This is a genomic window from Kitasatospora sp. NPDC005751 (assembly GCF_040630835.1).
Classification (GTDB): Bacteria; Actinomycetota; Actinomycetes; order Streptomycetales; family Streptomycetaceae; genus Kitasatospora.
In genome coordinates this window covers 110073-167743 of the sequence record NZ_JBEXYC010000011.1, presented here as the reverse complement: position 1 = coordinate 167743, position 57671 = coordinate 110073, and the positions used below count along the sequence as shown (strand labels likewise).

The 57671-nt window shown below is 74.3% G+C and carries 39 protein-coding genes, 5 tRNA genes and 2 pseudogenes; 28 read left to right on the top strand and 18 right to left on the bottom strand.

The features are described from left to right. The first annotated feature begins 180 nt into the window (after window positions 1–180). The 3 genes from ABZ497_RS14235 to ABZ497_RS14225 all read left to right on the top strand — a co-directional run bounded on the left by ABZ497_RS14235 (window position 181) and on the right by ABZ497_RS14225 (window position 4921). Window positions 181–2568 carry a biotin carboxylase N-terminal domain-containing protein gene (locus ABZ497_RS14235; protein WP_359805053.1) on the top strand — a complete coding sequence of 796 codons (2388 nt, stop codon included), beginning with the start codon at window positions 181–183 and terminating at the stop codon, window positions 2566–2568. Continuing rightward, complete coding sequence (locus ABZ497_RS14230) at window positions 2565–3551, top strand: hydroxymethylglutaryl-CoA lyase (protein WP_359805051.1); 987 nt, start codon at window positions 2565–2567, stop codon at window positions 3549–3551. The genes ABZ497_RS14235 and ABZ497_RS14230 overlap by 4 nt, the downstream gene beginning before the upstream one ends. Window positions 3552–3730: 179 nt before the next feature. Continuing rightward, window positions 3731–4921, top strand: coding sequence for an acyl-CoA dehydrogenase family protein (locus ABZ497_RS14225; protein ID WP_329487752.1), 1191 nt, complete (start codon window positions 3731–3733; stop codon window positions 4919–4921). 264 nt (window positions 4922–5185) lie between these two features. On the opposite strand, the gene ABZ497_RS14220 is transcribed toward ABZ497_RS14225, so the two are convergent. Continuing rightward, on the bottom strand, window positions 5186–5665 hold the full coding sequence (locus ABZ497_RS14220; RefSeq protein WP_359805087.1) for a universal stress protein: 480 nt from the start codon (window positions 5663–5665) through the stop codon (window positions 5186–5188). Window positions 5666–6737: 1072 nt separating this feature from the next. Between ABZ497_RS14220 and ABZ497_RS14215 the strand changes: the two genes are divergently transcribed. Further along, complete coding sequence (locus ABZ497_RS14215) at window positions 6738–7649, top strand: HAD family hydrolase (RefSeq protein ID WP_359805049.1); 912 nt, start codon at window positions 6738–6740, stop codon at window positions 7647–7649. A gap of 255 nt (window positions 7650–7904) precedes the next feature. On the opposite strand, the gene ABZ497_RS14210 is transcribed toward ABZ497_RS14215, so the two are convergent. Further along, the gene (locus ABZ497_RS14210; protein ID WP_359805047.1) at window positions 7905–8723 is read right to left on the bottom strand and encodes a GNAT family N-acetyltransferase; all 819 of its coding nucleotides are present in this window, start codon (window positions 8721–8723) and stop codon (window positions 7905–7907) included. Between the two features lie 1140 nt (window positions 8724–9863). Between ABZ497_RS14210 and ABZ497_RS14205 the strand changes: the two are divergent. The 5 genes and pseudogenes from ABZ497_RS14205 to ABZ497_RS14185 form a co-directional block, all read left to right on the top strand. After that, window positions 9864–10859 (top strand): annotated as a pseudogene (locus ABZ497_RS14205) (helix-turn-helix domain-containing protein); the annotation flags it as partial. A gap of 830 nt (window positions 10860–11689) precedes the next feature. After that, a complete protein-coding gene (gene orn, locus ABZ497_RS14200) occupies window positions 11690–12292 on the top strand; it encodes an oligoribonuclease (protein WP_329487755.1) in 603 nt (200 codons plus the stop codon). A 184-nt stretch (window positions 12293–12476) separates the two neighbouring features. Further along, window positions 12477–12552 (top strand) — tRNA-His (locus ABZ497_RS14195). Window positions 12553–12694: 142 nt separating this feature from the next. After that, window positions 12695–13141 (top strand): DUF4442 domain-containing protein, encoded by a 447-nt coding sequence (locus tag ABZ497_RS14190; protein WP_329487756.1) that lies wholly within the window; start codon window positions 12695–12697, stop codon window positions 13139–13141. 132 nt (window positions 13142–13273) lie between these two features. Then, window positions 13274–14287, top strand: a complete 1014-nt coding sequence (locus ABZ497_RS14185) for a hypothetical protein (protein WP_359805045.1) — start codon at window positions 13274–13276, stop codon at window positions 14285–14287. Between the two features lie 218 nt (window positions 14288–14505). Here the strand turns inward: ABZ497_RS14185 and ABZ497_RS14180 are convergent, their stop codons facing one another. Together ABZ497_RS14180 and ABZ497_RS14175 are read right to left on the bottom strand one after the other, a co-directional pair. Continuing rightward, entirely contained in the window at window positions 14506–15474 is a 969-nt protein-coding gene (locus ABZ497_RS14180; RefSeq protein ID WP_359805043.1) for a fused MFS/spermidine synthase, read from the bottom strand. Between the two features lie 186 nt (window positions 15475–15660). After that, window positions 15661–16182: a hypothetical protein gene (locus ABZ497_RS14175; protein ID WP_329487759.1), complete on the bottom strand. Its 522-nt coding sequence runs from the start codon at window positions 16180–16182 to the stop codon at window positions 15661–15663. 480 nt (window positions 16183–16662) lie between these two features. Here ABZ497_RS14175 and ABZ497_RS14170 point away from each other — a divergent pair, with 480 nt between their 5' ends. Then, a complete protein-coding gene (locus ABZ497_RS14170) occupies window positions 16663–18270 on the top strand; it encodes a tetratricopeptide repeat protein (protein ID WP_359805041.1) in 1608 nt (535 codons plus the stop codon). Between the two features lie 80 nt (window positions 18271–18350). On the opposite strand, the gene ABZ497_RS14165 is transcribed toward ABZ497_RS14170, so the two are convergent. Beyond that, window positions 18351–19001: a histidine phosphatase family protein gene (locus tag ABZ497_RS14165; protein WP_329487761.1), complete on the bottom strand. Its 651-nt coding sequence runs from the start codon at window positions 18999–19001 to the stop codon at window positions 18351–18353. Between the two features lie 237 nt (window positions 19002–19238). On the opposite strand from ABZ497_RS14165, the gene ABZ497_RS14160 reads away from it, so the two are divergent. The 6 genes from ABZ497_RS14160 (at window position 19239) to ABZ497_RS14135 (ending at window position 25182) form a co-directional block, all read left to right on the top strand. After that, a complete protein-coding gene (locus ABZ497_RS14160; RefSeq protein WP_359805039.1) occupies window positions 19239–20570 on the top strand; it encodes a hypothetical protein in 1332 nt (443 codons plus the stop codon). After that, entirely contained in the window at window positions 20567–22216 is a 1650-nt protein-coding gene (locus tag ABZ497_RS14155) for a hypothetical protein (RefSeq protein ID WP_359805037.1), read from the top strand. The genes ABZ497_RS14160 and ABZ497_RS14155 overlap by 4 nt, the downstream gene beginning before the upstream one ends. An 8-nt stretch (window positions 22217–22224) precedes the next feature. Next, window positions 22225–23580 carry an AAA family ATPase gene (locus tag ABZ497_RS14150; RefSeq protein ID WP_329492105.1) on the top strand — a complete coding sequence of 452 codons (1356 nt, stop codon included), beginning with the start codon at window positions 22225–22227 and terminating at the stop codon, window positions 23578–23580. Window positions 23581–23793: 213 nt separating this feature from the next. After that, entirely contained in the window at window positions 23794–24201 is a 408-nt protein-coding gene (locus ABZ497_RS14145; protein WP_329487764.1) for a hypothetical protein, read from the top strand. Between the two features lie 104 nt (window positions 24202–24305). After that, window positions 24306–24917, top strand: coding sequence for a bifunctional DNA primase/polymerase (locus ABZ497_RS14140; RefSeq protein WP_359805085.1), 612 nt, complete (start codon window positions 24306–24308; stop codon window positions 24915–24917). A 191-nt stretch (window positions 24918–25108) separates the two neighbouring features. After that, window positions 25109–25182, top strand: a tRNA-Lys gene (locus ABZ497_RS14135). A 110-nt stretch (window positions 25183–25292) separates the two neighbouring features. On the opposite strand, the gene pgi is transcribed toward ABZ497_RS14135, so the two are convergent. Both pgi and ABZ497_RS14125 read right to left on the bottom strand, forming a co-directional pair. Continuing rightward, window positions 25293–26954 (bottom strand): glucose-6-phosphate isomerase, encoded by a 1662-nt coding sequence (gene pgi, locus ABZ497_RS14130; protein ID WP_359805035.1) that lies wholly within the window; start codon window positions 26952–26954, stop codon window positions 25293–25295. A gap of 256 nt (window positions 26955–27210) precedes the next feature. Then, window positions 27211–28794 (bottom strand): Na+/H+ antiporter, encoded by a 1584-nt coding sequence (locus tag ABZ497_RS14125; protein WP_329487767.1) that lies wholly within the window; start codon window positions 28792–28794, stop codon window positions 27211–27213. Window positions 28795–29048: 254 nt separating this feature from the next. Here ABZ497_RS14125 and ABZ497_RS14120 point away from each other — a divergent pair, with 254 nt between their 5' ends. Both ABZ497_RS14120 and ABZ497_RS14115 read left to right on the top strand, forming a co-directional pair. Then, window positions 29049–29957, top strand: a complete 909-nt coding sequence (locus tag ABZ497_RS14120; protein ID WP_359805033.1) for an NADP-dependent oxidoreductase — start codon at window positions 29049–29051, stop codon at window positions 29955–29957. Window positions 29958–30083: 126 nt separating this feature from the next. Further along, window positions 30084–30157: transfer RNA gene (locus ABZ497_RS14115), tRNA-Lys, on the top strand. A gap of 170 nt (window positions 30158–30327) precedes the next feature. On the opposite strand, the gene ABZ497_RS14110 is transcribed toward ABZ497_RS14115, so the two are convergent. Then, a complete protein-coding gene (locus ABZ497_RS14110; protein ID WP_359805083.1) occupies window positions 30328–31908 on the bottom strand; it encodes a glycosyl hydrolase family 18 protein in 1581 nt (526 codons plus the stop codon). A 308-nt stretch (window positions 31909–32216) separates the two neighbouring features. Between ABZ497_RS14110 and ABZ497_RS14105 the strand changes: the two genes are divergently transcribed. Continuing rightward, window positions 32217–35534: a S41 family peptidase gene (locus tag ABZ497_RS14105; protein ID WP_359805031.1), complete on the top strand. Its 3318-nt coding sequence runs from the start codon at window positions 32217–32219 to the stop codon at window positions 35532–35534. A gap of 86 nt (window positions 35535–35620) precedes the next feature. Here ABZ497_RS14105 and ABZ497_RS14100 read toward each other — a convergent pair whose 3' ends face one another. From ABZ497_RS14100 to snpA (ABZ497_RS14080), 5 genes are all read right to left on the bottom strand, one after another. Then, complete coding sequence (locus ABZ497_RS14100) at window positions 35621–35899, bottom strand: hypothetical protein (protein ID WP_329487770.1); 279 nt, start codon at window positions 35897–35899, stop codon at window positions 35621–35623. 200 nt (window positions 35900–36099) lie between these two features. Continuing rightward, window positions 36100–38172 carry a phosphocholine-specific phospholipase C gene (locus ABZ497_RS14095; protein ID WP_359805029.1) on the bottom strand — a complete coding sequence of 691 codons (2073 nt, stop codon included), beginning with the start codon at window positions 38170–38172 and terminating at the stop codon, window positions 36100–36102. A 174-nt stretch (window positions 38173–38346) separates the two neighbouring features. After that, on the bottom strand, window positions 38347–39003 hold the full coding sequence (locus ABZ497_RS14090; RefSeq protein ID WP_359805027.1) for a pentapeptide repeat-containing protein: 657 nt from the start codon (window positions 39001–39003) through the stop codon (window positions 38347–38349). Window positions 39004–39157: 154 nt separating this feature from the next. After that, window positions 39158–39784: a snapalysin gene (gene snpA / locus ABZ497_RS14085; RefSeq protein ID WP_359805025.1), complete on the bottom strand. Its 627-nt coding sequence runs from the start codon at window positions 39782–39784 to the stop codon at window positions 39158–39160. Between the two features lie 190 nt (window positions 39785–39974). Further along, window positions 39975–40622 (bottom strand): snapalysin, encoded by a 648-nt coding sequence (gene snpA, locus ABZ497_RS14080; RefSeq protein WP_352295627.1) that lies wholly within the window; start codon window positions 40620–40622, stop codon window positions 39975–39977. A 177-nt stretch (window positions 40623–40799) separates the two neighbouring features. On the opposite strand from snpA (ABZ497_RS14080), the pseudogene ABZ497_RS14075 reads away from it, so the two are divergent. Next, window positions 40800–41759: pseudogene (locus ABZ497_RS14075) on the top strand (LysR family transcriptional regulator); the annotation flags it as partial. Window positions 41760–41935: 176 nt separating this feature from the next. On the opposite strand, the gene ABZ497_RS14070 reads toward ABZ497_RS14075, so the two are convergent. Further along, on the bottom strand, window positions 41936–43150 hold the full coding sequence (locus ABZ497_RS14070) for a low temperature requirement protein A (protein WP_359805023.1): 1215 nt from the start codon (window positions 43148–43150) through the stop codon (window positions 41936–41938). Between the two features lie 558 nt (window positions 43151–43708). Further along, window positions 43709–45415: an ABC transporter family substrate-binding protein gene (locus tag ABZ497_RS14065; protein WP_359805021.1), complete on the bottom strand. Its 1707-nt coding sequence runs from the start codon at window positions 45413–45415 to the stop codon at window positions 43709–43711. Between the two features lie 318 nt (window positions 45416–45733). On the opposite strand from ABZ497_RS14065, the gene ABZ497_RS14060 reads away from it, so the two are divergent. From ABZ497_RS14060 to ABZ497_RS14045, 4 genes are all read left to right on the top strand, one after another. Next, on the top strand, window positions 45734–46714 hold the full coding sequence (locus tag ABZ497_RS14060; RefSeq protein WP_329487777.1) for an ABC transporter permease: 981 nt from the start codon (window positions 45734–45736) through the stop codon (window positions 46712–46714). Window positions 46715–46730: 16 nt separating this feature from the next. Further along, a complete protein-coding gene (locus tag ABZ497_RS14055) occupies window positions 46731–47819 on the top strand; it encodes an ABC transporter permease (RefSeq protein WP_359805019.1) in 1089 nt (362 codons plus the stop codon). Next, window positions 47816–49903 carry an ABC transporter ATP-binding protein gene (locus ABZ497_RS14050; protein ID WP_359805017.1) on the top strand — a complete coding sequence of 696 codons (2088 nt, stop codon included), beginning with the start codon at window positions 47816–47818 and terminating at the stop codon, window positions 49901–49903. Before ABZ497_RS14055 ends, ABZ497_RS14050 begins: the two co-directional genes overlap by 4 nt. Window positions 49904–49998: 95 nt before the next feature. After that, window positions 49999–50072: transfer RNA gene (locus tag ABZ497_RS14045), tRNA-Lys, on the top strand. Between the two features lie 83 nt (window positions 50073–50155). Here the strand turns inward: ABZ497_RS14045 and ABZ497_RS14040 are convergent. Next, window positions 50156–51031, bottom strand: coding sequence for an alpha/beta hydrolase (locus ABZ497_RS14040; RefSeq protein WP_359805015.1), 876 nt, complete (start codon window positions 51029–51031; stop codon window positions 50156–50158). A 232-nt stretch (window positions 51032–51263) separates the two neighbouring features. Here ABZ497_RS14040 and ABZ497_RS14035 point away from each other — a divergent pair. The 3 genes from ABZ497_RS14035 (at window position 51264) to ABZ497_RS14025 (ending at window position 55347) form a co-directional block, all read left to right on the top strand. Further along, a tRNA-Lys gene (locus tag ABZ497_RS14035) sits at window positions 51264–51337 on the top strand. A 279-nt stretch (window positions 51338–51616) separates the two neighbouring features. Further along, window positions 51617–54058 carry a transglycosylase domain-containing protein gene (locus tag ABZ497_RS14030; RefSeq protein ID WP_359805013.1) on the top strand — a complete coding sequence of 814 codons (2442 nt, stop codon included), beginning with the start codon at window positions 51617–51619 and terminating at the stop codon, window positions 54056–54058. Between the two features lie 188 nt (window positions 54059–54246). Then, the gene (locus tag ABZ497_RS14025) at window positions 54247–55347 is read left to right on the top strand and encodes a DMT family transporter (protein ID WP_359805011.1); all 1101 of its coding nucleotides are present in this window, start codon (window positions 54247–54249) and stop codon (window positions 55345–55347) included. Here ABZ497_RS14025 and lepB read toward each other — a convergent pair. Both lepB and ABZ497_RS14015 read right to left on the bottom strand, forming a co-directional pair. After that, window positions 55310–56134, bottom strand: a complete 825-nt coding sequence (gene lepB / locus ABZ497_RS14020; protein WP_359805009.1) for a signal peptidase I — start codon at window positions 56132–56134, stop codon at window positions 55310–55312. The two genes, ABZ497_RS14025 and lepB, sit on opposite strands and share 38 nt — an antisense overlap. A 208-nt stretch (window positions 56135–56342) precedes the next feature. Then, complete coding sequence (locus ABZ497_RS14015) at window positions 56343–56678, bottom strand: chorismate mutase (protein WP_329487784.1); 336 nt, start codon at window positions 56676–56678, stop codon at window positions 56343–56345. Between the two features lie 326 nt (window positions 56679–57004). On the opposite strand from ABZ497_RS14015, the gene ABZ497_RS14010 reads away from it, so the two are divergent. Further along, complete coding sequence (locus ABZ497_RS14010) at window positions 57005–57430, top strand: OsmC family peroxiredoxin (RefSeq protein ID WP_352295645.1); 426 nt, start codon at window positions 57005–57007, stop codon at window positions 57428–57430. Window positions 57431–57671 lie beyond the last annotated feature (241 nt).

The window sequence follows — 57671 nt, the reverse complement described above, 5'->3', positions numbered from 1 at the left end:
GCCGGACCGCTCGACCCGCTCGTCGGCCCGCTCGTCGGCCCGCGTGCCGCACCGGGCGTGCCGACCGGGCCCGGCCCGGCCCGACGGCGGCCCGCCCGGCCGCGCACGACGCGTCGCTGCTGCTGCCGCCTCCCACCACCTCCTTCGCACGGCTCCCCTCGACCCGGAGGATCGCCTCCCATGTTCGACACAGTTCTGGTCGCCAACCGTGGCGAGATCGCCGTCCGGGTGATCCGCACCCTGCGGCGGCTCGGCGTGCGCTCCGTCGCCGTCTTCAGCGATGCGGACGCCGACGCACCGCACGTCCGCGAGGCCGATGTCGCGGTACGGCTCGGACCGGCCGACCGTAGTGACAGCTCGGCCACCGAGACGTACCTGCGGACCGACCAGATCCTCGCCGCGGCCCGCCGCACCGGTGCCCAGGCCGTTCACCCCGGCTACGGCTTCCTCGCCGAGAACTCCTCCTTCGCGCGCGCCTGCGCCGACGCCGGCCTGGTCTTCATCGGTCCTCCTCCCGCTGCGGTCGAGCTGATGGGTGACAAGATCAACGCCAAGGAGGCCGTACGGGCCGCCGGCGTACCGGTGGTCCCGGGCAGCGAGGCCACCGCGCCCACCGACGGGGAGCTCGTCGCGGCTGCCGACGAGATCGGCTTCCCCGTGCTGCTCAAGCCGTCCGCCGGGGGCGGCGGCAAGGGCATGCGCCTGGTGCGGGACCGGGCCGAGCTGCCGACCGAGATCGCCGCCGCCCGGCGGGTCGCCCGCACCGCCTTCGGCGACGACACCCTGCTGCTGGAGCGGTGGGTCGACCGGCCGCGCCACATCGAGGTCCAGGTGCTCGCCGACGCCCACGGCACCACCGTCCACCTCGGCGAGCGCGAGTGCAGCCTGCAGCGCCGCCACCAGAAGTTGATCGAAGAAGCACCCTCCGTTCTGCTCAATGCCGAGACCCGCGCCGCGATGGGCGCAGCCGCCGTCCGCACCGCGGAGTCCTGCGGCTACACCGGGGCCGGCACCGTGGAGTTCATCGTCCCCGGCCTCGACCCGGACTCCCCCGTCCCCACCGAGGGGGTACGGGACTTCTTCTTCATGGAGATGAACACCCGCCTCCAGGTCGAACACCCCGTCACCGAACTCGCCGTCGCCGTCGGCGGCACCACCGACGGCTCCGCCGGAACGGGCGGCACCCAGCAGCGACGACTGGACCTGGTCGAGTGGCAGCTGCGGATCGCCTCGGGCGAGCGCCTCACCTTCACCCAGCCGGACATCTCCTTCCTGGGCCACGCCATCGAGGCCCGGATCTGTGCAGAGGACCCGGAGCGGGACTTCCTCCCCACCGGTGGACGCATCCTCGTCCTCGACGAGCCGCAGGGCGAAGGCATCAGGGTGGACTCGGGTGTCGCCCCGGGCACCGAGATCACCAGCTCCTACGACCCCATGCTCGCCAAGGTCATCGCGTACGGGCCCGACCGCCCGACCGCGCTGCGCCGGCTCCGCGCCGCGCTGGCCGACACCCGGATCCTGGGCGTGACCACCAACACGGGCTTCCTGCGGCGACTGCTCGCCCACCCCGATGTCGTCGCCGGCCGCCTCGACACCGGGCTGGTGGAGCAGACGGCGCAGCAGCAGCCCGCACTGCTCGCCTCGCCCTACGCTCCTGCCAACGCGGCCTCCACCGCTCCGACCGCCGACACCGGCACCGCCGACGCAGACCCCGGCCACTCCGACGAAGCCGCCGGGGACACCGACCCCCGGCCCACCGAGGCTCCGACGCCCGCCCACCTCCTCTACTACGCGGCCGCGCTCGCGCGGCACCTGAGCCTCACTCCCACCGCCGACGGCGACGGCTGGACCGACCCCTTCTCCCTTCCCTCCGGCTGGCGCATCGGCGGCCAAGCGGCCTGGACCACCCATCGACTCCGTACCCCCGGCCAGGACCCGGTGTCGGTGAGCATCCGTGCGATCACTGTCGGCAACGTAGCCGAGGCCACTGACATTCCCCCGGGCGTCACCCGTGAGGTGGACATCCGGCTCGGCTCCGGACCGGTCCACCGGGCCCGGGCCGTCCGGTCGGGCGACCGGCTGCACCTCACCGCCGACGGGCTCCAGACGACGTTCGCCCTGGCCGCCGACGGCGCGCCGGGCACGGCCACCGGCCCGGTGACCTGGCTCGGGATCGACGGCGACGCCTGGCCGGTGCACGGCTACGACCCGGTCGGCGAGAGCACCACCGCCGGCGCGGCCCACCACGGCGCCCTCACCGCCCCGATGCCCGGCACGGTCACCGTCGTGAAGACCACGGCCGGCGAGCTGGTCCGCAAGGGCCAACCGCTGCTCGTCCTGGAGGCCATGAAGATGGAACACGTGATCGCCGCCCCGCACGACGGCACCGTGAGCGAGCTGCGGGCCACCGCGGGAGCCACGGTGGCGATGGAGGAGCTGCTGGTCGTGGTCACCCCGGCCGAGGAGGGACCGGGCGGGGTGGAACCGGGGAAGGGCGGACCGGCCTCCGCCGGATCGTCCGCGGACGGCCCGGCGCTCGGTGCGGTCGCCGCCGAGGTGCGGTCATGACCGCCGCCGCGCCCGAGCCCGACGCGCTCGACCTGGGCCTGCCCGCCGAGGTCCGCGACGCGGGCCTGCCCGAGGAGGTCCGGATCCACGAGGTCGGGCCGCGCGACGGCCTGCAGAACGAGAGCGCCCTCGTCCCCGTGGAGGTCAAGGCCGAGTTCATCGCCCGGCTCGCCGGCGCGGGCCTGCGCACGGTGGAGGCCACCAGCTTCGTCCACCCGAAGTGGGTGCCCCAGCTCGCCGACGCCGAGGAACTGGCACCCCGGCTGGCCGGGTTGCCCGCCCGCCACCCCGGGCTGCGGCTGCCGGTCCTGGTGCCCAACGAGCGCGGGCTGGACCGCGCGCTCGCCCACCACGCCACCGACATCGCGGTGTTCGCCAGCGCCACCGAGACCTTCGCCCGCCGCAACCTCAACCGCTCGGCGGACGAGGCGATGGCGATGTTCCGACCGGTGGTGGAACGCGCCACCGGCGCCGGCGTCCGCGTGCGCGGCTACCTCTCGATGTGCTTCGGCGACCCGTGGGAGGGCCCGGTCCCGGCCGAGCAGGTGATCCGCTTCGGCGTGCGGCTGCTGGAGATGGGCTGCACCGAACTGAGCCTCGGCGACACCATCGGCGTCGCCACCCCGGGCCAGGTCACCGCGCTGCTGGACGGCTTCGGCCGGGCCGGAGTCCCGGTCGACAGGCTCGCGGTGCACTTCCACGACACCTACGGCCAGGCGCTCAGCAACACCCTGGCCGCCCTGCGCGGTGGCGTGACCACGGTCGACGCCTCGGCCGGCGGCCTGGGCGGCTGCCCGTACGCCAAGAGCGCCACCGGCAACCTGGCCACCGAGGACCTGGTCTGGATGCTGCACGGCCTCGGCATCCGGACCGGCGTCGACCTCCGCGCCCTCGTCTCCACCAGTGGCTGGATGGCGCGGCGACTCGGCCGGCCGAGCCCGTCGCGCACCGTCCAGGCGCTGCTCGGCGACGGCCGGGACTGACCGCCCCGCACGCTTCGAAACCCCGCGAGGACCCGCGTCGGCCGCGACCCGGTCCGGCCGGATCTCTCCGTACCACCCGACCCGCTCGACAGCCCGCATGTCCGTCACATCATCGGACCGACATGCGGTCATCCCGATCACGCCCGCGGCCACCCCGGCCGGGCCCCAGGAGGATCACCATGCTCGATCACCGGCTGAACAGCGAGTACGAGGAGCTGCGGCGCACCGTCGCCGAGTTCGCCCAGGACGTGGTCGCGCCGAAGATCGGCGAGTTCTACGAGCAGGGCGAGTTCCCCTACGAGATCGTCCGTGAGATGGGGCGGATGGGCCTCTTCGGCCTGCCGTTCTCCGAGGAGTACGGGGGCATGGGCGGCGACTACTTCGCGCTCTGCCTGGTCCTGGAGGAGCTCGCCCGGGTCGACTCCTCGGTGGCGATCACCCTGGAGGCCGCGGTCTCGCTCGGCGCGATGCCGATCTACCGCTTCGGGACGGAGGAGCAGAAGCGCGAGTGGCTGCCGCGGCTGACCTCCGGCGAGCTGCTCGGGGCGTTCGGCCTGACCGAGCCCGAGGGCGGCTCCGACGCCGGCGCGACCCGCACCACGGCGCGCTACGACGAGGCCACCGACGAGTGGGTCATCAACGGCACCAAGTGCTTCATCACCAACTCCGGTACCGAGATCACCGGCCTGGTCACCGTCACCGCGCTCACCGAACCGATCGCTCGTTCGAGTGAAGAGGGCGAATTCCCCTCGCCACGGCGGGAAATCTCTTCCATCATCGTGCCCACCGGAACCCCGGGGTTCCAGGTGTCCAAGAAGTACTCGAAGGTCGGGTGGAACGCATCCGACACCCGCGAATTGTCCTTTACCGACTGCCGCGTTCCCGCGGCCAACCTGCTGGGCGAGCGCGGCCGCGGCTACGCCCAGTTCCTGCGGATCCTCGACGAGGGCCGCATCGCGATCGCAGCCCTGGCCACCGGCCTGGCCCAGGGGTGCGTCGACCAGTCAGTCCTCTACGCCGGCCAGCGCCGGGCCTTCGGCCGTCCTATCGGCGCCAACCAGGCCATCCAGTTCAAGCTCGCCGACATGGAGATGCGCGCCCACACCTCCCGCCTGGCCTGGCGGGACGCCGCATCCCGGCTGCTGCACGGCGAACCGTTCAAGAAGGAGGCCGCGATCGCCAAGCTGTACTCATCCGAGGCCGCCGTCGACAACGCCCGTGAGGCGACCCAGATCCACGGCGGGTACGGCTTCATGAACGAATTCCCGGTCGCGCGCTTCTGGCGTGACTCCAAGATCCTGGAGATCGGGGAGGGCACTTCGGAGGTGCAGCGCATGCTCATCGCCCGTGAGCTCGGCGTCACCTCCTGAGGCACCCGCACCAGCTCCGGGGCGCCGCCGGCGCCCTCGGCTCCCCGTCTCTCGGCCTGCCGGTGCACCGGCAGGCCGAGAGACGCCGCCGAGAGACAGGAGAGACAGCGGGGCCCCGGGCAGACCGCCCTGTCCTTCACGGCAGTCGTCAGAGATCCATGAACATCCGGACCACCGGAGAGGAGGCACCCGAGGCACCGGACGAAAGCACAGCGGGCGGACGCGTCGACGACGACGGCAGGCACCCTCATAGCCGATGAGCCGTCAGGGAATCACAATCACCGGACGGTTGGCGCGACGGGCCAGCCGACCGGAGACCGATCCGAAGATCTTGCCGAGCAGGCCGTGCGTGCTGCCGACGACGATCGCGTCCGCGGCGTACTCGCGGCCGACCTCCTCGATCTCATGGCAGATGTCGCCGCCCCGCTCGACCAGGATCCAGGGCACCCCGGCGAGGAAGTCCGCGCAGGCGAGCTCCAGACCGAGCACCTCGGTCCGGTGATCGGGAAGGTCGACGAAGACGGGAGGTTCGCAGCCCGCCCACACCGTGGCCGGCAGGCGATTGGCCACGTGCACGATCACCAGCCCGCACTTCGAGCGACGAGCCATGCCCACCGCATAGGCCAGGGCACGCTCGCTCGACAGCGAGCCGTCGAATCCCACCACCACGCCGTGCTGGAAGGCGGGGTCGCACGAGCCGCCGGGCTTCTGCTGCACCGCGGGTTCGCCGGCGGCGCTCGGCAGGCCGGAGCCTCCCGGGTGGTCGGCACCCGGCCCCAGGCGGCCCGTCATCGCGGACTCCGCCGGGTCGGGCCGGTGGTCGCCTCGCTGCTGGCGGGAGCCGGAGCGGCCCCGGCGCGCGATAGTGCGAAGCAGGCGGGAGAATCCGCGGATATCCACGGCGTCCGCGCCCACATCAGGGTCCGCGCCAACTCCGGTCTGTGCACAACCACTGTCTCCCCCGGGCACTGCGCCCGCGCTGCGGACCGCATCCGGTTCAACCGGTCGGGAGGACTCAAAACCAGCCATGGCTCAAGGCTCTTCGAGGAAGATGGGCCGACAAGAGAGGACAACGCTGCCCGGGCAGCAGGCCCGCACGCGGGAAGACGTCGGTCTGCGCCGAGCACCACCGTTTGTGACCTGTTCCTTTCAGAGTACGACGGGCAGGAGACTCAGCCCAGCGGCAAAGCCTCGGAACGGCTTTGTTACCGCGAATGGAGGATGCGCCCGCCGCCGGCGATGCGCCCCCTGCCAGCGCGCGGTCGCGCCCCCTCCGGCAAAGGAGGGTCTCTGGAGCTTGACTGAGCGAACGGAGCGATGCAACAGGCCACCGGGACACCGTGACCGGACTGTCATTGATCGACAACGATCCGTCGCCGCCCGACACCGGCAACCGGCGTCGCAGGACGTCCGAACGAGGCCGCCACGGCCCACAGCCCGTGCGCCGTGCCGCGCCCTCTGCGCCGTCCCCCGGCCGCCATCCATCAGCCCACCGGTCCGGGCCGAATCCGGGTCCACCCCCGGGCCGCGTCCGGATCGACGTCAGGCCGTCCTGTGCCCGGCTCCGGGCCGCCTGTGTTCCACCGTCGGGCCGCTCCCGGTGGGCCCCGCGACGACCGGTCCGCCGCCGAACCGCTGTGGCCGCCCCCACCTCCCCCGGATCGTCTCCCCCACCCCGAGCAGCCGCCCCGCACTGCAACCCCGGCCCCATCCCTGCCACGCCTGCCGCTATCCGTTTCAGCCAATTCGCACGGGTTCGCGACGCTGCCTGGCATTTGCCACGTGCATACCCACAGCCGCTGGCACCATGCACGACATGCCGCTGCTCCTGTTCGACCTCGACAACACGCTGCTCCCCAGGGACGCCGCCTTCCGAGCCTGGGCCCGGGACTTCCTGACCGAGCGAGGCCTTCCGCCGGAGGACCTCGACTGGCTGGTCACCATCGACGGCGGCGGGTACGTGCCGCGCAGCACCGTACTGTCCGCGATCCAGCGCCGCTACGGCCTGGACGACTCTCTCGACTTCCTGCTCGCCCACTTCCGACGCGGCATCAACTCCCACATCCACTGCCCCTCCCGCAACATCGACGCGCTGCGGGCAGCGCGTGCGGCCGGGTGGACGCTCGGCATCGTCAGCAACGGCAACACCCGGCCGCAGTTGGAGAAGATCCGCCGGACCGGGCTGGGACCGATGGTCGACGGCTGGGTCATCTCGGAGGAGGCGGAGTGCGTCAAGCCTGACCCGTTGATCTTCGAGATCGCCGCGCAGCGGTGCGGCATCGCGCCCACCGGCGACTGGGCCTCGAACACCTGGATGGTCGGGGACCACGCCCCCGCCGACATCGCCGGCGCGGAGCTGACCGGGCTGCGCAGCGTCTGGCTGCACCACGGCCGCCCCTGGGCCGAGCCGGGCTACCGGCCGACGCTCAAGGCGGCCGGTCTGCCGGAGGCCGTCGGGCAGGTACTCGCCGCACGCAGCGCGCCGGGCGCCAGGCCCGGCATCCGGGCCGCCGGACCGGGCCACCGGCGGGCAGTGGGCACGGCCGCGATGGTAGGCAGCCGGCAGCTCCGGGGGCCCGCCGACGGGGCGGCGCCCGCAACAGCGCTGTCCGGCGCGCGAACCGGCGCGCAGGCCCCGCTTTCCGCCCTGGACGGCCCGCGTGCGCCTGTTCCCGGGGGCCGCCCGGACAGCGGCGCTCCGGCCGCCGTGGCGGCCGTCCGTGTCTGAAACCGTTCAGCCGGAGTTGCCGCAGTCACCCGTGGCCGACCTACCGCCGAGGAGCGTCCGGGGAACACCGGCCGGGTGAGTCGCCGGCCGGACGGACGGCCCGGGCCCGACTGCGCCCGGCGCCGGACCGCCCGACGACCGACGACCGACCGCGGCAACCGCGGCAACCGACCGACGACCCTGCTCGCCACCTTCACCTCGGCACGCGGGATCGGGCACACGGGACCGGGCAGGCGGGACCGGGCACGCGGCCTGCTACGGCTGCGCGGGGGCCGACTCCGCGGGGGCCGACCTCGTCCACCAGTGGCTGCGGCCCGCCACGGTGAAGCCGAGCTTGCGGTACAGCGGTTCACCGAGTGCGGTGGCGAGCAGGGTCGCCGGGCGGTCGGGGTCCGCGGCGGCCAGGGCCGTCTCCAGGACGGCGCGGGCCACGCCCCGGGAGCGGTGTTCGGGGAGCGTCGCGACCCAGTACACCCCGGTGGCGCGGCCGTCGTCGAAGGTCAGGCAAGCGCCGGCCAGTTCACCGGCGATCCTGGCCCGCCAGGCCCGGCAACCGGGCTCGTGCAGGAGGCGCTCGGGCAGCATCACACCCCGTATCCAGGGCTGGCGGTCCTCGATCGGGAAGCCGTCGACCACCGCGTGTTCGACCTCGGCGAAGGCGTCGGCGTCCAGCACCTCATCGACCGTCAGGTCGCCGCCGGCCCAGGCGCCCGTCGACGGCAGCGCGCCGAGCAAGGGTGCTTCGAGCGCGCCGGGCTCACGGACCATCACGGGCATCGCCCGGCCGTGCGCGCAGCCGTGGCGCGACATGTCCAGTTTGAGGTAGGGGTCCTCCAGCGTGAGCCGGGTGGTGGACCATTCCTCCAGCAGGGCCGCCAGTTCGTCTTCCAGCACGGCTGGTTGGTCATAGGGACGGGTCACCACGATGCGGTGGGCGTCGTCCGGGGTCCGGGCGCAGCGGACCGCGGTGAACCCGGGACGGATGAGGTGCTGCCACCCGTGGGCGCGCGCTTGGGCGAGCCAGAAGGCGGCGGCGTTGTCGGTGGCCTGTTCGAGCCGGCTGAGGTTGTCCACGACAGGACGGTAGCGCGGGCGACCGGCGTCCGATCCGCAGCCCTGGCACTGGCCGGATGGAGCCAGGGAGGCGCACACTTCGAGAGGCGTGCGCCCTCCCGTGCACCGCCTATTTTCGGTCAATCTCGCGCGACTCCCTCGCCCTTGGGCAAAGCCGCAGCCCAGACCCGCCGGCCGGGTACGCCGAAGCGGGGCACCCCAGGACCGGCCCCGCGACAACCAGCCACCGTTGCACCGGCCCCCTTCCCAGAAGGGTCGACGGGTGCCACGCTTCGTGATCGAATGCATCACGCCAAATTGCCATGTCGACATAGCGTCGGATGGTGAACTTGTCACAACGGCAACGGTCCACCCGATAGATTCGATCTTGGCCAGCAGTGCCGCACCACCACACCACACCACCGAGGGGGCTTGAGCGCCTTGAGCAGGGTGAGCAGGAGCGACGCGGGTCCTGACAGCGACCAGGCCGTGGCCGATATCGCGGGTCGGTCCGTGAGAGGCGCCGGCGTTTCGGCCACCGCTGCCAACCCCCGTTCCCCCGGCACCTCCAGCGCCGCCCCATACGTCCCGTACGCCTCGGTGAACACTCCGGCCTCACCGGCCTCACACACCCCCTCCGCACCAGCGGGCTCCGGTACAGGCACCTTCTCGGGCGCCCCGGACCATGCCGGACGACCCGTCAGCCGACCCGTCGTCAGCCACGGCGGTCTCCAGGGCCAGGGGACGGCCGGGCAGGCCGGCCCGTCGGTTCCCGGCCATCCTGGCGGTCACCCCGGAGCTCAGTCCGGCGCCCAGCCCGGCGGGCACCAGCTCGGCCGGGCGCTCGGCCATCCGGGCTCGGACGCCACGTTCCCGGCCTCCCCCGGTCCGGGCGCCGCGACGACACCCACCGGGCTGCCCGGAGGCACCTTCGGCCAGGGTCCGAGCGGGCAGGGTTCGGGCGGCCACGGCCCCCACCTCCACGGCCCCAACAGCCACAGCCCCGGCCCCCAGGGCCAGAGCGGCCAGAGCGGCCAGAACGCGAACGGCGGCGGCCCCAACAGCCAGGGCCAGGGCGGCCACGGCGGCCAGGGCGTCAACGGCCACGGCGGCTACGGCGCCGGCGGCGGCTCCGGCCTGAACGGCCCCTCGGTCCCCCTGATGTCCGCCGCCCCCCGGAAGCTCTCGGGCCGGCGCCGGCGCGAGACCGTCGCGGTGCTGATCTTCGGCGGCGCCCCGATCTTCGAGAGCTCGATCCCGCTCTCCGTCTTCGGCGTCGACCGCCAGGACGCCGGAGTGCCCCGCTACCGCCTGCTGGTCTGCGCCGGCGAGGAGGGGCCGCTGGCCACGACCGGAGGCCTCACCCTCTCCGCTCCGTACGGGCTGGAGGCGCTCGCCCGGGCGGGCACCATCGTCGTCCCGGCCTGGCGCTCGATCTCGCAGCCGCCGCCGGTCGAGGCGATCACCGCCCTGCGCAAGGCCCACCACGAGGGCGCGCGGATCATCGGCCTCTGCACCGGCGCCTTCGTGCTCGCCGCCGCCGGCCTGCTGGACGGCCGCCCCGCGACCACTCACTGGATGTACGCGCCGACCCTGGCCAAGCGCTATCCCCGGGTCCACGTCGACCCGCGGGAGCTCTTCGTCGACGACGGCGACGTGCTGACCTCGGCCGGCACCGCCGCCGGCATCGACCTCTGCCTGCACGTGGTGCGCAGCGACCACGGCGCCGAGGCCGCCAACGCGCTGGCCCGCCGGCTGGTGGTGCCCAGCCGCCGCAGCGGCGGAGGCCAGGCCCAGTACATCGATCAGTCTTTACCGGAGGAGATCGGCAACGACCCGCTCGCCGAGGTGGTCACCTGGGCGCTGGAGAACCTCAACCAGCAGTTCGACGTCGAGGTGCTGGCCGCGCGTGCCTACATGAGCCGGCGGACGTTCGACCGCCGGTTCCGCACGCTCACCGGCAGCGCCCCGCTGCAGTGGCTGATCACCCAGCGGGTGCTCCAGGCGCAGCGGCTGCTGGAGACGTCGGAGCTGTCGGTGGACGATGTCGCCCGCCGCTGCGGCTTCCGGTCGCCGGTGGCGCTGCGCGGGCACTTCCGGCGCCAGCTCGGGGTCTCGCCGGCCGCGTACCGGACCAGCTACCGGGCCCGTCGCCCCGGCTCGGCCTCGCCGACGCCGGCGCCGCTGCACGCCGGTGACCTCCGGCTGGCCGGTGCCGTGCCGGCGTCGGCCGCGGCCCATGCCGCGGCGGCCCTGGCGGCCGCCGCCACGGCGGCGGGCGGGGTGGTCCCCGGCCAGCACGGGCCGGCACCCGCACTGCCGTACCCCTCCGGCGGCCCGGGCCAGCACGGCTCGCTCGGGCAGCACGGCCAGCACGGCCAGCCGTCCGGGCAGGGGGTGCACGCTCGTGCCGCCCAGCCCTACCCGCATCCGCAGGCGGCTCACCAGCCGCACTCCGGCCAGCCGGGGACGGGGCGGGGCACGGCGCGGCCGCCCCTGGTCCCGCCGCAGGCCGGTCCCGGGGCGGGCCGGCCGCCGCGCACGGCGGAGCACGCCGCGGCGGAGGACGGTCAGCCGCAGCCCGGGGCCCGCGGTCAGGGGCAGGGGCACCGCAGCGCGGCCGAGCGACCGTCGGAGGACGGCTCCGGCGGCCGGGGGCACGGTGCGGCCACCGGCCGGGCGTCGGCGTCGGCCGCTCCGGCGACGCCGGAGGGCCGGGCCCGCCAGGCCCGCGGCCCCCAGGTCCGACCGCAGGGCGGCCGGGCCGCGGGTCCGGACGGGGCCCGTGAGCCGCGTGACCCCCGTCCCGCCCGGGACGGTCACCAGGCGCACCCGGTCCACCCCGCCCACCAGGCCGGCACGGCCCGGGAGGCGCACGAGCCCGACGGCCACGGTCAGGACGCGCACGGCTCCGAGTCCTGCGCCCCGGCACCCCGCTCGGCTCCTTCGGTGCCCGTGGCGCGTGATCGCGCCGTAGGGTGAGTGGCGTGAATGACCGTTTGGTATGGATCGACTGTGAAATGACAGGCCTCGACCTCGACCGGGACGCCCTGGTCGAGGTCGCGGCGCTGGTGACGGACTCCGAGCTGAACGTCCTCGGCGAGGGCGTCGACGTCATCATCCGCCCGCCCGCCGAGGCCCTGGCGAACATGCCCGAGGTGGTACGCACCATGCACACCTCCTCCGGGCTGCTCGACGAGCTGGAGCAGGGCGTCACGCTCGCCGAGGCCGAGGCACTCGTCCTCGCCTATGTGCGCGAGCACGCGCCGGAGGCCGGGCGGACGCCGCTGTGCGGGAACTCCGTGGCGACCGACCGCGGCTTCCTGTCCCGGGACATGCCGGCTCTGGAGGGGCACCTGCACTACCGGATCGTCGACGTCTCCTCGATCAAGGAGCTGGCCCGCCGCTGGTACCCGAGGGCGTACTACAACAGCCCGCAGAAGGGCGGCAACCACCGGGCGCTCGCGGACATCCGCGAGAGCATCGACGAACTGCGGTACTACCGCGAGGCGGTGTTCGTCCCCCAGCCCGGCCCGGACACCGACACCGCGCGCGCGATCGCCGAGAAGTACCACGCCCCGACGGACTGACCCGTCCGCACCTCCCGGGGCCGGACGCGAAGGCCGCCGCCGCCCCCGGGAGGGGTCCGCACCGGACTGATGGAAAGGCCCGCACCGGGCTGATGGAAACCCTGGCGCGAGCACCCTTCCGGATCCTGTATTGTTCTTCCTGTCGGAACGGGAACGCGAAGAGCGGGAACGAGCCGGACAGATGGTGGGTGTAGCTCAGTTGGTAGAGCACCTGGTTGTGGTCCAGGTGGCCGCGGGTTCAAGTCCCGTCACTCACCCCAGAGCCTGAGGGGCCGATCTCTTCAAGAGATCGGCCCCTCAGGCGTTTTCGCGTTCCCACGACCTCCTGCCTCCTCCCGGTTCCCGTGGTTTCCCCTCCGGGAGGTCTGCCGCCAGAAGCTACCGACTAGTAACATTGCTGCCATGACCACACCTTCGATCGGCCAGCTCCTCGACTCGACCGTGCCGATGGCACGCACCCTCAAGCTGGAGTACCTGGAGACGACGCCGGAGCGTGCCGTCCTCCGGCTGCCGGACCAGCCCGAGTACCACAACCACGTCGGCGGCCCGCACGCCGGCGCGATGTTCACCCTCGCCGAGTCGGCGAGCGGCTGCATCGTGCTGGGCGCCTTCGGTGACCAGCTCTCGCGGGCCGTGCCGCTCGCGGTGAGCGCCGAGATCTCCTACAAGAAGCTGGCCATGGGCACCGTCACCGCCACCGCGGTGCTGGGCCGTCCGGCTGCGGACATCGTCGCCGAGCTCGACAAGGGCGAGCGGCCGGAGTTCCCCGTCACCGTCGAGATCACCCGTGCCGACGGCGCCGTGACCGGCATCATGACCGTCATCTGGACGCTGCGCCCCAACTCCTGATCCCCGCAGGAGCCCTGGCCCGGTCACCGGGTCCGTCGGCGGGGCCGGCGAGCCGATGAGACCTGGTCCACGTGATGACTGTCCGTGACGACGCCCGTGACCTCACGGCCCGTTCGCTCGTTCTCAACTCACGTGCGAGCCAATCACGCGACCAAGGCCCCGGAACCCGTCCGACGCGCCGTCGGTGCCGCCCGGCGCCCCGGCGGCCGGTGGCTGCCCCGCCCGCGTGTCGTCGCCGCGGGCGGGGCGCTCCTCGCACAGCTCTGGGGCCTGGGAGCGGCCGGCGCCTACGCGGCGGCGGCCGGGCCGCTGCCGGAACCCGTCAGCCGCACCGTCGGCCGGACGCTGGACGGCGGCCCGGTCCTCGACGGGGGGTCAGCCGGGCACCCCGTGGGCGCGGCCGGTCAGGGCGCGGCGCCGCACTCCCCCGGTCCGGCGCCCAGCGGGCAGGCAGCCGCCCACCGACCCTCCGCCGAGCAGCCGTCCGCCGACCTGGCACCCGCCGGGCAGCCGGGCCCGGGCCGGGCGGCGCCCGGGCAGGCGGCGTCGCCCGGCGTCCTCGGCCGGCTCGCCGAACCGGCCACCGCGGCCGTGCCCGTGCCTGCTCTCAGCACCGCAGCCGCACCCGTCGGCGGCCTGTTCCAGGACCGGATCAGAGCGGGCGACCTGCCGCTGCCCGGTCAGCGGGCCTCCGTCCCGGACGCCTTCGCGATCGCCTCCGGACTGCTCGCCGCCGTGCCGGCCCAGACCCGCTCCGCCGAGACCCGCGCCTCCCGGGACGCCGACACCGGCGAGCCGGCCGCCGAACCCGGTCGGACGGGGGGCGGCGCCGCTCCGGCCGGGCCGTCCGCCCCGACGGCCACCGGGTCGCACGGCCCCGCCGTGCCGCCGCCCGACCGCGAAGCCGCCGACCGTCGGGCGCAGACCGCGGGACACCCCGGGGCAGGCGGCGGCGAGAGTGCCCGGACCGCCGTCGCCGACCGGTCCGCGCCGCACGAGAGCCCGGTCGCGACCGGCACGGCCGCCGAGTTCGCCGGGCACGGCCTCTCCGGCACCAGGACAGCCGTCCTGGCGCCCATCGCGGCCGGGTTGCTGCTCACCGGTGCCGCGATGTGCAAGCACCGGGGGCTGCCGCGCGGGCACTGAGCCGGCCCGTGCGCGCCCAGGCCCGACCGGCGCCCGACGAGGTCCGCCGCCCGGGCGTCGCCCTCGCTGTTGGGGAAGGCTCCCCCAGGGCGCCCGGGCGCTGAGGCGCGCAGGCGTCCAGGGCCTGCCTCCAGGCTCCCGCCGACCACCCGGAGAGGGGCGGGGCGGGAGACGGGTGGACGAGAGCCGGGCGGCGCAGGCCGGGCGCACCCCGACGTCTACCGGAAGACCTCCGGCGGCGGGGCCGGGGAGGGGGCGGCGGTGACGTCGGTGGCGGGCGCCGCACCGGCGGCGAAGTCGGCCAGTGCGCGGCCGTGTTCGACCCGGCCGAGGGCGGCGTCCGAGGCCACCTTGCGGCTCAGTTCGGCGATCGGGAGGGACGTGTGCGCGGCGGCCAGGATCAGGTTCCCGAACCGCTTCCCGCGCAGCACGGCGGGGTCCGCGACCAGGCAGAGCTCCGGGAAGACCGCACCGAGGGTGGCGATCTGCGAGCGGGCGAAGGACAGGGCCGACCCGTCGGCGATGTTCACGGCGTACCAGCCGCCCGGGGCGAGCGCGCGGGCGGCCAGTGCGGTGAACTCGACGGTGGTGCAGTGGGCCGGGACGCGGGCGCCGGAGAAGACGTCGGCGATCACCAGGTCGACGGTGCCCTCGGGGGTCCGCTCCAGGACGCTGCGGGCGTCCGCGCCGCGGACCTTGATCTGCCAGCCGCGTTCCAGGGGGAGTTCGGTCCGGACGAGTTCGGTGAGCGCGGTGTCGATCTCGGCGACCTGCTGGCGGGAGCGCGGGCGGGTGGCCGCGACGTAGCGGGCCAGGGTGAGGGCGCCGCCGCCGAGGTGCAGGACGGTGACCGGCCGGCCGGGCGGGGCGACCAGGTCGATCAGGTGGCCGAGCCGGCGCTGGTACTCGAAGCCCAGGTGGGTCGGGTCGGCGAGGTCGACCATCGACTGCGGGGCGCCGTCGATCAGCAGCGACCAGGCGGCGGAACGGTCACGGTCCGGGCGGAGTTCGGCCAGCCCGGAGTCGACGGGACGGGTGAGCGCCCCCTGGGCGTGCGTGCGGCCGCCGGGGCCGGTGACCGCCGACTGCGGCTCCGCCGCCGTACGGCCCTTGTCGGTACGGGCCTTGTCGGTACGGGCCTTGTCCGTGCCGCGGCCGGCCCTGCTGCTTCGTCCCATACCGGCCATTATCGCCGTCGTGCCGAAGGTCTCCGCAGCTCAGCGAGGAACCGGCGGAAGGAGGAGAGGGGGTGGCCGGTCCGGAAGCGGTCCGGGTGGCCCCGCCCGATGACGGGCACGACGTGTCTCCGCGGCCCGGGCAGCATGGACGGCACCGTTCGGTGCGGGCCTTCCGGACGGGCCTCGGAAGGGGTCTCAGAACGGTCCGAGGCCGCCGGCGGTCAGGGTGCAGGCGGCCTCGCAGAGCGCCGAACGCAGGACCCAGGCGTCGGTGGGGCGGGCGGTGAAGTCCGCTCCGACCGGTGGCATCACCCAGCGCGGATCGGTGGCGGGCAGGAGCAGGGCGCCGGCGGTACACGAGCTGCCGGGCAGGTGCCACGTCTCGGAGGTGCCGGCCGGGACGAAGAAGGAGACCGTGCTGCCGTTGCGGCTCTGCAGCGCCGCACCGCAGGCCCGGCGCAGCCGCAGGATGTCGACCGTCTCCAGGCCGTGCCGCAGCGCCACCGTGACGGTGTCGCAGCCGGTGACCACCACACCGCCCTCCGAGCCGAGCCGGCGGGCCGGCCCGCTGCCGCCGCCGCACGGGGCCCGGCCGCCCTCCAGGGGCCCGCGGCCCGGGCCGCGGTCGTCGGCCGCCTCGGGCAGCAGGGCGGGGGCGGCGGCCGCCAGCACCCCTCCGGCGACCAGGCGGTGGTACTGCGGTACTCCGATGGCCATCACGGGCTCTCCTGTCACCTCGTCCGATCGGAAGTGCCGCTGCTCCGGGGCGGGGGCCGCCACTGCGGGCGGTGGGCCTGGGCGACGACCGGGGCTTCCACGTAACAGGACAACGCCGGGGACACGGTCGAGGCCACGGGGCGTCTTACAGCAAGGCATGGCATTTCATGGCAGATCCAGGCAACAGCGCCCGGTTTGACCGCAATTGACAGCACATCATCCACAAACGCGCTGTGTCCAATCGGTGACTCCGGGTACTGTCGGTTGCGAGCCCGGGCCCATCCAGCCCCACCGGGCCCACCCGTGGCCGACCCCACCGGGCCCACCCGCGGCCGAGCGGAGTCCACGCGGCCGAGCGGGCCCCGGTCGGCCGACCGGCCGCACGGCGCCACCACCGGGCCGAACCACCGTACCCAGGACCGACACCCTCCGGAACCGCCCCACTTCGCACCAGCACCCCGCACGACCACGGAGCGCACCATGGCAGCCACCCCACCGGCCGAGCCGAACCGCCCGTCACCCAACACCGTGATGCGCGCACTGCGCGGCGACCGTTCGCCGGGCGAGTTCGCGATGGCCGTACGACGGGCCGCCCGCGAGATCGGCGAGCACGTCTCCTGCGACGCCCGCTACGTAGGGCGGGTGGAGGCGGGCGAGATCCGCTGCCCCAACTACGCCTACGAGCGGGTCTTCCGGCACATGTGGCCGGACCGCTCGCTGGCCGACCTCGGCTTCGCCCCCCGCACCTCCGTCCGCCGCCGCCCGGCGGACGGCGGCGCGGGCTCCGCACCACCCCGGCTCCACCCGCAGTTCCCGCCCCTGCCCGCCCCGCGCTCGCCGCACTCCATCCAACTCCCGTACGCTGCCTCGCCGTACGCGGAACCACCCCCACCGGACGGACCTGCGTCGCCGAGGTCCCCGGCGTCACTCCGGGGGCCCGATGGACCGCACCATTTCGACGAGGAGAACGACGACGTGCGTCGCCGTACGTTCCTGGCCGGCGGCCCGGCCGCGCTGGCCACCGTGATCGGCATCGACCGGCCGGCCTGGGCCGCCGACCGCGCCGCCCCGGGCACACCCGGGGCCGAGGAGACCGCCCGACTCGGCGCCGCCCCGGGCCTGTTCGCCCCCGAGCGGGGCACCGGCTTCGTCCCGGGCCGCCCCGGGCCGGTGCCCCCGCCCCGCCGGATCGGCGCCGCGGAGGTGCTCGACGTCGAGCAGGCCGTCCGGGACATCCGGCTGGCCGACGACGTGTACGGCGCCGACGCCCTGTTCGAGTTGGCCGGGCAGTCGCTGCGCACCGCCTACGTGCTGCTCAACGAGGGCGAGTACAGCGCCGAGACGGAGCGAAGACTTCAGGCCGGTGCCGGCGAACTCGCGATCTCGGTGGGCTGGCTGGCGCACGACTCGAACCGCTTGGCGGACGCCCGGTCGCTCTACGCCGAGGCGCTCGCCACCGCCCGGATGGCGGGCGACTCCGCCCTGGAGGCGCACGTGTTCTGCAACAGCGCCTTCCTCGCCCGGGACGCCGGACGCCCCCGCGAGGCGCTCCGCGCCGCCCAGGCCGGGCAGGCCGCCGCCCGGCAACTGGACTCCGACCGGCTGCTCTCCCTGCTGGCCATGCGCGAGGCCGGCGGCTGGGCGCTGCTGCAGGACCGGGCCGCCTGCGAACGGGCGCTCGGCCGGGCGTACACCCTGTTCGACCGCGGCCCCTCCGAGGCCGACCCCGAGTGGATGTCCTTCTTCGGCGAGGCCGAGATCGCCGGGCTGCAGTCCCAGTGCTGGTCCGCGCTCGGCGACTGGGACCGGGCCAGCGAACAGGCGGGGCTGGCCATAGCCCTCCAGGAGCCGCACTTCGTGCGCAACCGCGTGCTGTACACCGCCGAGCTGGCGCACGACCGCCTCGGCCGGGGGGACGTGGCCGGCGCCGCCGGCCACGGCACGGCCGCCGTGGCCCTGTTCGGCGAGGTCCGCTCGGCCCGGATCCGCAGCATGCTGGCGGACACCGCCGAGCGGCTGCGCCCGCACCGGACGGTGCCGGAGGTCGGCCGGTTCCTGACCGAGTACGACCTCGCGGCGGCCGCCTGAGCGGCCGGGGCCGGCGCTCGCCGGCACCGCGGCCGCGCCCCGCCCCTGACCGGCCGTCGGACGCGGGGCGCGGCGGCCGGTCAGTGCTGCAGGCCCTCCAGGTGGCTGAGGTCGTTCCAGACCTCGACCGCCGGTGCGCCGTACTCCCAGGACAGCACGCAGAGCGCCGCCGTCCCGAGCTTGAAGCGCTGGGCGTACTCGGGCGGCAGCCCGAGCCAGCGGGCGGTCAGGATGCGCAGCAGGTGGCCGTGCGCGAAGAGCACCACGTCGCGGTCGGCGCCGTGCATGACCGTGGTCGCCTCGTCCGGCACGCCGTGCTCGTCGTTGAGGCCGGCGAGGAAGCCGTCCACCCGGGCGGCGACCTCGGACAGCTTCTCGCCGCCGGGCACGCCGTCCCGCCAGATCAGCCAGCCGGGGTGGTCGGTGGCGCGGATGTCCGGGCCGGTCCGGCCCTCGTACTGACCGTAGTCCCACTCCAGCAGCTCCGGCCGGTCCACGGCACGGTCGCCGAAGCCCGCCAGGGCGCAGGTCTCCTTGGCGCGGCCGAGCGGGCTGGTGTAGACGAGGGCGTCCGGCAGGCCGTTCCAGGGGGCCTCGGCCAGGCGGGCGCCGAGCGCCCGGGCCATCGCGCGGCCCTCCTCGGTCAGCGGGATGTCGGTCCGGCCGGTGTGGCGGCCGGTGGCCGACCACTCGGTCTCGCCGTGGCGGACCAGGACGATTCGGGCGGGCATGGGTGGCTCCTCGCAGCGGGGCGGTGGCAACGGTCGGTCTCACCATTGAGCACCGGCACTCCATGATCCCTCACCTGCGGACCTCCTACGAGCCCGGGCGCCGCCGCAGCGAATCGCCCCCTCGGGTGGGCGGCGACCGGCACACCCGCCCGCCCACCGCCCGGAATCGGCGCGGATGGCCGCGGATGGCCGGACCGGACCGGATTGTCGGACCCGGGTGCGACACTGGGCCGCACCATGAACGTCTCGACGAACGTCCCGTCCCACGGGCACTTTGAGCCGCTCGCCCAGCGGCTCGCCGACCTGCGCGGTCCCGCACCGCAGCGCAGCCTGAACGCCCGCGCGCTCGCCGCCCTCGCCGCCAATCCGGGCTGTCACCGCCGCGCCGTGCTCGACGCCGCCGGGGTCGACAAGTCGGCGCTGGCCGCCCGGCTCGGCCGGCCCGCCCCGTTCGGCCAGTCCCCGTTCGCCCTCGCCCGCGGCGTGATCTTCGAGTCACGGCTGAAGGAGGACGACTACACGGCGCTGCTGGAGCCGCTGCGCCGCCACCTCGGCCTGCCGGCCGACGGCGGCGCCCCGCTCGCCGTGCCCGATCTGCTGCGCCGCTCCGGCCCCGCGGTCCGGGCCGAGCGGACGACCGCCGCACTGGCCCAGGCCGCCGCCGATCCGCAGGCCTGGACGCTGCTGGACCACCCGCTGCTGCGGCTCACCGTGGCCGGCAGCACCGCCTACCTGGAGCCGGACGCGGTCGTGGTGCACGGCGGGCGGTGCACCGTGATCGAGATCAAGTCCTTCCCGGTGCTGGACGGCAGTGCGGACCCGGCCAAGGTCGGTGCCGCCGCCCGCCAGGCCGCCGTCTACGTCCTGGCGCTCCAGGAGACGGCCGCCGCGCTGGCCGGCCGGGAGCCGGACCGCAACCCGTACGTCGAGCAGCGGCTGCCGGGCAGCCCCCGGCTGAGCGTGCTGCTGGTCTGCCCGAAGGACTTCAGCAACCGGCCGACCGCGGTGACCGTGGACGTCCGGCGCGAGCTGGCCACCACCCGCCGCCAGCTCAGCCGGATGACCGGCATCGGCCGGCTGCTGGACGCGCTGCCGCCGGGAGCCGGCTTCGACCTCGCGTCGGATCCGACGGGGGCCCCCGCCCGCTCGGCCGAGCAGCTGGCGGAGTCGGTCGAGGCGGTGCCGGCCGCGTACAGCCCGGACTGCCTCTCCACCTGTGAGCTGGGCTTCCATTGCCGTGCCCGGGCCCGCTGCGAGGACCGGGTCGAGCAGCTCGGCCGGGGCGTGCGCGGCGAGTTGGGCAGTATCCGGACCGTCACCGAGGCACTGGCCGCCGCCGAGGAGACCGGCCCCCGCCCCGAGGCCGCCCACGCCGAAACCACGGCCGCCGACGCCAGCCCCGCCGACGCTGGCCACGACGCCGGCCACGACGGCAACGACAGCGGCGACGGCAACGACGAGGCCGCCGCCCGGCTCGCGTACGCCGCCGCGCTGCGCGCCGAGGCGCTGGGCCGGCCGCTCGCCGAGCCGCCGGCGGAGGCGTTCGCCGGGGCCGGAGCCGCCCGATGAGCCTGCTCGGCACCCTCGCCCGGCTGGAGGCCGTCCGCAGCGGCCGGGCCGAGCCGCTGGCCACCGTCCGCCACCGGCACCTCGCCGAACGCCCGATGGTGGTCGTCCCGCTGACCGCCGCCGGCGAGGCGGGCGCACCGCTGGCCGTGCTGCTGGGCACCGACCGCTCGGCGCCCCGGCTGCACGTCGTCCCACAGCCGCTCAACCGCACCCTGCGCTTCGACTTCCTGGCCGAACTGGCCGCCGACCTGCTGCCCTACCTGGAGTCCTTCGCCGACGAGGTGGAGCAGATCGAGGGTTCCGAGAAGGATCCGGAGACCGGCGAGAAGACGCAGGTCTTCCGCGAGCTGTGCGCCGACGCGCCGCAGCTGATCGTGCCCAACGCCGCGGGCGTGCACCACCTCGCCCTGCTCGGCCGCTCCACCCGCTTCCGCCGCACCGTGGAGGACGACGAGCCGGGCCCCTACCCGGCGCCGGCCCGGGTGCCGCTGCTCGGCCGCTGGCTGACCCACCTCACCGACCGGGCCCAGGTGCCCGGCTCCAGCCTGCTGCTGGCGATGACCGGCCTGCTCTCCCGGCACTGGGCGACCGGCCAGAGCCACCTGGAGGACCAGCACCTCGCCGCCCGGCTGGCCTGGCACGCGCCGCCGGCCGGCCTGACCGGGGCCGAGGCCGCCGAGCTGGCCGAGTCCGCGCGGGACGGGGCCGGCCAGCTGCTCCACCCGCCCGCCGGCCCCGCCACCGACCCGCGCTTCGACGAACTGGTGCTGGGCCCGGCCATCGCCCGCTACGACGCCGCCGCGGCCGCCCTGGCGCACGCCGCCCAGGAGCCCGGCGGCACCGACGCGGAGCAGGCCCGGGCCGCGGTCCGGACGGCTGTCGAGCAGCTGCGCGCGGTGCTCTCCCGGGTGCTGCTGCCCACCTGGCACGACGTGTGGCACGGCCTGGACCTGCTCCGCGAGCTGCCGCCGGCCGGGCACCTGGCGGAGCGCTGGACGGGCGACCGCTGGTCCTACACCGGCCACCGGGACCGGCTGGCGGCCGGCGAGCCGCCGCAGCCCCGGCAGGACGACGCCGTGACGGCCGCCCGGAAGCTGGCGCAGCGCGAGCGCGAGCAGGCCCGGCTGGACGTCCAGGAGGCCCTGGACGACCCGCTGGCGATGGCCGAGCACCGGCTGGCCGGCGAGGCCTTCGCGGGGGTGGTCACCGACGTGGTGCCGGACTACGACACCTCGGGGCGCTCGCCCAAGCCGCGTCCGCTGGTGACCGTCCGGACCGCCGACCGCCCGCACGCGGACCTCGGCCGGGAGGCGCACCGGGTCCGGGCCTCCCCCCTCGCGGACTCCGGCGCCGCGCCGAGCCCGCAGAAGGCGGTGATCACCGCGGTCGACCCGGTGGCGGGCACCATCACCCTGCGGGTGCTGTCCGGCATGGGGCGCCGGAAGGAGCCGGAGCCGGGCAGCCTGCCCGAGCCCGGCGAGCGGATCACCTTCACCCTGTTCGAACTGACCGTCCGCCAGTCCGCGCCGCTGCCCGAGCCGGACGACACGCCGTGGACGCACGGCGGCCCGCCCGGCGCCGCCGCCACCCCGGGGCCGGCCGCCGCCGGCGCCGCAGCCGCCACCGCCGTCGAGGAGTGGGAGTGACCCCGCCGATGAACAGCGAGCAGGCCCCCGGGGCGGCCGCCGACGCCGCGGTGGCCAGGATCCTGGAGGCCACCGTCCGCCCGGCCGTCGGCGCCCCGCGCGGCGTGGTGGTCGACTCCCCGCCCGGCGCCGGAAAGTCCACCCTGGTGGTGCGGGCCGCCCGCGAGCTGGTCGAGGCCGGTGAGCGCCTCATGATCGTCGCGCAGACCAACGGACAGGTGGACGACCTGGTCGACCGACTGGCCGAGAAGGCGCCCGGGCTGACGATCGGCCGGCTGCACGCCGCGGACTCCCGGCCCGGCCCCGAGGTGCTGCGGCACCCCAACGTCACGCCCTCCGACAAGGTGGCGGAGCTGGCCGAGCACGACGTGGTGGTCTCGACGGCCGCCAAGTGGCAGTGGGTGAGGACCGAGGCGCCGTGGCGGCACGCGATCGTCGACGAGGCGTACCAGATGCGCTCGGACGCCCTGCTCGCGGTGGCCCGGCTGTTCGAGCGGGCCCTGTTCGTGGGGGACCCGGGCCAGCTGGACCCGTTCACGGTGGTCGGCACCGAGCAGTGGGCGGGGCTGTCGTACGACCCGTCGAGCAGCGCCGTGGTCACGCTGCTCGCGCACAACCCGCAGATCGAGCCGCACCGGCTGCCGGTCTCCTGGCGGCTGCCGGCCAGCGCGGCGCCGCTGATCTCCGACGCGTTCTACCCGTACACGCCGTTCCGGTCCGGCACCGGGCCCGGCGACCGGCTGCTCACCGCCTCGGTGCGGCCGGACGGCTCCGCGCTGGACGCGGCGATCGACCGGGCGGCCGAGCACGGCTGGGCGCTGCTGGAGCTGCCCGCCCGGCACACCGTCCGGACCGACCCGCAGGCGGTGGCCGCCGTGGCGGCGACCGTCCGCCGGCTGCTGGAGCGCGGTCTGACGGCCCACTCCGAGCAGGGCACCGTCCCGCTCGCCCCCGGCCGGATCGCGGTCGGCACGGCCCACCGGGACCAGGCGGCGGCCGTCCGGGCGGCGCTGGTCAAGGCCGGTGTCCCGGTCGACCCGACGACCGGCCCGGCCGTCACGGTGGACACCGCCAACCGGCTGCAGGGCCGGGAGTACGACGTCACGGTGGTGCTGCACCCGCTCTCCGGGCGGCCGGACGCGACCGCCTTCCACCTGGAGACGGGCCGGCTCTGCGTGCTCGCCTCCCGGCACCGGCACGCGTGCATCGTGGTGGCCCGGGCCGGCATCGCCGAGCTGCTGGACGAGCACCCGGCTACCGAACCCGTCCAGCTGGGCGTCTCGGTCAAGTTCCCCGACGGCTGGGAGGCCAACCACCAGGTGCTGCAGCACCTCGCCGGGCACCGGGTACGGCTGGCACGCTGAGCGGGCCGGCCGGGGGCGGTGGCCGGCTCCCGCAGGTCGGCGGCGTCTCCCGCCGGGTGCACGCCCCCGGCGCGCCGGGAGGGAATAGCGCCCGGACTCGCACCGTTCCGTTACCGGCAGTCGCCGCGAGACAATGGACGGCGGCCAGGACCGGGCGGCGTCCTCCCCGGCCGCCGCCGTCCGCCCCCACCGAGCCCCCGGAGGTGTCCGTCCATGCCCGACTCCCACGCCCAGGCGTCCGACCCGAGCCGTTCGACCGTGCCGGCCGGTCCGGGCGCAGGCGCCGGTGAAGCGCCCGCCCGCCGCCGTCGCCCGGTCCAGCTGCTGTTCGAGCCGAACCTCGCCGAGCCGGAGCCGGAGCGGTTCTTCGACCTGGAGTCGATAGAGGACCCGGCCGAGCTGCTGCGCCGTTCCACCGAGCTGGCGCTGGCCTTCCGCGCGGCCGCCGAGCGGGCCACCGACTTCCAGGCCGTCGCCGCCGCGCAGCTCGCGGACACCCGCCGGTTCGACGCGCTCTCCGAGGCCGAGATCGCCGAGCGGGCGGACTGGACGCCGGACTACGCGACCAAGATGATCGAGTACGGCCGCGGCCTGCTCCAGCCCCGCCGCCACGAGGGCTGACCGCCTCCCGGGGGCGGGCCGCGATCAGGGGCCGGGCCGCGATCGGGGCGGCAACCTCGCCAGTGGCATATGCGGCGCGGCAGGGTACGCCGCTCCCCGCCGTGCTGTCCGGCGAACCACGCTTTCCCTCCCGGACACCCGGCCGACACCCCACTCTGCTGTCCGTGGACATCTGGACCTATCAGTCGGTGGAGTACGTCACGGTGGCCGGGGAGGCCTGGCTCGCCTCCGCCAGCGAGTACCCCCGCAGCATGCGCGCCCTCTGGGAGTCGCGCCCGTGGGCGCCCTCGGTGCTGCCCTGCGGGCGCGCCTTCGACGTGATCAGCATGCCGTCCCTGTTCGGCCGGCGGGTGCTGGACGAGCTGTGGACCTCCGGCCCCGGCTGCGGCCCGGTCGCCGTGTACCGGGGGCGCACCCTGCTGTTCGTCCGGCCTGGGGCGGCGGCCCGGCTGCGGCGGCTGCTCGCCTGGGAGGAGTGGGCCCGGGACGTCCCGCCGCTGCTCTGCCACGGCCGCGGCGACGCGGTGACCGTCCCGCCGGTGCAGCGGATGCTGCACAGCCCGGACTCGCCCGGTCTGGGTGCCGGGCGGTGGATCGTCGCCCCGGAGGCCCGGGACCCGTGGCTGCCGGGCGCCTCGGTGGTGCTCTGGGCCTGCGTCCGGGCGGCCCGAGAGTCGGCCGAGCGGACCGGTTCGACGGCCCTGCCGGTGGGCTGAGCCCGGCGCCGCGGGTGGGCTGAGCGCGGCCCTGCCGGTGGGCTGAGCCCGGCGCTGCCGGTGGGCTGAGCCCGGCGCTGCCGGTGGGCTGAGCCCGGCGCTGCCGGTGGGCTGAGCGCGGCCGCCCCCGGCTCCGGGTATTCGATTTTGGCCGGGCCGCGCGCCGCTGCTAAAGTCTCCTCTGTCAGCAGGCGCCGCTAGCTCAGTTGGTTAGAGCAGCTGACTCTTAATCAGCGGGTCCGGGGTTCGAGTCCCTGGCGGCGCACAGACAGCCGGAAGGCCCCTTGCGAGAGCGAGGGGCCTTCCGGCGTTTTCCGATCCTTGGGGCAGGTACGGGGTGCCGGACGGGTCGATCCCGTCCGGCACCCCGCGGGCTCAGCGGCCGCGCAGCGAGCGGTAGCGCGCGACCAGCTCCGCGGTGGAGCTGTCCAGCGCGTCGGCGCCCTCACCGGTCAGCAGCACCGGCTCGATCCGCTTGGCGAGCACCTTGCCGAGCTCGACGCCCCACTGGTCGAAGGAGTCGATGTTCCAGATCGCGCCCTGGACGAACACCTTGTGCTCGTACAGCGCGACCAGCTGGCCGAGCACCGACGGGGTCAGCTCCCCGGCCAGGATGGTGGTGGTCGGGTGGTTGCCCTTGAAGGTCTTGTGCGGGACCAGCTCGGCCGGCACGCCCTCGGCCGCGACCTCCTCCGGCGTCTTGCCGAAGGCCAGCGCCTGGGTCTGGGCGAAGAAGTTGGCGAGCAGCAGGTCGTGCTGGGCGACCAGGCCGTCGGGCAGGTCGGCGACCGGCCGGGCGAAGCCGATGAAGTCGGCCGGGATGACCTTGGTGCCCTGGTGCAGCAGCTGGTAGTAGGCGTGCTGGCCGTTGGTGCCCGGCGTGCCCCAGACCACCGGGCCGGTCTGCCAGCTCACCGGGTTGCCCTCGCGGTCCACCGACTTGCCGTTGGACTCCATGTCCAGCTGCTGGAGGTAGGCGGTGAACTTCGACAGGTAGTGCGAGTACGGCAGCACCGCGTGCGCCTGGGCGTCGAAGAAGGCCCCGTACCAGACGCCGAGCAGGCCGAGCAGCAGCGGGACGTTCTCCTCGGCGGGAGCGGTGCGGAAGTGCTCGTCGACCAGGTGGAAGCCGTCCAGCATCTCGCGGAAGGCGTCCGGGCCGATGGCGATCATCAGCGAGAGGCCGATCGCCGAGTCGTAGGAGTAGCGGCCGCCCACCCAGTCCCAGAACTCGAACATGTTGGCGGTGTCGATGCCGAAGTCCGCGACGCCCTCGGCGTTGGTGGAGAGGGCGACGAAGTGCTTCGCCACCGCCTCGGTGCCGGCGTCCAGGCCCGCGAGCAGCCAGTCGCGGGCGGAGACCGCGTTGGTGATGGTCTCGATGGTGGTGAAGGTCTTGGAGGCGACGATGAAGAGCGTCTCCGCCGGGTCGAGGTCGCGGACGGCCTCGTGCAGGTCGGCGCCGTCCACGTTGGAGACGAAGCGGACGTCGAGGTCGCGGTCGGCGAAGGAGCGCAGCGCCTCGTAGGCCATCGCGGGGCCGAGGTCGGAGCCGCCGATGCCGATGTTGACGACCGTGCGGATCCGCTGGCCGGTGTGGCCGCGCCAGTCGCCGCCGCGGACCTGCTCGGCGAAGGCCGCCATCTTGTCGAGGACGGCGTGCACGGCGGGCACCACGTTCTCGCCGTCCACCTCGACGACGGCGCCGCGCGGGGCGCGCAGCGCGGTGTGCAGGACGGCGCGGTGCTCGGTGTTGTTGATCTTCTCGCCGCGGAACATCGCGTCCCGCAGCCGGGCGACGCCGGTGGCCTCGGCGAGCTCGCGCAGCAGGGTCAGCGTCTCGTCCGTGACCAGCTGCTTGGCGTAGTCCACGTGCAGGTCGCCGACCCGGAGGGTGTAGCGGCGGCCGCGCTCCGGGTCGGCGGCGAACAGCTCGCGCAGGTGCGTCTCGCCCAGCTCCGCGCGGTGCTTGCCGAGGGCGGCCCACTGCGGGGTGCGGTCCAGGGGGGTACGGGAGTCGGCACGGGTCTCCGACATCGGTGGCTCCTCGTTTCATCTGGGTGCAGATACCGGCAGGGCCAGGCGGGAGGGTTTTCGCGAGGTCGTGCGGGTACTGATGGTGCGCCGACTCCGTTGACGGCCTGCCCGGGGCCAGCCTATGCAACGTCGGGACCACCTGCGCACATTCCGTTCGGGGACGCTCCGTGGCCCGGCGGCCACCGGCCCGGCGGGCCGCCGCCGGGGTGCCCCCGGGCCGGCTGCGCGGACGCCGCCGGCGCCCCCGGACGGCGCGTCACTTGCGTTCGGAGCGGAGGTCGAGCCCGCGCAGCACCCGGTCGACCAGCTCCGGGTCGGCGCCGAGCTCGCTGCGGGCGGCCAGCATCTCGCGCCGGGAGGCGGCGATCATCTCCTGCTCGACGCTGTACGCGGCGCGCCACTGGCTCAGCCGCAGCTTGGCCTCGCTGGCCTCCTCCTCGGCGTACTTCTCCGGGCAGAGCCGGGCCAGCCGGTCGTGCTGACGGTCCCGCAGGCGGTCGGCGACCTCGGCGGGCAGCTTGTCCTGCTCCTCCAGTTCGCCGAGCCGTTCGAGCCCGGCCCGGGCGGCCCGCCACCAGAGCTCGCGCACCGCCTGCTCGTGCTTGTCCTGGTCGATGTCCAGGTGCAGCCGCTTGGCCAGCCACGGCAGGGTGAGCCCCTGGACCAGCAGGGTGAAGAGGACGACGCTGAAGGCGATGAAGACCAGCCGGCCGCGTTCGGGGAAGCCCTCGCCGGAGTCGACGGTCAGCGGGACGGCCAGGGCGAGCGCGACGGTGGCCACCCCGCGCATCCCGGACCACCAGAGCACCACGCTCTCCTGCCAGCTGATCGGGGTGTCCTCCTCCACGTCGGCCCGCAGCTTCCGGGAGAGCCAGCCGGCCGGCAGCAGCCAGAGCAGCCGGGTCACGACCACGACGGCGATGACGGCGGCCGCGTCGCCGAGCATGCTCGTCCAGCCGGTGCCGGCCTCCTTCAGGACGGTGGCCAGCTCCAGGCCGATCAGGCCGAAGGCGACCCCGGTGATCAGGATCTCGACGATCTCCCAGAAGGCGTTGCCGACCAGCCGGTAGGAGACGGCGTCGGCCTCCGCGGCACGTTCCGCCAGGTAGAGCGCGCAGACCACGACGGCGAGCACACCGGAGCCGTGGATCTCCTCGGCCAGGGTGTAGGCGGCGAACGGCACCAGCAGGTTGAGCGCGACCTGCTGGGTGGGGTCCTCCAGGAAGGAGGCGAGCTTGGCGTTGAGCCAGCCGAGGCCGACGCCGATGATGACGGCGAGGACGGCCGAGAGCACGAAGCGCAGCACCGCGTGGCCGGGCGAGAAGTCGCCGCTGACCACCGCGTCGATGGCCAGCGAGTAGATGACGATCGCGGTGACGTCGTTGAACAGGCCCTCGCTCTCCAGGATCGACACCAGCCGGCGCGGCAGGCCGATGCTGCCGGCCACCGCGACGGCGGCGACCGGGTCCGGCGGGGAGACCAGCGCGCCGACCGCGACGGCGGCCGCGACCGGCAGCGCGGGAAGCAGGGCGTGCACGGTGCCGGCGACCGCGGTGGTGGTGACCACCACCAGCGCGACCGCGAGCAGCAGGATGGAGCGGATGTTGGCCCGGAAGTAGCGCACCGAGGAGCGACGGGCGACGGCGAAGATCAGCGGCGGCAGGACCAGCGGGAGGATCAGGTCCGGGTCGAGGGTGACGTCCGGGATCTGCGGGACCAGCGCCATGACGATGCCCAGCAGGGTCATCAGCACGGGCTGCGGCACGCCCGTCCGCCGGGCGAGCGGCATGGTCACGACGGAGGCGAGCAGCACCACGAAGAGCAGGGGCAGCTGGCCCACGGGGAGGTTCCTCTCGACGGCGGATCGGTGGCGGGGAGCGGGTGGCGGAGGGTGGCTGGCGGAGCGGGTGGCGACGGGCGGGTGGCGGACGACGGGGGGGCCGGGCGAGACTCGGGCCGCCGTCGAGGATAAATCCGACAATGCGCTCAGTTGACGCAACACGCCGGAGGGCCCTTGACCTCAAGTCCGCTTCACCTTCGATCATCGGGGCGCAGGCAGGACCGAGAGCGCAGACCACGAGGCAGGAGCTCCAGATGAAGGCTGTGACCGTCCCCCGGTTCGGCGGCCCAGAGGTACTGCGGGTGACCGAGGTACCCACCCCCGCCGCCGGACCGGGCGAGGTGCGGGTCCGCGTCTACGCGGCCGGGGTGCAGCCCGCCGACCTCGCCGTCCGGGAGGGCTGGGCGCCACCGGGCGTGCGGGTCGAGCTGCCGGCCGTCCCGGGCAACGAGTTCGCCGGGGTGGTCGACCAGCTCGGCCCCGACAGCCGGGGCTGGGCGGTCGGCGACCAGGTGCTGGGCTTCCGGCCGCTGAACAGCCACGCCGAGTTCGTCACCGTCGACGGCTCCCAGCTGGTCCCCAAGCCGGCCGGGATGCCGTGGGAGCAGGCGGGCTCGCTGTCCGCCTCCGGGCAGACCGCCCATGTCGCGCTGACCGTGCTGGGGGTCGGCCGGGGCGACACCGTCCTGGTCCACGGCGCCTCGGGCGGAGTCGGCACGGTCGCCGTCCAGCTCGCCCGCGCCTGGGGCGCCACCGTGGTCGGCACCGCGAGCGAACGCAACCACGCCTATCTGCGCGAGCTGGGCGCGATCCCGGTCGGGTACGGGGAGGGGCTGGTCGAGCGGGTGCGGGCGGTGGCGCCGCAGGGGGTGGACGCGGCCTTCGACGCGGCCGGGCGCGGCGCCCTGGTGGCCTCCGTGGAGCTGGTCTCCGACCGGGACCGGATCGGCACCATCGTGGACTTCCCGACCGCCGCGCGGCTCGGCCTGCGCATGCTGCGGGGGCCGCGGACGGCGGCCCGGCTGGCCGAGCTGGTCGAACTCTGGGAGGCGGGCGGTCTGCGGCTGGAGATCGCCGACACCTTCCCGCTGGAGCGCGCGGCCGAGGCGCACCGGATGGTCGGCACCGGCCACGTCCGGGGCAAGGTGGTGCTCACCCCGTGATCCCGGCGCGCCCCCGCTCCCCGGACACCGCGCCCCGGCCCCCGGCGGCGGGCCGGGGCGCGGGGCGTTCGGCCCCCCGATTGTGAGTTTCGGCTGCTGACCAGGTAATGTTCTCCGCGTCAGCAGGCGCCGCTAGCTCAGTTGGTTAGAGCAGCTGACTCTTAATCAGCGGGTCCGGGGTTCGAGTCCCTGGCGGCGCACAGACAGCCGGAAGGCCCCTCGTGAGAGCGAGGGGCCTTCCGGCGTTTCCGGGTCCCTGAAGCCGGACCTCGTGGCGCCGGGCGCCGGACGGGGGCGATCCCGTCCGGCGCCCGGCGGGGGCGGTCGGTCAGCGGTGGTCGGCCAGCGGTGGTCGGCCAGCGGCGGTCGGTCAGCGGCGGAAGTAGCTGTCGAAGTTCTTGGAGAACTCACGGCCGCCGAACTGGTCCCAGTTGATCGACCAGGTCATCAGGCCGCGCAGGTTCGGCTGGGGGCCGGCCTTGGGGACGTAGCTGCCGCAGTTGGTGGCCTTGGTGAGGCAGTCCAGCGCCTTGTTGACCTCGGCGGGGGCGACGTAGCCGTTGCCCGCGTTGGTGGTGGCCGGCATGCCGATGGCGACCTTGCTCGCGGGCAACGCCGGGAACACGTTGTTGGTGTTGCCCGCCACCGGGAAGCCCTTGAGCAGCATGTCGGTCATCGCGACGTGGAAGTCGGCGCCGCCCATCGAGTGGTACTGGTTGTCCAGGCCCATGATCGAGCCGGAGTTGTAGTCCTGGACGTGCAGCAGGGTGAGGTCGTCGCGCAGGGCGTGGATCACCGGCAGGTAGGCGCCGGCGCGCGGGTCCTGGCCGCCCCACGGGCCGGACCCGTAGTACTGGTAGCCGAGTTGGACGAAGAAGGTCTCCGGGGCCATGGTGAGGACGAAGTTCGGGCCGTACTTGGCCTTCAGCGTCTTCACGGCGGAGATCAGGTTGACGACGACCGGGCTGGTCGGGTTCTTGAAGTCGGTGTCGCCGGTGTTCAGCGAGAGCGAGTGGCCCTCGAAGTCGATGTCGAGGCCGTCCAGCCCCCACTTGTCGATGATCGCCGAGACCGAGCTGACGAAGGCGTCGCGGGCGGCCGTGGTGGTGAGCTGGACCTGGCCGTTCTGGCCGCCGATCGAGATCAGCACCTTCTTGCCCTTGGCCCGCTTGGCGGCGATCGCGGCCTTGAAGTCCGCGTCGGACTCCACCCCCGGGCACTCGGTGACCGGGCAGCGGTTGAACCGGATGTCGCCGGAGGTGACGGAGGTCGGCTCGCCGAAGGAGAGGTTGATGAAGTCCCAGGAGTCCGGGACGTCGGCGACCTTGGTGTAGCCGGCGCCGTTGGCGAAGCTGGCGTGCAGGTAGCCGACCAGGGCGTGGCTGCCGGCCGGCCCGGTGGGCGTGCCGGTGGGCGTCACGGTCGGGGTCACGGTGGGCGTGACGGTCGGGGTCACCGTGGGGGTGACGGTGGGCGTGACCGTGGGCGTCACGGTGGGCGTCGGGCTGGGCGCGCCCGGGCCGTCCAGCGAGACGTCGTCCGCGTAGTAGGTGCCCTGGCCGTACCAGCCGTGGGTGTACACGGTGGCGCTGGTCTGGGTCGCGGACGTGGTGAAGCTGACGCTGAGCTTCTGGTAGGCGCCGCCGGTACCCGGCGTCCAGGTGCTGGTGCCGCCGTCCACGCCGAGGTAGACGTACGAGCCCTTGAGGTACGCGCTGAGCGTGTAGGTGGTGTTGGGGGCGACCGTGACGGTCTGGGCGCAGCGGGCCGTGTCACCGGCCGAGGCGGCCGCGGCGAGGGCGTAACTGCCGCTGTGGGCCTGGCCGGTGACGACGCTGCCGGTGCCGGCGGAGCAGCTCCAGGGGCCGCTGGCCCCGCTCTCGAAACCGCCGTTGACCAGGAACTCCCCGGCCGAGGCGGCGGGCGCGAGGCCGAGGGTCAGGCCGACCATGGTCGCCGCGGCGACGGCCGAGGCGGTGCCGGCGGCGAGCAGTGTGCGGGGGCGCCGGCGGGGCGGGACGGGTGCGGCTACAGGTGTTCTGCGCATGCGGGGACTCCTGCGGGGGCGCGGATCGTGGGGGACGTCCGAGGGCACGGCGAAGGTACGTGCCAGTGGGGGTTCGGCCCGACCGCGCACCCTAGTTGGACTAGACCACTGAAGTGGATTCGGCCGTGCGGTGTCAATGGTCCAGACCGGTCGGACCCTGCCGCGCGGCGCGTCCGGTTGCCGCGCGTAACACCCCGTCGAACCATGGAGAGATGACGGCACCCGGCTATCTCCGCTACCCGCACCTGCGCGGGGGCCTGCTGGCGTTCACCGCCGAGGACGACGTCTGGATCGCCCCGCTCTCCCCCGGCGGCACCGTCGGCCGTGCCTGGCGGGTCAGCTGCGACCGGACCAGGGTCAGCCACCCCCGGATCTCCCCCGACGGGCGCACCCTGGCCTGGACCGCCTGGCAGAGCCCGACCCCCGAGATCTGGACCGCGCCGGTCGAGGGCGGCGAGGCCGTCCGGCTCAGCTACTGGGGCAGCCAGGACACCCGGCTGCGCGGCTGGCTGCCGGACGGCGAACTCCTCGCCGTCACCTCCTACCACGAGCCCTTCGGCCACTACACCTGGGCGCACGCGCTGCCGCCGGACGGCTCCCCCGGCCGCCGGATGCCCTGGGGGCCGGTCGGCGACGCCCAGCTGAGCCGGGCGCACACCGTGCTGCTCACCGGCTCGGCGCCGCACGAGCCGGCCGCCTGGAAGCGCTACCGGGGCGGCGCCACCGGCCGGCTCTGGGTGGACGGCGAGCAGGTCCTGGCCGGTCATCGGGGGCACCTCGCCTCGCCCATGCCGGTCGGCGACCGGATCGCCTTCCTCTCCGACCACGAGGGCATCGGCAACCTCTACTCCTGCCGCCCCGACGGCACCGACCTGCGCCGGCACACCGACCACGCCTCCTACTACGCCCGCGAGGCCGCCACCGACGGCACCCGGATCGTCTACCAGCACGCCGGCGACCTCTGGGTGCTGGAGGGCCTGGACGCGCCCGCGCCGCACCGGCTGCGGGTGCCGCTGGGCGGCGCCCGGGCCGGCCGGCGGCCGTACCAGGTGAGCGCCGCCTCCCACGTCAAGGACCTGGCCTGCGACCACACCGGCCGCGCCGGGCTGATCACCGTGCGGGGCAGCCAGTACTGGCTCACCCACCGGGACGGCCCGGCCCGGGCGCTCGCCGACACCCCGGGCGTGCGCACCCGGCTGCCGGTCCTGCTCGGGCACACCGGTGAGGCGGGCTGGATCACCGACGCGCAGGGCGAGGACGCGGTCGAGATCGTCCCGCTGCCCGGCCACGACGCCACCGGGCACGGGAGCGACGATCCGGGCCCGGCGGCGGACGGCGCGGGCCCGGACGGCGCGCACACGGCGGACGGCACGGGCCCGGCGGCGGACGGCACGGGGACGCACCGGCACCGGGTGCTCGCCGCCGGCCGGCTCGGGCGCGTCCTGGAGCTCACCGCCTCCCCCGACGGCACCCACCTGGCCGCCGCCGCCTCCGACGGACGGCTGCTGCTGGTCGCCACCGCGGACGGCGCCGTCCGCGAACTGGCCGCCTCCGAGCACGGGCCGGTCGGCGGTGCCCGCTTCTCCCCCGACTCGCACTGGATCGCCTGGTCCCAGCCGGTCGCGGGCCGCTCCCTGCGCCGGATCCGGCTGACCCGCACCGACGTGCCCGCGCCGATCACCGAGATCACCGACGGCCGCTTCGAGGACGAGCAGCCGGTGTTCACCCGGGACGGCCGCTACCTGGCCTTCCTGTCCTGGCGCGGCTTCGACCCGGTGCACGACGTGCACACCGGCGACCTCTCCTTCCCGCTCGGCTGCCGCCCCTACCTCGTCCCGCTCACCGCCGACACCCCGTCCCCGTTCGCCGCCCCCGCCGAGGACGGCGCCCCGCGCGGCGACGGCGGCGGGGACGGCACCGTGCACGTGGACCCGCGGGGCATCGGCGAGCGGCTGCTGCCGTTCCCGGTGATCGCCTCCAAGTACTCGGCGACCGACGCCGTGCGGGGCGGGCTGGTCTGGCTGCGCTGGCCGATCTCCGGCACCCTCGGGCAGACCTTCACCAACCCGGACGACACCTCCGGCCGCCCCTCGCTGGAGTACTTCGACCTGGCCCGGGGCACCCGCAGCACGCTGGCCGACAAGCTGGACGGCTACGCCGTCTCGGGCGACGGCGGCTCGGTCGCGGTCTACTCGGCCGGCACCCTGCGGATCGTCCCGGTCACCGCGCCGTCCGCCGGCACCACGGTGGACCTGCGGCGGATCACCCACACCGTGCGTCCGGCCGCCGAGTGGCGCCAGGCGTACCACGAGGCGGCGCGGATCGTCCGGGACCAGTTCTGGGACGCCGGGATGTCCGGGCTGGACTGGCCCGCGCTGGTCGCCCAGTACGAGCCGCTGCTGGAGCGGATCGCCGGGCCGGACGACTTCGCCGACCTGCTCCGCGAACTGCTCGGCGAGCTGGGCACCTCGCACGCGTACGTCACGCCGTCCCGGCGCGGCGAGGGGCCCTCACCGGTCCAGCAGCCGCTCGGCCTGCTCGGCGCCAACGCCCGCCACTGCGCCGACGGCCGCTGGCTGGTCGACCGCGTCCTGCCCGGCGAGTCCTCCGACCCGCGTGCCCGGGCCCCGCTGGCCTCCCAGGGCGTCCGGGACGGCGACGAGCTGCTGGCGGTGGCGGGTCGCCCGGTGGACCGGGTGCGCGGTCCGGCCCCGCTGCTGGCCGGCACCGGCGGCACCAGCGTCGAGCTGACCCTGCGCGGCCGGGAGGGCCGGGACGGCCGGGGCACCGGGATCCGCCGGATCACCGTCACCCCGCTGACCGACGAGCGGCCCATCCGCTACCAGGACTGGGTGGCCAAGCGCCGCTCCCTGGTCCGGGAGTTCAGCGACGGCCGGTGCGGCTACCTGCACATCCCGGACCTCGGCGGCTCGGGCTGGGCCCAGTTCAACCGGGACCTCCGCCGGGAGCTGGACAAGCCCGCGCTGGTCCTGGACGTCCGCGGCAACGCCGGCGGCAACGTCTCCGAGCTGGTCCTGGAGAAGCTCACCCGGCCGGTGCTGGCCTGGGACTTCAGCCGGGGGCGCCAGCCGGTGCGCTGGCCGCGCAACGCACCGCGCGGACCGATCGTGGCCCTGGCCGACGAGGCCACCAGCTCGGACGGCGACGTCATCATCGCCGCGATCAAGCTGCTGCGGCTCGGCCCGGTGGTCGGCAACCGCACCTGGGGCGGGGTGGTCGGCATGACCGGGCGGCACACGCTCGGCGACGGGACGCAGATCTCGGTGCCGAAGAACGCCTCCTGGTTCACCGGCGGGCTCGGCTGGTCGGTGGAGAACCACGGCGTGGAGCCGGACGTGCACGTGCTGCGCACCCCGCAGGACTGGGCCCGGGGGCAGCACCCCGAGCTGGTCACGGCCGTCCGGCTGGCGCTGGACCTGCTGGAGGACGCGCCGGCCGCCGTCCCGCCACCGGACGACACCCCGCGGCCGAACCTGCGGCGGCCGCCGCTGCCGCCGCGCGGGCACTGACCGGGGCCCGGGAACGCCGTAGGGACGCGCCCGGCGGGCGCGTCCCTACGGCGTTCCGATCAGCGGTCGGCGATCAGCGGTCGGCGTCAGTCCCAGGGATCGCCCTCGGCCGTCATGTCCTCGCGGGCCCGCTCCTCGGCCTCCCGTTCGGTGACCCGGGGGGTCTGCCGGGCCTCGCCGACCCGGCGGGCCCGTTCGGTCTCGGCGCCGAACGCGTCGGCGGCCTCGTCGTGGGCGAGCGCGGCCCGCTGGGCGGGGTCCGTCATCGCGGTGGTGTCCTGTTCGTGGCTCCCGCCGAGTGAGGAGGACCTGGCCTCCCCGGCGGCGTCGTGCGCCTTGTGGCGGAACCTGTCGAAGATGCCCATGACTCCTCCTCCGGACGACTTCCGGGCTGCCCCCACTCTCACACCGGTGTCCGGCGGGCGCATCCGCTGCGGGCCGCCCGGCCCCGGCCCCCGGGAGCCCGCGTGCGGACGGCCCCCGGGGGATCACCCACTGTCGCCCTCCCGGGGGCCGCCGAGTCCGGCGGCGGCCGGATCCGGTGGCTGGATCCAGCGCCCGGGGATCAGCCGCTGACGCTGGCCGTACCGGTCTCCAGATGGCCGGTGAACCGCTGCGACCAGGAGCTGTCCGCGGTCACCGTGACGGTGAAGTCGTACCAGCCGTTGGTGTAGGCGACCACGTTGAAGAAGTCGCTCACGCTGCCGCCGGCCGGCACCTGGTACGTCCAGGGGCCGTCCGTGCGGTAGTTGTTCGAGGTGACGGTGAAGGTCAGCGCCGTGGTGCCGGTGTTGGCGAGCTTGAGGTAGAGCGCCGGCTTCCCGGTACCCGGCTCGACCGCGTACGAGGCGGTGACCGCCGCGTTCTTGCCCGCCTTGGTGGCATCGCCCCTGAAGCGGCGCAGGAAGCGGTTGGGGCCGACCACCGAGAGGTCGTACGGGCCGCCGCCGAAGCCGGTGCCGCAGTTGAAGAAGTCGCTCTGGTTGCCGCCCGGGTCGACGGTGTACTGCCAGGGCCCGCCGCTGCGGTAGGCGTTGGCGTAGGCCGCGAAGTGCGCCGACTTCTGGGCGACCGCGCCCTCGTTGGCCATCTTCAGCCAGACCTTGATCGCCCCGGCGGAGCCGAACTCCAGGCGGTCCAGGTTGGCGTTCGGCTGGTACGGCAGGGCGCGGGCCGGACGGGTGCCGGGCTCCTGGGTGGGCAGCTTGTTGTCGACCGGCGCCGGGTTGGGCAGCGGTCCGCAGCTCGACATGCCGATCACCGCGTCGGTGTTCGGCAGGGCGGGCAGGCCGTAGACCGGGTTGGCGAAGTCGAAGGCGCTGGTGAGGTCGCCGCAGACCCGGCGGCGCCAGTCGGTGATGTTGGGGCAGGTGGCCGGCTTGCCGATGGCGGCCGTCCACTTCTCCAGGAAGCGCAGCACCGAGGTGTGGTCGAAGACCTCGGAGTTGACCCAGCCGCCGCGGGTCCAGGGCGAGATGGCGATCATCGGGACGCGGAAGCCGAGGCCGATGTTGGTCCCGCCGTAGAACTCGCCCGGGGTGCCGGCCGGCGCGGCGGGCGGCGGGACGTGGTCGAAGAAGCCGTCGTTCTCGTCGTAGTTGAGGAAGAGGACGGTGGAGTTGAAGACGTCCGGGGCGGCGGCCAGGGCGTCGATCACGTTGTGGACGAAGTGCGCGCCGTCCTGGGGGGTCGAGTAGGGGTGCTCGGAGGAGCCCTGGTCGGGGACGATCCAGGAGACCTGCGGGAGCGTGCCGTTCAGCGCGTCGGCCCTGAGTGCGGCGACGATGTCGTCCGGGGTCCGGCCGGTCGCCTTGGGGACGGAGCCCATGCCCTTGACCGCGAGCGGGCTGCCGGCCGGGGCGGAGCTGAACGCCGTGAAGTAGGCCAGGGCGTTGTCGCCGTAGTTGTCGGCCGCGTTCTGGTAGACCTTCCAGCTCACGCCGGCGCCCTCCAGCGCCTCGGCGTAGGTCTGCCAGCGCAGGCCCTTCTCGTCACCGCCGTCGTTCGCCGGGCCGCCCGCCGCGCCGTCCGGGTCGATCTGACCGGACCAGTGGTAGGTGCGGTTGGGGCCGGTGGCGCTGAGGACGGAACAGAAGTAGGCGTCGCAGATGGTCCAGTTCTCGGCGAGCGCGTAGTGGAACGGGATGTCCTGGCGGGTGAGGAACCCGAGCGTGCGGACGTTGCCCTTGGCGGCGACCCAGGAGTCCATCTTGCCGCCGTTCCACGCCCGGTGCTGGTCGGACCAGCCATGAGCCAGGTCGCCGTTGCACTGGGCCAGGCGCTCGGGGTCGGCGCCGCCGGCCGGCTTGGTGGCGCTGAACTGCCACGGGTACTGCCGCCCGAGCCCGTTGGGCTGGTTGAAGACGCTGTACCCGTTGGCGATCTGGATCGCGCTGCGGTCGGCGAAGCCGCGCACGCCGCGCAGCATCCCGAAGTAGTGGTCGAAGCTGCGGTTCTCCTGCATCAGGATGACGATGTGCTTCGCGTCCGCGATGGTGCCGGTCTGCGACAGCGCCGCCGACGGCGCCGCGGCGGGCGCGCCCGGCGCCGCCCCCGCACCGGTGGTCCCGGCCACGGCCAGGCCTGCCGCGGCGGCTCCGGACAACGCGACGAACTTTCTACGACTCAGCTCGGCCATCAGCCCAGCCCGTCCCTTCACTGGCGATGTTGTGCACACAAGTTGGGGCTCGATCGCGCAGCATCCTCCCGCCGCCCGGACCGCCCCACCAGAGGGCCGGGGCAGGGTTGGCGGACTGTTCGCCTGGTCGTCACCGGGCGACGCCGGTCTGAACGGCGGGCTCACCGCCCCGGGTCAGTCCTTCACCGTGATCCCCAGGGCCTGGGCGAACAGCGGTGCCAGTTCGAGGAGCTGCGGAGAGCTGATGACGGCGCCCTGCAGGCCCTGGTGGCCGTCGGGCAGGCCCAACCGGACGGCGCCGCGAAGGTCCACCTTGGTCAGCTTGGCGCCGCGGAACCGGACCTCCTCCAGGGTGGAGCCCGGGAAGGAGACCTCGGTCAGCTTGGCGTCGCCGAAGTCCACGTCGCGCAGCAGGCAGTCCTCGAAGACGACGTCGCGCAGGACGGCGGCGCGCAGGTTGACCGCCTCCAGCTTGCAGCCGCGGAAGACCGTCCGGCGCAGCGCCGAACCGTGCGCGGCCACCCCCGCCAGCACCCCGCCGGTGACGGCGCTGTCCTGCCACTCGGTGTCGCTGAGGTCGCAGGCCACCCAGCGGCCGGCCTGGGCCCAGACCTCGTTGAAGCGGGCCCGGCGCAGCCTGACCCCGCTCAGCGCGACTCCGGTGAAGGCGCACTCCAGGAAGGTGGCGCCGCCGGCGGACTGGTCGGTGTACTCGCCGCCGTCGAAGTGGACGGTGTCGTAGCGCTCGTCGCTGCGCATTGGGCCGGAGTGCGGGCGCAGCAGGTGGGCGTACGGCAGGTCGGCCAGGCGGTCGGGGACGGAGAGCGGCATGGCGGCGGTACCTCGCGGTCGGTGGACTGGTCCTCGTCGGCATGCTCGCACGTGGCACCGACAGGGCCCGGCCGCTCGGGGGGAGCGGCCGGGCCCTGTCGGCGGTTCACGCGGTCACGCGGTCACGCGGTCCGACCGGGGACCGGCCGAGGGGTCAGCCGCGGAGCCAGAGCGAGTTGACCCGGCTGCGCTCGGTGCTGTTCGGGTAGGGGTTGGTGCAGGAGGTGCCCGGGCCGCCGCCGGACATCAGCTCGCTGCACGGGCCCGAGTAGTGGTCCGGCAGGCCGAGCACGTGGCCGGTCTCGTGCGCGGTGACCCGGGTGGAGTTGTACTGACGGTTCTGGGCGTAGTCCAGGAAGATGTAGCCCTGGCCGTGCCCGTTGGTGCTGGCGTAGGACCCGCGCGAGTCGTTGCCCTCGTAGTAGCGGAAGTCGGCGTTGGTCCCGGAGCGCAGCTGCACGTTGGTGACCGAGCCGTTCCAGATCTGGGCGCTCTGCGATATCTGGTTGCGGAAGGTCGGCGCGCTGCTGGCGTCGTAGGTCACCACGACGGCCTTCAGGTACGGCGTGGCCGCCTGCTTGGCCAGCGCGGACTTCATCACGGCCTCGTAGAACGCCTGGTTGTTCGCGTCCTCGGCGGCCGAGCCGGCGTAGGCGGTGGTGGCCGTGTAGCCCTGGACCGCCGGGGCGGGCGCGGCGACGGCGGTGGTGGGCAGGGCGGCCAGGCCGGCGGCGAGCACCAGGCCGACGGCCGCGGAGAGCGTGCGGGAGATGCGGTTCATGTGGGGGCTCCTGTTCGCGGGTGCCGGGGCCGCTGGGGGTGGGCCACGGCGAACGGGTGAACGGGTGAACGGGTGAACGGTGGAGCGGGCGGAGCGGTGGGGCGGGCGGAGCGCTCCACCGTGGGGCGGTGGAGCGGTCCGACGAGGTGGGGCGGGAGGGACCGGCGGGGCGCGGGGGCCCGCGGACCGGTCAGCGCGTGGTGGCGCTCAGACCGTTGCGCCACAGGGAGTTGACCCGGCTGCGCTCGGTGCTGTTCGGGTACGGGTTGGTGCAGGAGGGGCCCGGGCCGCCGCCGGACATCAGCTCGCTGCACGGGCCCGAGTAGTGGTCCGGCAGGCCGAGCACGTGGCCGGTCTCGTGCGCCGTGACCCGGGTGGAGTCGTACTCCTGGTTCTGGGTGTAGTCGAGGAAGATGTAGCCGGACCCGTGGCCGTCGGTGCTGGCGTACGAGCCGTTGCTCGGGTCGTCGCCCTCGTAGTACGAGAAGTCGGCGTTCGCGCCGGACTGGAGGCGGACGTTGGCGACCGAGCCGTTCCAGATCTGGGCGCTCCGGGATATCTCGGAGGCGAAGGACGGCGCGTTGCTCGCGTCGTAGGTCACCACGACGGCCTTCAGGTACGGCGTGGCCGCCTGCTTCGCCCGCGCGGACTTCATCACGGCCTCGTAGAACGCCTGGTTGTCGGCCTTCCCGGTGCCCGGGTGCGCCGAGGCGGCGGCGGTGTAGTGCTGGGCCGCGCCGGTCGCGGGGGCGGCGGTCGCGGTGCCGGGCAGGGCGGCGAGGCCGGCGGCGAGCGCCAGGCCCAGGGCAGCGGAGAACGTCCGCGGAATGCGGTGCATGTGGGGGCTCCGATGGTGGGGTGCGCCGCGGCCGGTGGGGGCCGGTCGCGGGCATCGGATGAATGCTTGCTGTCCCCAGAGCTTGGGTCAGCGCGGCCGCGCGGCGGATGATGTCAACCGGCGATAGCACCGGGCAATCACCCGCGGAGCCGGGGGCGTTCGGACGGACGACCTGTCATGTCCCTGGCGTCACACCGAATTGACCGTTATGCTCCCGACGTGGAGCTCGACGTGAGACACCTCCGGGTGCTGTGCGCGATTGCCGACAGCGGCAGCCTCCGCAAGGCTGCGCTCCAGCTCGGCATGACCCAGCCCTCCCTCACCACACAGCTGCACCGCATCGAACGGGCCGTCGGCGGCACGCTGTTCACCCGCGAGCAGACCGGCAGCCGGCCCACCGCGCTCGGCCACTCGGTGCTGTCCCGGGCCCGCCCGGTGATCGCCGAGATGGCCGCGCTGGTCGCCGCCGCCCGCCAGGAGGCCCGTGAGACCGCCAGCGGCGAGCGCGCCCGGCGGCTGCGGATCGGCAGCGTGGGCAGCAGGGCGGTGGCGGCCTGGCTGCGCCGGGTGCACGACCGGCTGCCGGAGACCGACACCACCATCCACATCGACATCTCCGCCAACGCCCTACTGCGGATGGTCTCCGCCGACCAGTTGGACGTCGCCTTCGTGCACGAGAGCGAGGGCTTCCCGCTGAAGGTCCCGGCGGACACCGAGCACCGCGTCCTGATGGCCCGCGAGCCGCAGTTCGTCGCGCTCGCCGCGGGCCATCCGGCCGCCGCCCGCCCGGTGGTCCACCTGGCCGACCTCGCCGAGGACACCTGGATGGTCGACCCGACGGCCGACCACGAGTACGCCGCGATGCGCCGGGTGTTCAGCGAGGCCGGGCTCAACCCCCGCGTGGTGCAGGTGCGCGACAACGCGACCGCCGCCGAGCTGGTCGCCTCCGGCGAGGCCGTCCGCCCCTGCCAGCCGACCTCGGCCCCCGGGCCCGGCACCGTCGTCCGGCCGGTGCACGGCGACCCGCTGGCCGTCCGGCTGCTGCTCACCTGGCGGCCGCGGGCGCTCAGCCCGCCGGCCCTGGACGCGCTCTACGGGGAGCTGCGGGCCGCCTACCTGGACCTGGCCCGGGTCAGTCCGACCTACCTCGGCTGGCTGTCCCGGCACGGCCAGGCGCTCCAGCAGTTGGTCGGCCACTCCCACGGGCAGTCCACCGGCCACTCCACCGGCGGCCCGCACGGCGACTCCCCCGGGCACCCCGGCGGACACCCCGCCGGGCACCCGGCCGCGGCCGCCCCCGGCCGGCCGGAGCCTCAGGCCGCGCCGGCGGCGGCCCGGGCGTCGCTGCGCGCGTGCAGCACGACGCCCACCGCCACCGTGGCCGCGGTCACCAGGCCCGCCACCAGGACGCCGGAGCCGCCCGCCGCCGTGCACGCCAGCACCGCCGCCGAGGCGGCGGGCAGCATGGCCTGCTCCGCCCCGCTCTTGGTGTGCCGCGAGTGCAGCAGCCAGACGGTGAACAGGTAGATCGCGGTGGGCACGGTCACCGTCGCGGTGGCGACCGTCTCCGAGACGTGCGCCTTGTGCACCGCCGACTCCACCGCGACCTCCAGGCCGGAGCCGATCGCCGCCGCCGAGCCGAACACCAGGTAGTGGCCGTAGCCCCAGGAGAAGGCCTGCCGGTTGGTGCGCAGGTGGTCGTGGACCGGCCGGGCGAAGTAGATCCACCAGGCAGAGAAGCAGATCAGCAGACCGCCGCCGGCCACCGGCAGCAGCCGGGCCAGCCCCTCGTGCTCGTCCACCGCCGACTGCACCGCCACGGTCGCCGCCGCCACCGTCTCGCCGAGCACGATCAGGGTGAACAGGCCGTACCGCTCCGCGATGTGGTGCGGGTGCCAGCTGGTCCGGAGCCGCAGTTCGGCGATCACCGGCACGGACAGCTCGGCCGCGATGCCGATCGGGATCACGTACGCGCGGGCGTCGTGCGGCAGCAGCAGCATCACCACCCAGGCGAGCTGGCAGAGCGTGATGCCGGCCGCGTAGCGCAGTGCCACCCCGCGGGCCTGCCCCTCCTCGCCGGCCGCCGCGCGCAGCCACTGGGTGACCATCGCCAGCCGCATCACCACGTAGCCGACGACCGACAGCACCAGGTCCTGCTCGGCGAACATCCGGGGCACCCCGGCGGCGAGGATCAGCACCCCGGCGATCTGGACCAGCGTCGTGACCCGGTAGGGGACGTCGTCGCAGTCGTAGGCGGAGGCGAACCAGGTGAAGTTCATCCAGGCCCACCAGATCGCGAAGAAGGCGAAGACGTACCCGCGCAGGCCGTCCCCGTAGTGGCCGGCGGCCAGGTCGTGGGCGAGCTCCCGACCGGCCTGGCCGACCGCGACCACGAAGCAGAGGTCGAAGAAGAGCTCCAGCGGGGTGGCGACCCGGTGCGGCTCGTTCCGGCTGCGCGGGACCATCCGGCGCACCGGACGCGGGTCGACGTGGTGCGGGCGGGGTGCTGCGGCGGGATCGCTGGTCATCTACGGGTCTCCGGGCTCCGGGGCGGGCGGGCTGTACCCGCCGCATCCTGGCAGCGGCCCGGGCCCGGCGCACGCACCGGCGCGGCCGCCCCGCGCCCGGCCGGAGCGCCCCCACGCCCGCGCGGGAGACCGCTCGGACCCCCCGGGCGCGCCACGTCGACCCGCGTCCGGTACGCCCGCACGCCGCTCCCGCACCGCGCCGCTCCGGGCGCCCAGGTCCGTTCTGCCTTGCCGTCAGCGAGAGTTGACGACGCGGTGCGCGAACCGGGTGACAGCACGACGGGTTTCCGGCGCGCCCCCGCCGGACGGCCCGGCCACCCGGATCTCCCCGCTAGATTTTCCTCGGTTGGAGGCGCGCGGGTCCGGACGGACCCCACGACACGGGTGCCTGCGGGCATCGCGGAAGGTCAAGACCGGTGGCAGGACAGCGGGGGCGGCAGAGCCGTTCCACCCGTGTCCGCGCCACCGGCCTCGTGATCACCGCGCTGCTCGCCAGCGCCCGCCGTGCCGTCGACGCCAGCCGTGCCGCCGGCGCCACCACCGCCGCGGTGGCGGCCGCTACTTCTCCCAGCCCACCGTGGTGTAGTCGACGCCCGCCAGGCCGAACGCGCCGTAGTTCGCCAGGCCCTTGCGGCTCGCGACGACCGTCGGCCGCTGGTACAGCTCGACGGTGTGGCCGAGCTCCCAGATCTTGGCGTCCGCCTGGTTGTACAGCTTCGCGGCCTCCACCGGGTCGATGGTGCCGGCCGCCTTCTTGAGCAGCCCGTCGATCTCGGGCGTGCCGAGCTTGGAGTAGTTGCCGAAGACGTTGTCGCCCTGCGGCAGGCGGAAGTTGCTGAGGCTGCTGGAGAGCGGGAACGAGTCGGTGTTGCGCCAGCTGGCGATGGAGAACTTGCCCGGGTTGACGTACTTGGTGAAGAAGTCGTTGCTCGGGACCTTGTCGAGCTCGACCTTCACACCGGCCGCCAGCCACATCGACTGGGCCGCGGTGGCCAGGTCGAGCTGGGCCTGCGGAGCGGCGTCGGTGAGCACCCAGTGCAGGGTCAGCGGCTGGCCGTCCTTGGTGCGCGGCTGTCCGCTGCCGGCCTCCTTCCAGCCCGCCTCGTCCAGCGCCTTCTTGGCGGCGGCCAGGTCGAACTTGGCCCACTCGCCCGAGTTGTCCTGGTAGCCGGCCTGGTTGGGCATGAAGATGTGGTTGCCCAGCGGCTTGAACTCCACCGGCACGCCGTTGTTGGCGATCTTGATCAGCGAGGGGCGGTCCAGTGCCTTGCCGAGCGCCTGGCGCACCTTCTGGTCCGCCAGCGGGCCGCCGCCGCCGAACGAGATGTGCACCTCGTCCCACGGGCTGGCGGTCCGGATCACCGCGTCCTTGGCGTCCTTGAGCTGCCCGTACGCGGTGGCGGTGCCCGCCGTGGCGAAGTCGATCTCGTTGTTCAGGAACGCCTGGGTGGTCGCCGACTGGGACATCACCCGGAAGGTGATCTTCTCGGCCTTGGGCTTGTTCCCCCACCAGGCCGGGTCCGGGACCAGCGTGATGGTCTGCGCGGTCTTGTCCGCCGTACCGATCTTCAACGCGCCGGCGGTGATCGGGATCCTCTCGACCCAGCCCTTGTTGAAGTCGTCGGCCGTGCTGATCCCGGCTGCCGGGATCAGCGGGCGGAACAGGTTCTGCCAGTCCGCGTACGGCTCCGAGAAGCTCACCTTGACCTCGGAGGCGTCGGCGCCCTGCTCGATCCCGGAGATCAGCTCGTAGCCGGAGGAGTCGGCGATGTTGTAGCCGTCCTTCTTGCCCCCGCTGGCCTCCCAGTCCGCCTTGAAGTCCAGGTAGCCGAGCGGCTTGCCGTCCGACCACTTGGCCTTCGGGTTCAACTTGTAGGTGACGACCTGCGGCGAGGTCGAGGTGACCTTGGCGTCCACCAGGTAGTCGGGGGCCGGCTTGAAGGTGCCGGTCTCGTCCGTGGTGAAGAGGTTCGGCTCCAGGGCCCGCATGATCTCGACCGCGTCCCCGTAGCGGCCGTCCACCTGGAACGGGTTCCACTGGGTGATCCACTGGTAGAGCGGGAACCGGACCTCCCCGCCGTCGCGCAGCTGGTCCGGCGACTTGGCGTTGACGTCGATCGCGCCCTGTCTCGGGGGCTCGCTCTTGGCCACCTTGTCGGCCGACCCACCGCCGCCCGAACTGCACGCGGTGGCGGCCAGCGCGACGGCCAGGGCGAGCACGGCGGCCCGGCCGGCACGGCGTACGGGCGTGGTGGAAGCGTCCATGAGGGTTCCCCCCGGGTGAAATCCATCAGGTTGGTGAGGGTTGAGCGTCGCGAGGTGTGGCGAAGCTTGAGCGTGGGCAGCCAAGTCGGTGCCGGCGGAGCGAACGTAACAGCCGATCAGCACGAGTACCAGGGGGCGGAGTTCACACCTGATCCAAACGAAACGGACGGCAACACTGCCGCAACACCCCGGCCTTGAGCCGGTGCAACACTCCTGACCTGGACATTCCCCGACGGCTCCACCAGGGCCACCGACCGAAGGCCACCCACCGATGCCCACCCCACGCGTCGGCCCCGCCCCCACCCCGGGCGGCCGCTGATGCTCCGCTACCTGGCGAAGCGGCTCAGCTACTACGCGGTGCTGCTGATAGCCGCCGTGTTCCTGGCGTACGCGCTGTCCGCCGCCGCCCTCCAGCCGCGCGCCTACTTCGAGGCCAAGGTGCCGCGACCGGCCGCCGCCTCGGTCGAGCGCCAGCTCACCGACCTCAACCTGAACGACCGCACCCCCGTCGTCGAGCGCTTCGGCCGCTGGGCCGGCGACCTGCTCCACGGGGACCTCGGGCGCACCATCCACGACACCCCGGTGGCGGACGACTTCGGCCGGCGGATCTGGGTGTCACTGCGCCTGCTGCTCATCGGCAGCCTGCTCGGGATGGCCCTGGGCGTGGCCGCCGGGGCCTGGAGCGCGGTGCGCCAGTACCGGATATCCGACCGGCTGCTCACCGTCTTCTCCTTCGTGATGCTCTCCACCCCGGTCTTCCTGGTCGCGCTCTTCCTCAAGAACGGCGCCATCGCCGCCAAGGACGTCGCCGGCCACGAGGTGATCCCCTTCACCGGCTACGAGACCCCCGGGCTGGCCGGCGGGATCGGCGCCCACCTCGGCGACTGGGCGCTGCACCTGCTGCTGCCCACCCTCTCGCTGGCGCTCGGCGGCCTCGCCACCTACAGCCGCTACCAGCGCGGCACCATGCTCGACGTGCTCGGCTCCGACTACCTGCGCACCGCCGAGGCCAAGGGCCTCACCCGCGGCCGCGCCCTGGTCAAGCACGGGCTGCGGACGGCGGTGATCCCGATGTCGACGATGTTCGCCTACAGCTTCCTGGGCATCTTCACCGGCGCCGCCTTCACCGAGACCATCTTCGGCTGGCACGGGATGGGCGAGTGGTTCATCCAGTCCATCAACGAACAGGACGTCAACTCGGTCGTCGCCGTGAACCTGTTCGCCGCGGTGGTGGTGCTCGCCTCCGGCTTCCTCGCCGACACCCTGCACGCCGCCCTCGACCCGCGCGTGCGGTCCTGACCGGAGGAGAGCCGCCATGACCGCCGTCACCACGGAACCCGCCGAGCCCGCCGAGCCCGCCCGGTCCACCGGTTCCGCCGTACCCGCTCCGCCCGCCGCACCCGCCGCACCGGCCGCACCCGTGCTGCCGCTCGTCGCGGGCGCCCCGGGCGCGCTCGACCTACCCGCCGTCGCGGCCGCACCGGGCGTCGCCGCCCCGCCCGTCGGCGCCCCCGCGGCGGCCGGCCGCGGCCGGCTCGTCCTGGCCCGGCTGCTCGCCGCCCGCTGGGCGGTGGCCGGCACCGTCGTCGTCCTGCTGCTGTTCGCGCTCGCCTTCGGCGGCCAGTACCTCACCCCCTGGGACTACGCCACCCCCGACTACACCGCCCTGCGCCAACCCCCCTCCGGCAGCCACTGGTTCGGCACCAACGGGGTCGGCCAGGACGTCTTCGCGCAGACCGTCCGCGGACTGCAGAAGTCCCTGGTGATCGGCCTGCTGGTGGCGCTCTTCTCGACCGTGCTGGCCTCCCTGGTCGGTGCCTGCGCCGGGTACTTCGGCGGCTGGACCGACCGGGTGCTGATGTTCCTGGTCGACCTGATGCTGGTCTTCCCCAGCTTCCTGATCATCACGATCATCTCGCCCCGGCTGAAGGGCACCGGCTGGCTCGCCTTCGTGCTGCTGCTCGCCCTCTTCAACTGGATGATCACCGCCCGGGTGGTCCGCTCGATGACCATCTCGCTGCGCGAGCGCGAATTCGTCCGCGCCGCACAGTTCATGGGGGTACGGCCGCTGCGCGTCATCACCCGGCACGTCCTGCCGAACGTCGCCTCCTTCCTCATCATCGACGCCACCATCGCGGTCGGCGGCGCCGTGATGAGCGAGACCGCGCTCTCCTACTTCGGCTTCGGCGTGAAGGCCCCCGACGTCTCGCTCGGCACCCTGCTCGCCGCCGGGACCAGCGACGCCCCGGTGTTCCCCTGGCTGTTCTACTTCGCCGCCGGGCTGCTGGTGCTCTTCGTCCTGGCCGTCAACCTGATCGGGGACGGGTTGCGCGACGCCCTCGACCCGACCACCGAGGTCGCCCGGACCCCTCGTAGGACTCGTAGGAAGCGCGGAAGAACGTGACCACCACCGTCGAGACCCCGCTGCTGGCCGTCCGCGACCTGCGGGTCGACTTCACCGGACCGCGCGGCGCCACCGTCCCCGCCGTCCGCGGCGTCGACCTCAGCCTGCGCCGAGGCGAGACCCTGGGCATCGTCGGCGAGTCCGGCTCCGGCAAGTCCGTGACCGCCCTGGCCGTGCTCGGACTGCTGCCGGGCACCGCCCGGGTCCGGGGCTCGGTGGCCCTGGACGGCAGGGAGCTGGTCGGCCTGCCAGGACGTGAGCTCGCCGCCATCCGCGGCAGCCGGGTCGCCATGGTCTTCCAGGACCCGCTCTCCGCCTTCACGCCCGTCTACCGGATCGGCGACCAGATCGTCGAGGCGCTCCGGATCCACCAGCGCCTCGACAAGCAGGCCGCCCGCGAACGGGCCGCCGAACTGCTCGACCTGGTCGGCATCCCGGCCCCGGACCGCGCGCTGGACAGCTTCCCGCACGAGTTCTCCGGCGGGATGCGCCAGCGCGCGATGATCGCCATGGCCATCGCCAACGACCCCGACATCCTGCTCGCCGACGAGCCCACCACCGCCCTGGACGTCACCATCCAGGCCCAGGTGCTCGACGTCCTGCGCACCGCCCAGCGCGAGACCGGCGCCGCGCTCGTCCTGGTCAGCCACGACCTCGGAGTGATCGCCGGGATGGCCGACCGGGTCGCCGTGATGTACGCGGGCCGGGTGGTCGAGACGGCCGGCGTGGACGAACTCTTCGCCGCGCCCCGCCACCCCTACACGCTGGGCCTGATCGGCGCGGTGCCGAGGCTGGACGGCCGGGGCGGACCGCTGGTGCCGATCCCCGGCGCCCCCGCGCCGATGGCCGAACTGCCGCCCGGCTGCCCGTTCGCCGCGCGCTGCCCGCTGGCCGAGGAGCGGTGCCGGACGGCGGAACCGGACCTGGGCGGACCGGCGGCGTCCGGCGGGAGTGCCGAGGAGGCGCACCTGGCCGCCTGCGTGCGGGCCGGGGAACTGGCCGAACGCCGGCCCGCGCCCGCCGAGGTCTACCCCGTACCGCCGGTGCCACCGGCCGCGGCCGCCGTGTCCGGGCCGCGCGGGGAGCGCCCGGCGGTGCTCTCCGTCAGCGGCCTCACCAAGACGTTCCCGCTGCTCAAGGGCACCGTCTTCAAGCGCCGGATCGGCGAGGTCTACGCCGTGGACGGGGTCGAGCTGGACATCCGGCAGGGCGAGACGCTCGGCCTGGTCGGCGAGTCCGGCTCCGGGAAGTCCACCACCCTGTTCGAACTGCTGCGGCTCGCGAAGCCGGAGTCGGGCCGGATCGAGCTACTCGGGCAGGACACCGCCGGGCTCTCCCGCTCGGCCGCCCACCGGATGCGGTCCCACCTGCAGATCGTCTTCCAGGACCCGATGGCCAGCCTCGACCCCCGGATGCCGATCGGTGACATCGTCGCCGAACCGCTGCGGGCCCAGGGCACCGACCGTGCGGAGATCGGCCGCCGGGTGCCCGGACTGCTGCGGCAGGTCGGCCTGGATCCGGCGCACGCCGTCCGCTACCCGCACCAGTTCTCCGGCGGACAGCGCCAGCGGATCTCGATCGCCCGGGCCCTGGCCGTCCGGCCGAAGCTGCTGGTGCTGGACGAACCGGTCTCCGCGCTGGACGTCTCCATCCAGGCCGGGGTGCTCAACCTGCTCCAGTCGCTCAAGGCCGAGCTGGGCCTGTCCTACCTCTTCGTCTCGCACGACCTGTCGGTGATCCGGCACCTCGCGGACCGGGTGAGCGTGATGTACCTCGGGCGGACCGTCGAACAGGGCGAGGTCTCCGCCGTCTTCGAGCGGCCCCGGCACCCGTACACCCGGGCGCTGCTCTCCGCCGTGCCACTGCCGGACCCGGCCGCCGAGCGGGCCCGCAGCCGCATCCTGCTGGCCGGCGACCCGCCCTCGCCGACCGCGCGGCGCACCGGCTGCCCGTTCCGCACCCGCTGCCCCGTCTACGCCGGGCTCGAAGCCGCGGCGCGGAAGCGCTGCGAGGCCGAGGCCCCGCCGCTGACCGGCCCCGGGCCGGGCCTGGACCACCAGGCGGCCTGCCACTACCCGGAGTAGTGGCACCCGGCGGCGCCGACCGTCACCGGGCGTGACCGGATCGTCTCGATTCGGCAGATCGGCCGGACTCCGTGTAATGTCGTGCGGGTCAGCAGGCGCCGCTAGCTCAGTTGGTTAGAGCAGCTGACTCTTAATCAGCGGGTCCGGGGTTCGAGTCCCTGGCGGCGCACATGGCAAGGTCTCAGGCCGTCCACTCCGGTGGGCGGCCTGAGGCGTTTCCGGGGCCTGCGCCGGGAGGCTCCGGCGCGGGGCTCAGCGGGTGTCCAGGATCGCCGAGGCCACCGCGTCCGGGCGGTCGAACATCAGCAGGTGCCCGGCCGGGGCCGTGCTGCGGAAGTCGCCCCCGAGCAGCGCGGCGAGACCGCGCTGCTCGGCCAGCCGGGCCCGGGTGCGGCTGCCGCGGCACCCGTCGTCGGCGGCGAGCACGGTGACCGGCAGTCCGGGCGGCAGCGGTGCGGTGCCCCGCAGTTCGTCCAGTTCGGCGGCCATGTCGAGGTAGCACGCGTTCTCCCGGAGCAGGGCGCGCAGGGCGCGCCCGGTCCGGTAGCAGTGCCGGACCAGCGGCGCCGGGGCGAGGTCCTCGTGGCGGACGGTGGTCGCCCGGGCGACCAGCCCGCGCACGGTGGGCCCGAGCAGGTACGGCGCCGCGACGGCCGTGGCCGCGCCCGCGACCGCGCGGGCCGCCAGGTCGCGCAGCCTCGGGGCCGGCAGCGGCCGCGGGTCCGGCTCGACGCTGCCGTCCAGCAGGACCAGTCCGGCCGTCCGGCCCGGGTGGAGCCGCGCGAAGGCCTCGACGTGGAACCCCGCCAGCGAGTGGCCCGCCACCGTGCACGGCTCGCGCAGTCCGAGCGCGTCCAGCACGCCCCGGATGCGGGCCGCCTCCCCCGCCGCCGTCGGGGCGGGCCGGCTGGCGGGCTCGGAGGCGCTCAGCCCGTACCCGGGCCGGTCGAAGCGGACCACCGTCCGGTAGGGGGTGAGGAAAGGCACCACGAGGTCCCAGTCGAACCAGCTGCTGCCCAGCCCCCCGGTGAGCAGGCAGACCGGTCCGCCGCCCTCGGTGCGCACGTGCAGGGGCGTCCCGTCGATCCGCAGGAACATCGCGGAGCCGCGGGCCTCCGGTCCGGTCATCGCGGTTCCACCCCCTCGCCCGCCGACCGGAGCGGCAGCGCGGCGAGGGCGGCGAGGGCGAGCCGTGTCCCCCGGCGGCCGGGGTGGGAGCTGGGCACGTTCCCAGCCTAGCCGGGCACAAAATCCGCCCCAACCGGGCGGAAACGGGCGCCGTGCCGGGGGTGGACGGGTCCTTCGCCCCCGGTGGTTCGGGGCACCCGGCCGGACCGTGTATTGTTCTCCAGGTCAGCAGGCGCCGCTAGCTCAGTTGGTTAGAGCAGCTGACTCTTAATCAGCGGGTCCGGGGTTCGAGTCCCTGGCGGCGCACAGACACTTGGGGAGCCTCTCGCGGTCGCGAGAGGCTCCCTGATTTTTTGCCCTTCGACGTCCGTTTTGCGTGTGATGTCGGTCTCGCTTGCCGCTTCGGCGGAGCCAACCGGCCCGCTCGGCACGTCCTGGGCTGTACACCGGAAACGGGGGCAAACGTCCCCAACCGTCGACATTCCCGTTTTGTGCTGGCCGCACGGTTCGCCCGCAGGAAAGGCTGCCGCTTTGTCCCCAAACACCCGGAGCGGCCGACGCACGCCGTCCCTCGGGCTCCGCCCGGTGGAGCGCCTGAAGCGCTCGCCGGAGGGTCCGGCCGGCGGCCGCAGGCCGCGCCGCCCGAAGCGCACCGGCTGGCGCCGGCTGATCCCGACCTGGCGGATGAGCCTGCTCGGCCTCGCGGCCGCGCTGCTGCTCGGCGTCGGCCTGTTCGCCCTGGGCATCGCCCTGGTGAAGGTGCCGGACGCGCACGCCGCCGCGACCGCCCAGAGCAACACCTGGCTCTACCAGGACGGCTCGGTGGTCGCCCGGACCGGCCAGACCAACCGGCAGAACGTCGGCCTGGACAAGGTCTCCCCCGCCGCCCAGCACGCCGCGCTGGCCGCCGAGGACCGCAACTTCTACCACGAGGGCGCCGTCAACGTGTCCGGTCTGGTCCGCGCCGCCGTCAACACGGCCAAGGGCGAGGGCACCCAGGGCGGCTCGACGATCACCCAGCAGTACGTGAAGAACACCTACCTGAACCAGAAGCAGTCCGTCACCCGGAAGGTGAAGGAACTCTTCATAGCGATCAAGGTGGACGCCACCGAGACCAAGGACGCCGTCCTGTCCGGCTACCTCAACACCTCGTACTACGGGCGCGGCGCCTACGGGATCCAGGCCGCCGCCCAGCAGTACTTCGGTGTCGACGCCGCCGCGCTCGACCCGGCGCAGGGCGCCTACCTGGCCGCCCTGCTGAACGCCCCGAGCGCCTACGACGTGGCCACCGCCACCCCGGCCGGCAAGCAGAACGCGGTCAACCGCTGGAACTACGTCCTGGACGGCATGGTGAAGGAGGGCTGGCTCTCCGCCGAGGAGCGGGCCGCCACCGCCTTCCCCGACGTCAAGGGCCCGCAGGCCCAGCTCGGCCTCTCCGGTCAGGCCGGCTACCTGGTCAACGCGGCGACCGAGTACCTCACCGCCAACAACGTCATCACCGAGTCCGAGCTGGCCAAGGGCGGCTACACCATCAAGCTGAGCGTCGACCCGGCGCGCCAGCAGGCCCTCCAGGACTCGGTCCAGGCGCAGCTGCACGACACCCTCGACCCGGACAAGCGGAAGAAGGACGCGAACGCCCAGGCCGGCGCCGTCTCCGTCGACCCGAGGACCGGTGCCGTGGTCGCCCTCTACGGCGGCGTCGACTACACCAAGCACTACGTGGACAACGCCACCCGCCGGGACTACCAGGCCGGGTCCACCTTCAAGGCGATCGCCCTGGCGGCGGCCCTGGAGAACGGCGCCAAGACCCAGTCCGGCCAGACCGTCACCCCGCGCACCGTCTACGACGGCACCAGCGGGCGCAAGGTCCGCGGCGGCAAGGGCACCCCGTACGCGCCGCCGAACGAGGGCGACAAGAGCTACGGCCAGGTCACCCTGCAGCAGGCCACCGACTGGTCGGTGAACTCGGTGTTCGCCCAGCTCGCCCAGGACACCGGCCTGCAGAAGGTCCGCGACACCGCCGTCGCGCTCGGCCTGCCCAGCAACACCCCCGGGCTCGACCCGGTGCCGTCCATCCCGCTCGGCGCCGCCACCCCGAGCGTGCTCGACATGGCCGGCGTGTACGCCACTCTGGACAACGGCGGCAAGCAGATCACCCCGTGGCTGGTGCAGTCGGTGGACCGCGAGGGCGAGGCGCTCGCGCTGCCGGCCCACAAGACCACCCAGGCGGTCGGCGAGGAGACCGCGCGCCAGGTGACCTCGATGCTGGAGGGCGTCGTCAGCGACCCGGGCGGCACCGGCTGGCGGGCGAAGTCGCTGGGCCGCCCGGTCGCCGGCAAGACCGGGACGACGGACGACCAGAAGTCGGTCTGGTTCGTCGGGTACACCCCCGAGCTGGTGACCTCGGTGGCGCTGTTCGGCCAGGACCCGGGCAGCGGCGCCCAGGTCAGCCTCAGCGGTACCGGCGGGATCGACGGCGCGGCGGGCGGCCAGTACCCCGCGCAGATCTGGACGAGCTACATGAAGGCCGCGCTCAAGGGGCAGCCGGTCACCGACTTCGCCGAGCCCTCGGGCAAGGACTGGTCGGGCGGCGGCGGCACGGCCGGCACCGCCGACAGCTCGCCGTCGCCGTCCGGGTCGGCCTCGCCGTCGGCCACGCCGGGGAGCGGCGCGACCGGCGGGACGACCGGCGGCGCGGGCAACGGCTCCGGCCCGACCGGCACGCCGGGCGGCCCGGGCGGCTCCGCCGGTACGGACCAGGACGGCTCGCGGTCCGGTGGCGCGACCACCGCACCGACCCAGCAGCCGACCCAGCAGCCGACCTCCCAGCCGACCTCCCAGCCGACCGGCCGGCCCACCCGGTCGCCGCAGCCGACCACCGCGCCCACCACGGCCCCGACCCCCGGGCCGACCACCGCGCCCCCGCCTTCGGGCGGCACGGGGGCGGGGACGGGGACGGGCACGGGGTCCGGTTCGGGCACGGGCGCGGGGTCGCCGGCGGGGGCCGGCGCGGGCACCGGGCAGTAGCCGGCCGCGGGCGTCGTCGTCCGACGGGCCCGGAGCGGAGCCACCCGGCTCCGCTCCGGGCCCGTTCCGCGTTCCCGCGGGCAGGGCGGCCACCGTGGCGGACCCCGCCACTGCGCACAGTTCAGTGCAGGACCAAATGACGAAATGGCGCCTTACCGAATCGGCGGTATGACTGTCACAATGCCTCGGTGCACAGCTCAAAGCCCCTGACCGGCCACGCTCCGGGCAGAACTCTCGGCCTCTCCCTCGCCCTGGTCTCCGCGTTCGCCTTCGGCGGCTCCGGCACCGCCGCCAAGCCGCTGATCGAGGCGGGACTCTCACCGCTGCACGTGGTCTGGCTCCGGGTGACCGGCGCCGCCGTGGTCCTGCTCCCGCTGGCCTACCGCCACCGGGCCGCCGTGCTCCGCCGGCCCGGCCTGCTGATCGGCTTCGGGCTGCTCGCCGTCGCCGGCGTCCAGGCCTGCTACTTCGCGGCGATCTCCCGGATCCCGGTCGGCGTCGCCCTGTTGATCGAGTACCTCGGACCGCCGCTGCTCATCGGCTACGTGAAGTTCGTCCAGCGCAAGCCGATCAGCCGGGGCGCCGCCGTCGGCGCCGGGGTGGCCGTGGCCGGTCTGGCCTGCGTGGTGGAGGTCTGGAACGGCCTGGGCTTCGACGCGCTGGGCGTGCTCTTCGCCCTCGGGGCGGCCTGCTGCCAGGTCGGCTACTTCGTGCTGGCCGACGCCGGCAGCCGGGGCGACCGCCCGGTCGACCCGATCGCCGTCAGTGCCTTCGGGCTGCTGATCGGCGCGGTCGTGCTCACCGTCCTCACCCGCCCCTGGGAGGCCGACTGGGGGCTGCTCGGCGGGCAGGTCGTGATGAACGGGCACTCGCTGCCCGCACTGCTCCCGGCCGCCTGGATGGTCCTGGTCGCGACCGTGCTCGCCTACCTGACCGGGGTGGTCTCCGTCCGGCACCTGTCGCCGCCGGTCGCCGGGGTGGTGGCCAACCTGGAGGCGGTCGTCGCCACCGTGCTGGCCTGGATCCTGCTCGGCGAGCACCTGGGCCTGCCCCAGACGGCCGGCGGCCTGCTGGTGCTGGCAGGCGCGTTCGCGGCCCAGGCGAGCAAGCCGTCCCCCGCCGCGGCACCGGTGGAGGTCGCGGCACCGACGGACGACCTGACGGGGGCGGAGGCGGGGGCTACCGCGCCCGGCGAGCGCCCGGCGCGGACCGCCGGGGCCCCGGACGACGGGGAGCGGGGAACCGCCGTGGTCAGCGGCCGACCCAGCCGAACCAGTCGAGGTGACTGAGCGGCCACACGACGGCCGACACCGGCCCGACCACGTTGTCCACCGGTACGGCGCCGCCGCCCGGGCCCCGCTGGTGGTAGCGCGAGTCGGCGGAGTCGCTCCGGTGGTCGCCCTCCACCCAGACGTACCCCTGGGGCACGGTCACCGGACCGAAGTCCAGCCCCGCGCAGGAGTCGTCGCCGGGGTGGAGGTAGGGCTCGTCCACCTTCGCCCCGTCGACCGTCAGCGTGGTGCCGGAGCACTGCACGGTCTGGCCGCCGGTCGCGATGACCCGCTTGACCAGGTAGTTGTCGTCCTTCGGCGGCACCAGGCCGACGAAGCCCAGCACCGAGCCCACGGCCCGGGTGACCGGGTTCCCGTCGGTCGGCTGGGGCGGCAGCCAGTCGCCCGGGTCCTTGAACACCACCGGCTGGCCGGGCTCCGGCTCCCAGCCGGTGAGCGGAGCGAGCTTGTTCACGCCGACCCGGTCGCCGATCCGCAGGGTGTTCTCCATGGACCCGGACGGGATCATGAACACCTGGAACAGGCAGGTCTTGATCAGCAGCGCGACCAGCAGCCCGACCGCGGCCATCACCGGGATCTCGATCCACCAGGGCCGCGGGCGGCGCCCCGACCGGCGGGCCTTCGGGCTCCTGGGCCCCTTGCCGCCCCTCGACGCCTTGCGCGACCGCGCCCGGCGGGCTTCCGCCCGGCCACCGGGAGCACCGTCGGCGCCGCGTCCGGGGCCGGCGGCCGGGGCCTGAGCGCTCCCGGCATCGCCGTGCGTTTCGGGCAGGTTCACCGCCATCGTCGCTGCTCCACCTCTCCGGCTGGGGGAACCTGCACGCTACGCCACCCGGGAAGCCACGCGAAATCGCGCTTTTACCCGTGCCAGACATCGCGGACCCCTCCCGCCGGGGGCCGGCCGGCCTCCGGGACGCGCCCGGCACGGGCGCCGGAACGCGGGGAGGAGCGGAGGGACACGAAGGAACGCGAGGAAGCGCGGGCCGGTGCGGTCAGGCGCGGGCGATGGCCTCGTGGTGGCGGATGACCTCGGCGATGATGAAGGTGAGGAACTTCTCCGCGAACACCGGGTCCAGGTGGGCGCCGGCCGCCAGCTCCCGCAGGCGGCGGATCTGGTCGCGCTCCCGCGCCGGATCGGCCGGGGGCAGCTTGTGCTCGGCCTTGAGCCGGCCGACCCGCTGGGTCGCCTTGAACCGCTCCGCCAGCATGTGGACCACCGCGGCGTCGATGTTGTCGATGCTCTCGCGCAGGCTGGTCAGCTCGGCCCGGACGGCGTCGTCGATCCCGTCGGACGGTCCGGTCTCGGGGGTCGTGGGGTGATCCGTCATCGGGGCGGCTCCGCGGCTCTCTGGGGGTGGGCACCCGACCGTCCGTCGGCCGGGGCTCGGGCCCGGGCAAATCTAACAGGGCGCTCGCCGCGCATCCGCACCATTCGGCTCAGCCGTCCACGATCCGGACGCCGGCCGGACCGGTGGCCGGACCGCGGATCGGCCGCCCGGCCAGGGCCGTTGCCGGCCGGCGGCCGGACCGGCCGCCGCCGGGTGCGGCGCCCTGGAGCGTTACCCGTGATCGCCCCCCGGCCTGCCCGTAGGCTGGTGCGCGGCATGACCGGAAGTGACGGGACGGCAGTCCCCCAGTAATGGAGGTACCGATCGTGGCAACCACTCGCACCGCGCACACCGAATGGGACGGCAGCCTGCTCGACGGCAAGGGTCTGGTGACCTTCGACTCGTCCGGCATCGGCGAGTTCCCGGTTTCCTGGCCGGCGCGCGCCGAGACGCCGAACGGCAAGACCAGCCCGGAGGAGCTCATCGCGGGCGCGCACTCCGCGTGCTTCTCGATGGCCCTTTCGCACGGCCTCACCGGCGCGGGCAACCCGCCCACCAAGCTGCAGACCAAGGCGGACGTCACCTTCCAGCCCGGCACCGGCATCACCGGCATCCACCTGACCGTCGTCGGCGAGGTGCCCGGCCTCGACGAGGCGGGCTTCGTGAAGGCCGCCGAGGACGCCAAGGCGAACTGCCCGGTGAGCCAGGCCCTGACCGGGACGACCATCACCCTGACGGCCACGCTGGCCTGACGCACCGCCGCCCGCCGCTCCCCGGCAGCGCGCTCCCAGCGCTCGACAAGCGCCCGGGGCGCACTTGTGGAGCACACGCCCCTGGCGCACATCATGTGATGTGTACCGGGGGCGTCTGCATGTACCACCTCAGATGCCGTGAAAGCAGGCAAATCACCCTGGCGGCGGTCACCGCGTGTTGCCGCCGCGTCCTATGATCGGCCGCAGCGCCCTGTTCTTCACGCGGATCCCCCACGCGAAC

Coding starts and splice junctions, on each gene's coding strand:
- snpA (WP_359805025.1), bottom strand. CDS start 39,784: ATGAACCGCATCTCCCGCACGCTCTCCGCGGCCGTCGGCCTGGTGCTC.
- ABZ497_RS14015 (WP_329487784.1), bottom strand. CDS start 56,678: ATGACGGATCACCCCACGACCCCCGAGACCGGACCGTCCGACGGGATC.
- ABZ497_RS14055 (WP_359805019.1), top strand. CDS start 46,731: ATGACCGCCGTCACCACGGAACCCGCCGAGCCCGCCGAGCCCGCCCGG.
- ABZ497_RS14160 (WP_359805039.1), top strand. CDS start 19,239: ATGAACGTCTCGACGAACGTCCCGTCCCACGGGCACTTTGAGCCGCTC.
- ABZ497_RS14095 (WP_359805029.1), bottom strand. CDS start 38,172: ATGGCCGAGCTGAGTCGTAGAAAGTTCGTCGCGTTGTCCGGAGCCGCC.
- ABZ497_RS14065 (WP_359805021.1), bottom strand. CDS start 45,415: ATGGACGCTTCCACCACGCCCGTACGCCGTGCCGGCCGGGCCGCCGTG.
- ABZ497_RS14040 (WP_359805015.1), bottom strand. CDS start 51,031: ATGACCGGACCGGAGGCCCGCGGCTCCGCGATGTTCCTGCGGATCGAC.
- ABZ497_RS14175 (WP_329487759.1), bottom strand. CDS start 16,182: ATGGCCATCGGAGTACCGCAGTACCACCGCCTGGTCGCCGGAGGGGTG.
- ABZ497_RS14110 (WP_359805083.1), bottom strand. CDS start 31,908: ATGGTCGGCCTGACCCTCGGCCTCGCGCCCGCCGCCTCGGCCGGGGAG.
- ABZ497_RS14190 (WP_329487756.1), top strand. CDS start 12,695: ATGACCACACCTTCGATCGGCCAGCTCCTCGACTCGACCGTGCCGATG.
- ABZ497_RS14215 (WP_359805049.1), top strand. CDS start 6,738: ATGCCGCTGCTCCTGTTCGACCTCGACAACACGCTGCTCCCCAGGGAC.
- ABZ497_RS14180 (WP_359805043.1), bottom strand. CDS start 15,474: ATGGCCGGTATGGGACGAAGCAGCAGGGCCGGCCGCGGCACGGACAAG.
- pgi (WP_359805035.1), bottom strand. CDS start 26,954: ATGTCGGAGACCCGTGCCGACTCCCGTACCCCCCTGGACCGCACCCCG.
- ABZ497_RS14165 (WP_329487761.1), bottom strand. CDS start 19,001: ATGCCCGCCCGAATCGTCCTGGTCCGCCACGGCGAGACCGAGTGGTCG.
- ABZ497_RS14105 (WP_359805031.1), top strand. CDS start 32,217: ATGACGGCACCCGGCTATCTCCGCTACCCGCACCTGCGCGGGGGCCTG.
- ABZ497_RS14150 (WP_329492105.1), top strand. CDS start 22,225: ATGAACAGCGAGCAGGCCCCCGGGGCGGCCGCCGACGCCGCGGTGGCC.
- ABZ497_RS14170 (WP_359805041.1), top strand. CDS start 16,663: ATGGCAGCCACCCCACCGGCCGAGCCGAACCGCCCGTCACCCAACACC.
- ABZ497_RS14100 (WP_329487770.1), bottom strand. CDS start 35,899: ATGGGCATCTTCGACAGGTTCCGCCACAAGGCGCACGACGCCGCCGGG.
- ABZ497_RS14070 (WP_359805023.1), bottom strand. CDS start 43,150: ATGACCAGCGATCCCGCCGCAGCACCCCGCCCGCACCACGTCGACCCG.
- snpA (WP_352295627.1), bottom strand. CDS start 40,622: ATGCACCGCATTCCGCGGACGTTCTCCGCTGCCCTGGGCCTGGCGCTC.
- ABZ497_RS14145 (WP_329487764.1), top strand. CDS start 23,794: ATGCCCGACTCCCACGCCCAGGCGTCCGACCCGAGCCGTTCGACCGTG.
- ABZ497_RS14230 (WP_359805051.1), top strand. CDS start 2,565: ATGACCGCCGCCGCGCCCGAGCCCGACGCGCTCGACCTGGGCCTGCCC.
- ABZ497_RS14090 (WP_359805027.1), bottom strand. CDS start 39,003: ATGCCGCTCTCCGTCCCCGACCGCCTGGCCGACCTGCCGTACGCCCAC.
- ABZ497_RS14120 (WP_359805033.1), top strand. CDS start 29,049: ATGAAGGCTGTGACCGTCCCCCGGTTCGGCGGCCCAGAGGTACTGCGG.
- ABZ497_RS14155 (WP_359805037.1), top strand. CDS start 20,567: ATGAGCCTGCTCGGCACCCTCGCCCGGCTGGAGGCCGTCCGCAGCGGC.
- ABZ497_RS14235 (WP_359805053.1), top strand. CDS start 181: ATGTTCGACACAGTTCTGGTCGCCAACCGTGGCGAGATCGCCGTCCGG.
- ABZ497_RS14225 (WP_329487752.1), top strand. CDS start 3,731: ATGCTCGATCACCGGCTGAACAGCGAGTACGAGGAGCTGCGGCGCACC.
- ABZ497_RS14060 (WP_329487777.1), top strand. CDS start 45,734: ATGCTCCGCTACCTGGCGAAGCGGCTCAGCTACTACGCGGTGCTGCTG.
- lepB (WP_359805009.1), bottom strand. CDS start 56,134: ATGGCGGTGAACCTGCCCGAAACGCACGGCGATGCCGGGAGCGCTCAG.